General features: G+C 31.8%; 51 protein-coding genes and 2 riboswitches (2 of these 53 running past the window's edge). Of the genes, 15 read left to right on the top strand and 36 right to left on the bottom strand.

The window, feature by feature from the left end:
• From H526_RS30830 to H526_RS0111070, 22 genes are all read right to left on the bottom strand, one after another.
• A protein-coding gene (locus H526_RS30830; protein WP_051336113.1) for a PAS domain-containing sensor histidine kinase crosses the window boundary here: on the bottom strand, window positions 1-508 show its start. The gene continues 2186 nt to the left of window position 1, outside the view; 508 of the gene's 2694 nt are visible here — the first part of the coding sequence; it begins with the start codon at window positions 506-508; its stop codon lies beyond the left edge, outside the window.
• Between the two features lie 165 nt (window positions 509-673).
• Window positions 674-3349: a PAS domain-containing protein gene (locus tag H526_RS30825; protein ID WP_051336112.1), complete on the bottom strand. Its 2676-nt coding sequence runs from the start codon at window positions 3347-3349 to the stop codon at window positions 674-676.
• Between the two features lie 307 nt (window positions 3350-3656).
• Window positions 3657-4406, bottom strand: coding sequence for a head GIN domain-containing protein (locus H526_RS0111165; protein WP_027393083.1), 750 nt, complete (start codon window positions 4404-4406; stop codon window positions 3657-3659).
• Complete coding sequence (locus H526_RS0111160) at window positions 4403-5497, bottom strand: acyloxyacyl hydrolase (protein WP_027393082.1); 1095 nt, start codon at window positions 5495-5497, stop codon at window positions 4403-4405. Before H526_RS0111160 ends, H526_RS0111165 begins: the two co-directional genes overlap by 4 nt.
• A 50-nt stretch (window positions 5498-5547) precedes the next feature.
• Window positions 5548-6501, bottom strand: coding sequence for a methylenetetrahydrofolate reductase [NAD(P)H] (gene metF / locus H526_RS0111155; RefSeq protein WP_027393081.1), 954 nt, complete (start codon window positions 6499-6501; stop codon window positions 5548-5550).
• A gap of 34 nt (window positions 6502-6535) precedes the next feature.
• Window positions 6536-9229, bottom strand: a complete 2694-nt coding sequence (metH, locus tag H526_RS0111150) for a methionine synthase (protein WP_027393080.1) — start codon at window positions 9227-9229, stop codon at window positions 6536-6538.
• Between the two features lie 3 nt (window positions 9230-9232).
• Complete coding sequence (locus H526_RS0111145) at window positions 9233-10234, bottom strand: homocysteine S-methyltransferase family protein (protein WP_027393079.1); 1002 nt, start codon at window positions 10232-10234, stop codon at window positions 9233-9235.
• Window positions 10235-10400: 166 nt separating this feature from the next.
• Window positions 10401-10509, bottom strand: a riboswitch (SAM riboswitch).
• Window positions 10510-10599: 90 nt separating this feature from the next.
• A complete protein-coding gene (locus H526_RS0111140; protein ID WP_027393078.1) occupies window positions 10600-10920 on the bottom strand; it encodes a 2Fe-2S iron-sulfur cluster-binding protein in 321 nt (106 codons plus the stop codon).
• Window positions 10921-11005: 85 nt separating this feature from the next.
• Window positions 11006-12061, bottom strand: a complete 1056-nt coding sequence (locus tag H526_RS0111135; RefSeq protein ID WP_027393077.1) for an NAD(P)/FAD-dependent oxidoreductase — start codon at window positions 12059-12061, stop codon at window positions 11006-11008.
• Entirely contained in the window at window positions 12048-12650 is a 603-nt protein-coding gene (locus H526_RS0111130) for a precorrin-2 dehydrogenase/sirohydrochlorin ferrochelatase family protein (protein WP_035085254.1), read from the bottom strand. Before H526_RS0111130 ends, H526_RS0111135 begins: the two co-directional genes overlap by 14 nt.
• Window positions 12651-12671: 21 nt before the next feature.
• Window positions 12672-13439: a uroporphyrinogen-III C-methyltransferase gene (gene cobA, locus H526_RS0111125; protein ID WP_027393075.1), complete on the bottom strand. Its 768-nt coding sequence runs from the start codon at window positions 13437-13439 to the stop codon at window positions 12672-12674.
• Between the two features lie 52 nt (window positions 13440-13491).
• On the bottom strand, window positions 13492-15582 hold the full coding sequence (locus H526_RS0111120; RefSeq protein ID WP_027393074.1) for a HEPN domain-containing protein: 2091 nt from the start codon (window positions 15580-15582) through the stop codon (window positions 13492-13494).
• 107 nt (window positions 15583-15689) lie between these two features.
• Window positions 15690-16937, bottom strand: coding sequence for a sulfate adenylyltransferase subunit 1 (locus H526_RS0111115; RefSeq protein WP_027393073.1), 1248 nt, complete (start codon window positions 16935-16937; stop codon window positions 15690-15692).
• A 154-nt stretch (window positions 16938-17091) separates the two neighbouring features.
• Window positions 17092-18030, bottom strand: a complete 939-nt coding sequence (gene cysD, locus H526_RS0111110) for a sulfate adenylyltransferase subunit CysD (protein WP_051336111.1) — start codon at window positions 18028-18030, stop codon at window positions 17092-17094.
• Window positions 18031-18061: 31 nt separating this feature from the next.
• Window positions 18062-18688 (bottom strand): phosphoadenosine phosphosulfate reductase domain-containing protein, encoded by a 627-nt coding sequence (locus H526_RS0111105; RefSeq protein WP_027393071.1) that lies wholly within the window; start codon window positions 18686-18688, stop codon window positions 18062-18064.
• A 53-nt stretch (window positions 18689-18741) separates the two neighbouring features.
• A complete protein-coding gene (locus H526_RS0111100) occupies window positions 18742-19008 on the bottom strand; it encodes a DUF2061 domain-containing protein (protein ID WP_027393070.1) in 267 nt (88 codons plus the stop codon).
• 174 nt (window positions 19009-19182) lie between these two features.
• A complete protein-coding gene (gene porU / locus H526_RS0111095) occupies window positions 19183-22254 on the bottom strand; it encodes a type IX secretion system sortase PorU (protein WP_162144490.1) in 3072 nt (1023 codons plus the stop codon).
• 267 nt (window positions 22255-22521) lie between these two features.
• Window positions 22522-23700 carry a trans-sulfuration enzyme family protein gene (locus H526_RS0111090; protein WP_027393068.1) on the bottom strand — a complete coding sequence of 393 codons (1179 nt, stop codon included), beginning with the start codon at window positions 23698-23700 and terminating at the stop codon, window positions 22522-22524.
• Window positions 23697-24122 carry an OsmC family protein gene (locus H526_RS0111085; protein ID WP_027393067.1) on the bottom strand — a complete coding sequence of 142 codons (426 nt, stop codon included), beginning with the start codon at window positions 24120-24122 and terminating at the stop codon, window positions 23697-23699. Before H526_RS0111085 ends, H526_RS0111090 begins: the two co-directional genes overlap by 4 nt.
• A 132-nt stretch (window positions 24123-24254) precedes the next feature.
• On the bottom strand, window positions 24255-26666 hold the full coding sequence (gene thrA / locus H526_RS0111080) for a bifunctional aspartate kinase/homoserine dehydrogenase I (protein ID WP_027393066.1): 2412 nt from the start codon (window positions 26664-26666) through the stop codon (window positions 24255-24257).
• An 11-nt stretch (window positions 26667-26677) separates the two neighbouring features.
• Window positions 26678-27640 (bottom strand): alpha/beta fold hydrolase, encoded by a 963-nt coding sequence (locus H526_RS0111075; RefSeq protein ID WP_027393065.1) that lies wholly within the window; start codon window positions 27638-27640, stop codon window positions 26678-26680.
• Window positions 27641-27730: 90 nt separating this feature from the next.
• Complete coding sequence (locus tag H526_RS0111070) at window positions 27731-29020, bottom strand: O-acetylhomoserine aminocarboxypropyltransferase/cysteine synthase family protein (protein ID WP_027393064.1); 1290 nt, start codon at window positions 29018-29020, stop codon at window positions 27731-27733.
• A 122-nt stretch (window positions 29021-29142) separates the two neighbouring features.
• Window positions 29143-29248: riboswitch (SAM riboswitch) on the bottom strand.
• Between the two features lie 370 nt (window positions 29249-29618).
• On the opposite strand from H526_RS0111070, the gene metK reads away from it, so the two are divergent.
• From metK to H526_RS0111030, 8 genes are all read left to right on the top strand, one after another.
• The gene (gene metK, locus H526_RS0111065; RefSeq protein WP_027393063.1) at window positions 29619-30875 is read left to right on the top strand and encodes a methionine adenosyltransferase; all 1257 of its coding nucleotides are present in this window, start codon (window positions 29619-29621) and stop codon (window positions 30873-30875) included.
• 180 nt (window positions 30876-31055) lie between these two features.
• On the top strand, window positions 31056-31433 hold the full coding sequence (locus H526_RS0111060; RefSeq protein ID WP_035085251.1) for a hypothetical protein: 378 nt from the start codon (window positions 31056-31058) through the stop codon (window positions 31431-31433).
• 204 nt (window positions 31434-31637) lie between these two features.
• Window positions 31638-31940, top strand: a complete 303-nt coding sequence (locus H526_RS0111055; protein WP_027393061.1) for a hypothetical protein — start codon at window positions 31638-31640, stop codon at window positions 31938-31940.
• 266 nt (window positions 31941-32206) lie between these two features.
• On the top strand, window positions 32207-32650 hold the full coding sequence (locus tag H526_RS0111050; RefSeq protein WP_027393060.1) for a hypothetical protein: 444 nt from the start codon (window positions 32207-32209) through the stop codon (window positions 32648-32650).
• Entirely contained in the window at window positions 32632-33669 is a 1038-nt protein-coding gene (locus H526_RS0111045) for a hypothetical protein (RefSeq protein ID WP_035085248.1), read from the top strand. Before H526_RS0111050 ends, H526_RS0111045 begins: the two co-directional genes overlap by 19 nt.
• Before the next feature lie 12 nt (window positions 33670-33681).
• The gene (locus H526_RS0111040) at window positions 33682-34572 is read left to right on the top strand and encodes a hypothetical protein (protein ID WP_027393058.1); all 891 of its coding nucleotides are present in this window, start codon (window positions 33682-33684) and stop codon (window positions 34570-34572) included.
• A gap of 93 nt (window positions 34573-34665) precedes the next feature.
• Entirely contained in the window at window positions 34666-37557 is a 2892-nt protein-coding gene (locus H526_RS0111035) for a patatin-like phospholipase family protein (protein WP_027393057.1), read from the top strand.
• A 57-nt stretch (window positions 37558-37614) separates the two neighbouring features.
• On the top strand, window positions 37615-37959 hold the full coding sequence (locus tag H526_RS0111030; protein WP_027393056.1) for a hypothetical protein: 345 nt from the start codon (window positions 37615-37617) through the stop codon (window positions 37957-37959).
• Window positions 37960-38013: 54 nt separating this feature from the next.
• Here the strand turns inward: H526_RS0111030 and H526_RS28925 are convergent, their stop codons facing one another.
• From H526_RS28925 to H526_RS32485, 4 genes are all read right to left on the bottom strand, one after another.
• The gene (locus H526_RS28925; RefSeq protein ID WP_081415603.1) at window positions 38014-38529 is read right to left on the bottom strand and encodes a DUF302 domain-containing protein; all 516 of its coding nucleotides are present in this window, start codon (window positions 38527-38529) and stop codon (window positions 38014-38016) included.
• Window positions 38530-38541: 12 nt separating this feature from the next.
• Window positions 38542-39081: a hypothetical protein gene (locus H526_RS0111020; RefSeq protein ID WP_027393055.1), complete on the bottom strand. Its 540-nt coding sequence runs from the start codon at window positions 39079-39081 to the stop codon at window positions 38542-38544.
• A gap of 529 nt (window positions 39082-39610) precedes the next feature.
• On the bottom strand, window positions 39611-40369 hold the full coding sequence (locus H526_RS0111015; RefSeq protein WP_027393054.1) for a hypothetical protein: 759 nt from the start codon (window positions 40367-40369) through the stop codon (window positions 39611-39613).
• Window positions 40370-40617: 248 nt separating this feature from the next.
• The gene (locus H526_RS32485; RefSeq protein ID WP_281171948.1) at window positions 40618-40746 is read right to left on the bottom strand and encodes a hypothetical protein; all 129 of its coding nucleotides are present in this window, start codon (window positions 40744-40746) and stop codon (window positions 40618-40620) included.
• Window positions 40747-41035: 289 nt separating this feature from the next.
• Between H526_RS32485 and H526_RS0111005 the strand changes: the two genes are divergently transcribed.
• The gene (locus H526_RS0111005; RefSeq protein ID WP_027393053.1) at window positions 41036-41308 is read left to right on the top strand and encodes a hypothetical protein; all 273 of its coding nucleotides are present in this window, start codon (window positions 41036-41038) and stop codon (window positions 41306-41308) included.
• A 13-nt stretch (window positions 41309-41321) separates the two neighbouring features.
• Here the strand turns inward: H526_RS0111005 and H526_RS0111000 are convergent, their stop codons facing one another.
• The 8 genes from H526_RS0111000 to H526_RS0110965 form a co-directional block, all read right to left on the bottom strand.
• Window positions 41322-42533, bottom strand: a complete 1212-nt coding sequence (locus H526_RS0111000; RefSeq protein WP_027393052.1) for a carboxypeptidase-like regulatory domain-containing protein — start codon at window positions 42531-42533, stop codon at window positions 41322-41324.
• 29 nt (window positions 42534-42562) lie between these two features.
• Entirely contained in the window at window positions 42563-43147 is a 585-nt protein-coding gene (locus H526_RS0110995; protein WP_155839668.1) for a hypothetical protein, read from the bottom strand.
• A 101-nt stretch (window positions 43148-43248) separates the two neighbouring features.
• Window positions 43249-43659 (bottom strand): EthD family reductase, encoded by a 411-nt coding sequence (locus H526_RS28920; protein WP_027393050.1) that lies wholly within the window; start codon window positions 43657-43659, stop codon window positions 43249-43251.
• Between the two features lie 180 nt (window positions 43660-43839).
• Window positions 43840-46578 (bottom strand): carboxypeptidase regulatory-like domain-containing protein, encoded by a 2739-nt coding sequence (locus H526_RS0110985; RefSeq protein ID WP_027393049.1) that lies wholly within the window; start codon window positions 46576-46578, stop codon window positions 43840-43842.
• A 29-nt stretch (window positions 46579-46607) separates the two neighbouring features.
• Entirely contained in the window at window positions 46608-47498 is an 891-nt protein-coding gene (locus H526_RS0110980) for a GLPGLI family protein (protein WP_027393048.1), read from the bottom strand.
• A 92-nt stretch (window positions 47499-47590) separates the two neighbouring features.
• Entirely contained in the window at window positions 47591-48754 is a 1164-nt protein-coding gene (locus tag H526_RS0110975) for an aspartyl protease family protein (protein WP_027393047.1), read from the bottom strand.
• Window positions 48755-48774: 20 nt separating this feature from the next.
• On the bottom strand, window positions 48775-49593 hold the full coding sequence (locus tag H526_RS0110970) for a GLPGLI family protein (RefSeq protein ID WP_027393046.1): 819 nt from the start codon (window positions 49591-49593) through the stop codon (window positions 48775-48777).
• Between the two features lie 6 nt (window positions 49594-49599).
• Entirely contained in the window at window positions 49600-50325 is a 726-nt protein-coding gene (locus H526_RS0110965; RefSeq protein ID WP_027393045.1) for a TlpA family protein disulfide reductase, read from the bottom strand.
• Between the two features lie 128 nt (window positions 50326-50453).
• Here H526_RS0110965 and H526_RS0110960 point away from each other — a divergent pair, with 128 nt between their 5' ends.
• Genes H526_RS0110960 through H526_RS0110945 form a run of 4 tightly spaced genes read left to right on the top strand, consistent with a single transcriptional unit; the run spans window position 50454 to window position 54076 of the window.
• On the top strand, window positions 50454-51965 hold the full coding sequence (locus H526_RS0110960) for a sensor histidine kinase (protein WP_027393044.1): 1512 nt from the start codon (window positions 50454-50456) through the stop codon (window positions 51963-51965).
• Window positions 51958-52638 (top strand): response regulator transcription factor, encoded by a 681-nt coding sequence (locus H526_RS0110955; RefSeq protein ID WP_027393043.1) that lies wholly within the window; start codon window positions 51958-51960, stop codon window positions 52636-52638. Before H526_RS0110960 ends, H526_RS0110955 begins: the two co-directional genes overlap by 8 nt.
• Window positions 52639-52669: 31 nt before the next feature.
• Window positions 52670-53455 carry a hypothetical protein gene (locus H526_RS28915; protein WP_051336110.1) on the top strand — a complete coding sequence of 262 codons (786 nt, stop codon included), beginning with the start codon at window positions 52670-52672 and terminating at the stop codon, window positions 53453-53455.
• Between the two features lie 6 nt (window positions 53456-53461).
• Window positions 53462-54076 carry a deoxynucleoside kinase gene (locus H526_RS0110945; protein ID WP_027393042.1) on the top strand — a complete coding sequence of 205 codons (615 nt, stop codon included), beginning with the start codon at window positions 53462-53464 and terminating at the stop codon, window positions 54074-54076.
• 76 nt (window positions 54077-54152) lie between these two features.
• Here H526_RS0110945 and H526_RS28910 read toward each other — a convergent pair whose 3' ends face one another.
• The gene (locus H526_RS28910; RefSeq protein WP_051336109.1) at window positions 54153-54440 is read right to left on the bottom strand and encodes a hypothetical protein; all 288 of its coding nucleotides are present in this window, start codon (window positions 54438-54440) and stop codon (window positions 54153-54155) included.
• A gap of 107 nt (window positions 54441-54547) precedes the next feature.
• On the opposite strand from H526_RS28910, the gene H526_RS0110935 reads away from it, so the two are divergent.
• Complete coding sequence (locus tag H526_RS0110935) at window positions 54548-55204, top strand: DUF2461 domain-containing protein (protein ID WP_027393041.1); 657 nt, start codon at window positions 54548-54550, stop codon at window positions 55202-55204.
• On the opposite strand, the gene H526_RS0110930 is transcribed toward H526_RS0110935, so the two are convergent.
• Window positions 55201-56406, bottom strand: coding sequence for a 3-deoxy-D-manno-octulosonic acid transferase (locus H526_RS0110930; protein WP_155839667.1), 1206 nt, complete (start codon window positions 56404-56406; stop codon window positions 55201-55203). The two genes, H526_RS0110935 and H526_RS0110930, sit on opposite strands and share 4 nt — an antisense overlap.
• A gap of 249 nt (window positions 56407-56655) precedes the next feature.
• Between H526_RS0110930 and H526_RS0110925 the strand changes: the two genes are divergently transcribed.
• A protein-coding gene (locus H526_RS0110925; protein ID WP_027393039.1) for a T9SS type A sorting domain-containing protein crosses the window boundary here: on the top strand, window positions 56656-57671 show its 5' portion. It continues 790 nt past the right edge of the window; 1016 of the gene's 1806 nt are visible here — the first part of the coding sequence; the start codon lies at window positions 56656-56658; its stop codon lies off the right edge, out of view.

Genomic DNA, 57671 nt, shown 5'->3' with positions numbered 1-57671 from the left:
CGATTATATGTTCGAAAAAAGCTGATTGAAGTTTAAGTTCTTCTTCTTTTATTTTAATATCTGTAATATCAGTATGCGCTCCTAACATCTTAACAGGCTTCCCTTTCTTATCCCGTAACATCATACCTCTACACCGAACCCACACAGTATGCCCTAATTTGTGTCTGAATCTAACTATCTGATCATAAGGGTAGGTAGGATCTTCTGCATGGCTTGCAAAATTGGCATATATATTTTTTAAATCTTCTTTAAATACAATATCCTGCCAAGAATCTACTTTATGAGGCATTTTCTTGGGATCATATCCAAATGTAGTCCAATAACTGGAGTTCATCCATACGTTTTCTGGGTCTAATAGATCCCAAAACCATAACCCATCCAGCGCTCCGACTTGTAAAAAATCGAATATTGTACTTTCTTTTTTGACTAGATCGTATAATTCTTTTTGCAAATAGTGTTCCCCGTTATCCAAAATTGGATCTATATCTATCTTTTTTTCAAGTTTCATTGTCTTATTCATTTTATTATAACAGAAAGGGTATGTAAGTAGGAATTTACTTAAAATTAAGGAAAATTCCCTTAAAAAATATGTTAATAAACCTCAATAATATTATGGCCTCAACTTTATAAATACATCTTTAGATTATCCCGTATAAACTAAAACTTTTAAAAGTTAATCTAAATTGGTATTAATGGAATTATTGATTTTGACTACATCATTTAAATCCTTGATAGTATCTGAAAGCTTAGATGATGTAATTTTAAACATCTTAATGACTTCAGATTCTTTTGCTTCAGGATTTTCTTGAAAAAATTTCTCTAAGAGTCTTTCTAAATTACTTGAATGTAATTGTAATTTATGAGATACAATATGAGCAAAGTCTTTTAAACGTGTGTTTTGATTTTCGGTTACTTTTAAAATTGACTTAAGCTCTCTCTTTGCTTTTTTTATATCACTAATATCGGTTGCAACACCTAAATAACCTATTATATTTCCTTTTTCTTTTATTGCTGTAATCGTAAGTTGCACTGGGAATTGAGTTCCATCTTTTCTTACAAGTGTCCATTCTCTCGTATAGTATTTTTCTTTATTTGCTAATTCAATAAAAACCTTAAACCCTTCTTTATACTCCCCTAACTCTGTTGACAACTCAATTTCAGCCATCTTTATCTCATCTTTTAGATGAATAATAATTGGACTTTCTTTCAATAAAAGTTCATCTCTAGAATATCCCAATAAGTTTTCTGCTCCTTTATTAAATATGTTAATGATACCTGATGTATTTGTACCAATAATAGCAACTCTAGTACTCGACTCTAAAACTCCTTCTAATTTTGCAAGGGCCTTATGTAATTTCCTCCTAGTATTTATATTCTGAGTAGTATCCGTTATTTGAGAAATGAAATAAAGTGGTTTTTGATTTTTATCCTTCACCAAAGAGACTGATAACAACGTATAGACTTCCTGACCGTTCTTATGAATATATCTTTTTTCTAAATGATAATACGGTATTTCATCTTTTAAAAGTTTATTCAATAATCCTAGATCTTTTTTTAGATCATCAGGATGGGTAATATCCTGAAAAGTCATCTTAGTAAGTTTTTCTTTAGAATACCCAATCATATTGCAAACTGCATTATTCACTTCGATCCATCTTCCGTCTAAGCCAATGATAGCCATTCCTATAGCTGCATTTTCAAAATTTCCTCTAAATGCTTCTTCACTCACTTTAAGTTTATCTTCAGCCATTTTTCTTTCAGTAACGTCATGCATAGCCACAACCGCACCTTTTATTTCTCCATCTGCTCCTATTAACTGAGAACCATTAGTTACTACTTTTCTTATAGGACCAATTTTAGGGATTATAGTTAACTCTTGATCTTTTACCTCTTCTCCTTTTAAAGCTTTTAATAGTGGTATTTCTTCTTCTTTTAATGGTGTTACGCCATCTCTCTTATAAAGACCATAGTGTTGAGATAATTCTGTAATTGGAATAGATCGTACTGGTAAACCATGCCATTTTTTCGTCGCATTATTGAATAAAGTCAATTTACCGTTTTGATCACAGGATACTATTCCTACGTTAACACTGTCTAAAATTGCTTCTAAAAAAACTTTACGTTCTTCATTAATGGCTTCTGCTTTTTTTAGTTTAGAAATGTCAGAAGTATGCATTAAAACTCCAGCAATTTTTCCTTCTCTATTATACCAAGGCCTGAGTTCCCAGGAAATCCATTGTAAACATCCCTCTTTACCTTTAAGACAATCCTCTTCTTTTCTAAGAACATTTCCAGTGAGACATTCTTTGTAATATTCGTTCCATTTTTCTTCCATTTCTGGAAAAACTTCATACTGAGTTTTTCCAATTATATTTTGACCTACAATATTATAATCTTCAAACCATCTTCTAGATGCCGCCAAGTACCTCATATTTGTATCAAACATTGCCATTGCACTTGGGGCTTGACTTACAAACAATCTATTTTTTTCTAATGCTTTTTTATTATCAGTAATATCGACCTGAGACCCTACCAACCATTCTGGATTATCCTCTTTATCCCAGCTAATTATTTTACCTTTAACCAAAGCCCATATCCATTCTCCATTTTTATGTTTTAGTCGAATCTCACATTCATAATACGGTATTCTTTTTTCATAATGTTCCTGCAATATTTTAGTTGTCTTAATATGATCCGAAGGATGCATAAAACTAACCCAAGTATCTAGAGAAATAGGCTGTAATTCTGCAAGTGAATATCCAATAATATTAGCCCATTGTTCATCAAACAACACCTCTCCTGTCCTTAAATTCCATTCCCAAGAACCTTGATTTGGACCTTCAAGAACATCCTCATATTTTTCGACTAATTCTTGTAATTTTTCTTCAGTTCTTTTTAATTTACTTAGGTCTGTATGGATTCCCAACATTTGAGTTGGTTTTCCGTCATCATCTTTTATTATTAAACCATTAAATTGTAGCCAAACGATATGCCCTAATTTATGCGTATAACGAAGAACCTGTTCGTAGGAATCAGAAAGGTGATAAGAATAGTTTTCAAGGTTATCTGAAATTTTTTTTAGATCTTCATCTTTTATAACATCCCGCCAAGAGGATATTTTATCAGGCATCTGCTTTGGATTATATCCCAATGTATCCCAAAAATTTTTATTAACCCATTCATTTTTAGGCTTTTTTAAATCCCAAAACCAGAGACCATCCCATACTGAATCTTGAATAAAGTCAAAAATCTTATCTTCCTTCTTAATAAGTTGATAGAGTTTTTCTTTTAAAAAATTTTCATTTAGGGGAATAAAATCTCTAGACGTAGTTTCCTCGCTATAGGCCATACAATTTTGTTAAGATTAAAATGTTTGATCAGCGGGGTACTTAAATTTACGCAATATCATTAACTTTTTATTACAGAAAAACCTTTTATTTTAAAAGTTTAAACCACAATAAAATTACACGCAAAAATGAGTGTTTTACTTTTAATACAAAAACACAAACTACTCATTAACAATCATTTGTATTAAAAAACATTATCAATTGATTATAATAAAAAAACAAATAGAGTATGAAAAAACTAACAAAACCATATTTAAAAAAAAGGGAAAAATCCCTAATACTAGTTATTATTTAAATAAAATCAGGAAATTAATTAAAAATAAGTCGGCCAGTAAAAAATTCATCAACCTCTATTATTGGAGGTGTATTTACAGAAATCACATCACCTGTGCTTCTTATTTCTCCCTGAATAGATTGCTGGGGATTTACGATGATCTTATTTGTACCTCTATGCTTTATGTTCACATCTTGAGAAATAAGCTCCGCTCCCTCAAACCGACCAGTTCCGGAAGCAAAAGTAACGCTCAAAGTCTCCACATTACCTTTAATAAAAAAAGAAGCAATATTATTGCCAACAACTCTTAAAACTTCGTTATCGACCTCCATAGTAAAAGTTCCTGTTATATTCCCTCCCTCATTTTCAAAAAAATCTTCAGCGAACAAAACCAATGAAGGATATCTCAACACCCCATCTGAAGAAATATCAAATTGTGTTTCACTCCTAATTTCAGTAATATTTGGAGAAGTAACAAAAACTTTAGTTTGATTAAAATCTCTTACAAAATTACAATCATTACTATTACTTAACACTAAACGATCTCCTTCAACCACTACAGATACTTCATCCAACAAATTATCACCTGTCTCTATTACAACAGAAACTACCTCTCCTTCTTTTAAGATCAACTCTACATTGGGGTTTACTAAGATTCTTGTAAAATCAGAAACCTCAACCTCTTGTCTTATTATATCTCCCGTTCTTTGAAAACAGTCCAACGCGTTTTCAGAATCACATGAAACCAAACACAAACCTAATATTATTATGACTGCTCTTTTCATAATCTATATCCTATTGAAAATTCTACTGCTTCTGCTTTAGCTGCATGAGATCTCACAGTAATTGATCCAAATATATTTTTATTAAAATAATATCTCGCACCAAAACGATTATATACTTGTCCTTCGAAATCGTATGGATAATACACATAATATCCTAACTGTGTCAAAATCGATATCTTATTAATTCGTAATTCATGTCCTAAAAAAATACCAACTCTTTTGGAATCTTCGTCACCTGTAGTTCCGTCTTCAAAATCTCCAGTTGACCTAAAATCTATGAACTTTTTTAAAGCTTCTGAAAAGAATAATTCCGCTCCCAATTGAACACTACTCTTTTTATTCAATCTCTTATCTGCAAACGCTGCAATTGTATAAAATGGATGCTGACCAGATCCAACAACATCACTTTCATTAATTCCACTGCGGAACATAAAACCGTAAGAAATAGGTTCCGAACCTTTAACGTCCCTTTTTTCTTTTTTAATATATTCTGGATACGTACTATCCAAGACATAATTAAACCCTGCGTTAAAAACTAGTGTATTTGTACTTTTATTAGGAGCTTTAAAATTAGCATTAGAATAATGAATTACCCCAAACCCTAATTGCACTCCAAGTCCACCTATTAAATTTTCTTTTTTTAGATTCAACATTGCAAAGGTAGAACTCATAAAATGAGATCCGTAAGCTACATTTCTAAAATTATTATCTTCATCATATGGATTTGTATTATAAGCTAATCCCTGTCCAAGTCTAAGCATTAAAACCCGCTTAAAAAAATAAAAATTATAATGAGCATAGAATCCGAAGTTTTCTCCTAAAAACTCATTATCCATATCTTGATAAATAAATGATACTCCATAATCGGGAGAATTATACAACCGCTGCCAGTCTTTGTTTCCAAAAGTCTTTCGGTTTATTGAAAAAAGAACTCCAGAGGGATGCCCAGTAATTAAATGAGAAATATCCGGATTGTGTTTCAGGATTGTTCCATAAAAATTATTGACATCAAAACTATAATATGGTTTATCTTCTTGAGATTGCACCAAATATCCTAGAAGAAAAAGTACTAAACAAAGATGTTTTATCATTCCGACAAATGTAAGATAGCATCATTAGGTTTCCAAAACCTTACTACTTTTTAAAATACATTTGCTGCAATTTTTTTTATGTTATCAGATTTACCCATTGAATAATAATGCAAAACAGGTACTCCGTATTCCATTAACTCCTTAGATTGCTGTATTGCAAATTCAATACCGACTTCTCTTACTTCTTTATTAGTTTTACAACTCTCAACTGCCTTAACAAGTTCATCTGGCATATCTAACTTAAATACCTGTGGAAGTAATTGCAAATGTCTTTTTACAGCGACTGGTTTAATTCCTGGAATGATTGGCACATTAATCCCGGCTTCTCTTGCTTTTTCGACAAATTCAAAATATCTTTTATTATCAAAAAACATTTGAGTTACAACATAGTCTGCACCTGCATTAACTTTATCCTTCAACCTTCTTATATCCGAATCCATAGAAGGAGCTTCTAAATGTTTTTCGGGATACCCTGCTACTCCAACACAAAAATCAGATTGGTTATCACTCTCTATAACTTCATGTAGAAACCTACCACTATTCATATTCACAATTTGTTCTACCAATTCATTGGCATAACAATGACCTCCTTTTGTAGGATTAAAATACTTTTCCTCCTTCATTGCGTCTCCGCGTAACGCCATAACATTATCTATCCCTAAATAATGACAATCAACTAATAGATATTCTGTTTCTTCTTTTGTAAAACCACCGCATAATACATGCGGAATAGTATCGACATTATATTTATGAGTTATCGAAGCACAAATCCCAACTGTCCCGGGACGCATACGAGTAAGCTTTTTATCTAGTAACCCATCTCTATCTATATAAATAAATTCTTCTCTAGAAGTAGTTACGTCGATAAATGGAGGTTTAAACTCCATTAAAGGATCAATGTTGTTATATAATTCTTGAATACTTTTTCCTTTTTGTGGTGGTATTAGTTCAAAAGAAAATAATGTTTTTCCTTTTGCATTTTTTATATGATCTGTAACCTTCATCTAATTTATAGTTCTTAGTTGGTAATCTTTTATTTTAGTCAATAATATTAGGACTTAACCATTTTTGCGCATATTCGAAATCAATATTTTTTCTATCGGCAAAATCCTTCACCTGATCTTCTTTTATTTTCCCTAATCCAAAATATCTAGCTTCTGGGTTTGCAAAATAATATCCCGAAACCGATGCTGCAGGCCACATAGCAAGTCCTTCAGTAAGTTCAACTCCAATTCTATCTTTGACTTGTAACACTTCCCAAATTGTTAATTTTTCTAAATGATCTGGACAAGCTGGATATCCTGGTGCTGGTCTAATACCCTTATACGATTCTTTAATTAATTCTTCATTTGACAATTTTTCTTCTTTAGCGTATCCCCAATCTTCTTTTCGAATTTTCTGATGTAAACATTCTGCAAAAGCTTCGGCAAGACGATCTGCTAAAGCTTTAATCATTATTGAATTATAATCATCCAGATCTGCTTCAAAAGCTTCTGCAAGTTCTTTGGTTCCAAAACCAGTAGTCACACAAAAACATCCCATGTAATCTTGTATCTCACTTTCTTTCGGGGCAACAAAATCAGCCAATGCAAAATTAGGTTTCCCAGCATGTTTCTTTAATTGCTGTCTCAATGTCCTGAATTTAAAATCTTTTGAGTTTGATTTAATTAAAACATCATCATGATCCACAGTATTGGCCTCAAACAAACCATACACCGCTTTTGCTCCAAGTAGTTTTTCATCAAATACTTTTTGTAATAATTCTTGTGCATCTTTATACAATGAAGCGGCTTGTTCACCGACGACTTCATCTGTCAAAATTGCTGGATATTTACCATGTAAATCCCATGATCTAAAGAAAGGTGTCCAATCAATAAAAGATTCTAACTTTCTTAAATCAAAATCTTCAATAACCTGAATTCCTAACGTATTTGGTTTTATAATTTCTGAAGAAGACCAATCAATCTTATACTTATTTTTTCGTGCATCTTCAATAGATAAATATTCTTTCTGTTTTGTTCTTTTAAGAAACCCTTCTCTAAATTTTTCATAATCATCTTTGAGATCCCCTACATATTTTTGATTACTTCTTTTATTCAACAAATCTCCAACAACAGTAACTGCTCTGGACGCATCATTTACGTGAACTACCGCATTTTTATATTGAGGATCAATTTTAACAGCGGTATGCGCTTTTGATGTAGTAGCTCCACCTATCAATAAAGGAACCTTAAAATTTCTACGCTCCATTTCTTTTGCTAAAAACACCATTTCATCCAGCGAAGGCGTAATCAAACCACTTAATCCAATAATATCTACTTGCTCATCAATAGCAGTTTGAATAATCTTTTCTGGGGGGACCATTACTCCCATATCCACAATTTCATAGTTATTACACCCTAGTACTACAGATACTATGTTTTTCCCAATATCATGAACATCTCCTTTTACCGTAGCCATAAGAACTTTACCCGCAGAACCGCTACCTTCAGCCTGTTTGGGATTCTTTTTCTTTTCTTCTTCGATATAGGGTAACAAATAAGCAACTGCTTTTTTCATAACCCTAGCGGATTTAACTACTTGCGGCAAAAACATTTTACCAGATCCAAAAAGATCTCCTACTACATTCATACCAACCATCAAGTTACCTTCGATCACTTCAATTGGTTTCTCTGCGGCTAATCTTGCTTCTTCTACATCTTCAACTATATATTGATCAATCCCTTTAACGAGTGCTCTAGTAATTCTATTTTGTAAAGATTCTTCTCTCCAAGAAAGGTCGACCGTTTTTTCTTTACTAGTCCCTACAACAGTTTCTGCAAAATCCAATAATCTTTCTGTGGCATCATCTCTTCGGTCTAAGATCACATCTTCTACATGTTCAAGGAGATCCTTAGGAATATCATCATACACCTCTAACATTGCAGGATTTACAATCCCCATATTCATGCCAGCTTTTATGGCATGATATAAAAACACTGAATGCATTGCTTCTCGAACAGGATTGTTTCCTCTAAAAGAAAAAGAGACATTACTAACACCTCCGCTTACACTGCAATGTGGTAGGTTTTCTCGAACCCATCTTGTAGCTTCAATAAAATCAATAGCGTTTTTTCTATGCTCCTCCATTCCTGTGGCAACAGGAAATATATTTAGATCAAATATGATATCCTCAGGAGGAAAATTCACCTGATTTACTAAAATATCATAAGATCTTTTTGAAATCTCAATTCGACGTTCATAATTATCAGCTTGGCCAACCTCATCAAAAGCCATAATTATTACAGCAGCTCCATATCGTTTAATTTTTTTGGCGTGAGCAATAAACTCTTCTTCACCTTCCTTAAGACTAATAGAATTTACTACACATTTTCCTTGTACCACCTGTAAACCAGCTTCAATAATATCCCATTTAGAACTATCAATCATAATAGGAACTCTTGCAATATCTGGTTCCGCCATAATTAAGTTTAAAAACCTAACCATCGCTTCTTTTCCATCAATTAGGCCATCATCCATATTGATATCTATCACCTGTGCACCACCTTCTACCTGATGCCTAGCTATGTCTAAAGCTTCGTCAAACTTTTCCTCTTTTACTAAACGTAAAAATTTACGCGATCCAGCAACATTTGTTCGTTCTCCTACATTAATAAAATTAGTTTCTGCTGAAACAATCATGGGTTCCAATCCGGATAATTTCAGATATTTTCTTTTTTGCTCCGTACTCATAATCTATGCTACAACTTCTACTGATCTTGGTTCATACTTTTTAGCTAAATCCGCAATCGCTTTTATATGCTCGGGTGTTGTTCCACAACATCCTCCGATAATATTCACTAAACTTTTATCCATATATTCCTTAATCTGAGATGCCATTTGTTCTGGAGTTTCATCATATTCTCCAAAAGCATTTGGTAATCCCGCATTAGGATGTGCAGAAACTCCAAAATTAGCTTTCTGGGCTAACACTTCTAAATGGGGAGTTAATTGACTTGCTCCCAAGGCACAATTAAAACCAACTGATAGCATTGGTATATGAGATACCGAAATTAAAAATGCTTCTGCAGTTTGTCCGGATAGTGTACGGCCACTTGCGTCGGTTATCGTACCACTTATCATAATTGGCACTTCTATATTTCTTTCATCTTTCACCTCTTCAATTGCAAAAAGTGCAGCTTTTGCGTTTAAAGTATCAAAAATAGTTTCAACTAAAAGAATATCAGAACCTCCATCAAGTAAAGCTTCTACTTGTTGTTTATACGCCACTCTTAGTTCATCAAAAGTAACTGCTCTAAACCCAGGATCATTTACATCTGGAGACATACTTGCAGTTCTATTTGTAGGACCAATGGACCCTGCCACAAATCGAGGTTTATGAGGTTCTTTCTCTGTAAATTCATCAGCTACTTCTTTTGCTATTTTAGCAGATTGATAATTTAGTTCGTAGACCAACTCTTCCATCTCATAATCTGCCATCGCAATTGTAGTCCCCGAAAAGGTATTGGTTTCCACAATATCGGCTCCTGACTCGAAATACAACCGATGCACTTCTTTTATAGCTTCGGGTTGTGTAATGCTTAATAAATCATTATTCCCTTGCACCGGAATCGGCCAATCTTTAAATCGTTCTCCTCTAAAATCCTCTTCTGTATACTTATGACGTTGGAGCATAGTACCCATAGCACCATCAAGCACAAGAATTCTCTCTTCTAATATTTTTTTTATGTCTTTCATTTATCCATCTTCAAGCTAATACTTCTTAAATCTATTTTTAAACGATAATGAAATACTAAGGCGGGCTTTATATAACATTATCGAATAACATTAAATCTCCTTTATAAAAGGAATATTTTAAAATATATCAAGAAAAATAAATGGAAATAGCAAAAGCTATGGTCATTTGTTATCTATTTCGTTTAGTATACGAATAGAACGTAGCACCTTCTTTAAAAGATAAAGGGTTGCTAAGGTATCATAGGGTCTATTCCCTCCACCTTTCTTGATAACATTTAATAATTATATGAACTAAACAGTTTTATAACCGTTATGATTACAAATTAAAGGCATAGCCTTTTGTTTTGCAAGTTTATTCTACATTTTTAAGATTCAGGAGCTAATTCTACTTCTAAACCATCCAATTCTGGAGTAATTGGAATCTGACATCCAAGTCTACTATTATCCTCTACATAAAAAGCTTCTGCTAACATTAAATCTTCATCTTGGCTCATTTCTGGAAGCTCATGATCTGATAAGACATAACATTGACAAGATGCACACATCGCCATACCACCACAAGTTCCTTCTACAGGAAGTTCATAGGCTTTGCACACTTCCATAAGGTTCATTGCCATATCAGTAGGAGCCTGTACTTCATGAATTTCTCCTTCTCTATCTTTTATCTTTATGGTAACGTCTGACATATTATCGTCTTAATCGTATAAAAATCCTCGCAAATATACCGAAAAATGATCAGTATTAATTGCGAGGATTATGATATAATAAATTCTATACTATTGCTTTTACTACTTCTTTTTTAGCTTCTTTTTTAGATCCATCAAATCCTTCAACTCCTCCAACGGTAGTATACTTCATTACATATTTCTTGTCTGGGAAGATCCTTTGATAAGCACTTTGACACATAATGGCTGCTTCATGAAATCCTGAAAGAATTAGTTTTAGCTTTCCTTTATATGTATTAACATCTCCTATTGCATAAATACCAGGAATATTTGTTTGGTAATCGTAAGAGTTATCTACTTTTATTGCATTTTTTTCTATTTCTAATCCCCAATCACCTATTGGTCCTAATTTTGGTGAAAGTCCAAATAATGGAATAAAATAATCTGTATCAACATTGATATCTCCCTCTGTTTTATGTTTGATCCCAACAGCGGTAATATGATCATCTCCTTTTAGTTCTTTTACTTCTGCTTGAGTGATTAAATTTACTTTTCCTAACTTAGTTAATTCAGCAACTCTTTCTACAGAATCTAAAGCTCCTCGAAACTCATTTCTTCTATGTACTAGTGTTACCTCACTAGCTACATCTGCTAAGAAAATAGTCCAATCCAATGCAGAATCTCCTCCTCCAGCTATCACAACTCTTTTATCTCTATATACTTCTGGATCTCTAATAATGTAAGCAACTCCTTTATCTTCAAAATCCGTAATATTTGGAATAGGTGGTTTACGAGGTTCAAAAGAACCCAATCCACCAGCAATTGCTACTACAGGCGCATTGTGTTTTGTTCCTTTATTGGTGGTTACCAAAAAGGTATCATCTTCTAACTTCTCAATAGTTTCTGCTCTTTCTCCTAAAGTAAAACCTGGTTCAAAAGGCTTTATTTGTTCCATCAAATTATTCACTAAATCACCAGCTAAAATCTCAGGAAAACCTGGAATATCATATATTGGCTTTTTAGGGTATATTTCAGAACATTGTCCTCCTGGTTGAGGCAATGCATCTATAAGATGTGTTTTTAACTTCAGTAATCCAGCTTCAAAAACAGTAAATAAACCTGTTGGTCCAGCTCCAATGATTAGAATATCAGTCTTGATCATGTTCAACTTCTTTTTTTCCTATTAATCCTTTGGTAAATTCATTAAGTGTTTCCACTTTTTCTTCGAAATCACCTTTTATTGTTTTTCTATATTCGTTTAAATTCTTAACTAAATCATCTATGTTTTCTGGAATTACTTCTTCGAAAAACTGACGTAGTCGTTTTGCTGTTGTCGGTGACTTTCCATTTGTCGAAATAGCCACTTTTACGTTTCCTTTGGTTACAATACCTCCCATATAAAAATCACAATACGGAGGATTGTCCGCTACATTTACCAATTTACTTCTTTTCCTACAGTCTTTATACACTTGTACATTGACTTTTGGAACATCTGTAGTAGCAATCACAATATGTTTCCGTTTAAGAAAACGTCTGTGATATTTCTTTTTAATCATCTCCACCCCAAACTTATTAGCTAAAGTAATTGTATCGTCTCTATACATTGGGGACACCATTGTTACTTTAGCATCTGGACTAGATTTTAGTAAGAACGTAAGTTTTTCTTCGGCTACATTTCCTCCTCCTACAATTAGGATCTCAAGGTTTTTAACTTTCAGAAAAACGGGATATAAATTATTTCTTTCTTTCATCTCTACATCTATCCTGAACTATCAAGATACGATTTCTTCTTTTACTTCTCTATAAATCGAAGCTAATTTTGCTCTTTGCTCTACTACTTCTCCAATTACAATAATCGCTGGTGATGATAGTTTTTTATCTAATACAACCTGCTCTATTGTTTTTATTGAACCAAATCCAAATTGCTCATTTTCAGTAGTTCCATTCTGAATAACAGCAACTGGAATATCCTCCTTATTTTCGGCTGCAAAGATACTAACTATTTCGCTTAGCTTGCTCATCCCCATTAAAATTACCACAGTTGCATTTGATTTAGCTGCCAGGCAAACATCCTGCGATAATTTATGGGATTTCGTTGTTCCTGTAATTACCCAAAAACTCTCAGAAAACCCTCTTTTTGTTAACGGAATTCCTTGATATGCTGGAACTGCTAAAGAAGATGATATCCCTGGTACCATATTAGTTTCTATACCAAATTTTTGAACATAATCAATTTCTTCCGCTCCTCGTCCAAAAATAAATGGATCACCTCCTTTTAATCGTATTACATGTCCATGACTTTTAGCTCTACTAACGATTAACTCATTAATCTGTTCTTGTTGATATGAATAACATCCTTTTCTTTTTCCTACAAATATCTTTTCTGCTTTAGGCGAATATTCTAATAAGGATTCATTGATAAGTGCATCATATAACACCACATCTGCAGACTCCAATGCTTTAATAGCTTTTAACGTAATCAAATCTGGATCTCCTGGTCCTGCTCCAACTACCGTTAATTTCGGTGTTTTAGTACTCATTTCTATTTACTTATTATCTTTATTTTAAATATTTTACAACCTTGTAAAGATATTATACATTTTCTACTTCCAATGCTCTAAATGCTTGCACTTTTTGCAAAAATTGCCCTGCTTTTTTAATATAATCCACTGCAAAATCCTTGCTCGGTGCGTTTTTTTGAATCTGATATATCAAATCCGCGAACGTTCCATCAAGATTGATCTTCCCACTTACTACAAATTCTGTATCAAATTGACTTATAATACTCGCATGTGTATTTGTTTTCTTGTTCTCTGCAAGTAATAATGCTTTAGCGGAATTAACTAAAGAACTATATGCATGATATATAGCATCAGAATATACTTCATTCTCAAAAGATACTTTTGCATTTTCTATCTTTTCTTCACTTTCTAAAAATAATGTTGCTATTAAATCAATTACTACACCAGCACATTCTCCAATCCCTATTGCTTTTACATATTCTTGTTCAGTCCCCCAGTCTATAAAATCTTCTTGAGTTAAATTTTCTACATTGGACAAATCCGTAAGTAAGTTATAAAAATACTTTTCTCCTTTGTCTTCATAATATGTTACAAAAGTCTTACCATTTGCATTTTCTTCATAATCATCTAAAATTCTACGTAATGCTTCTGGGCCTCTTCTACTAGGAATTTTTACTACTTTATCTGCAAAACGTCCTTTTCCATCACCTAGGTTTCCTCCTCCTAATAACACTTGTAATGCCGGTGCCACCAACTTATCTTTGGTTCTTACTGACATTCCCTGAAAACCGATATTAGCCATATTGTGTTGACCACAAGCATTCATACATCCACTAATCTTAATTACCAGATCCTCTTTTTGTAAATATTGAGGGTATTCAGTTTTTATAACTCTTTCTAATTCTTCGGCAATACCAGTACTACTAGCAATACCTAGGTTACAGGTATCAGTTCCTGGACAAGCAGTAATATCAACCGCTTTATTATATCCTGCTTCTACAAATCCTAATTTTTCTAATTCTTGATAGAAAAATGGAAGCAATCCTTCTTTTACAAAAGGAATTAAAATATTCTGACGAAGAGATAATCTTATTTCTCCTGCAGCATATTTCTCTACTAAATCAGCTAGTAACCTGGCTTTATCTGTGTAAAAATCACCTAATAGAACTTTAACACCAATTGCTACATATCCTTCTTGTTTTTGAGAAATCACATTAGTAGATTTCCATAAATCAAAAGCTTTTTGGTTCTTAACCTCTACCTCAGGAATTTCCACCGATGCTGGAATTGATGCCACATAAGCTTCTGCATCAATGGACACTGTTTTCTGCGCAATTGCTTGTTGTTCTGCTTCTACTAATTCTTTAAAAGCTTCTACACCAATATCCTTTACCAAGAACTTCATTCTTGCTTTTGCTCTACTCTTACGTTCTCCATGACGATCAAAAATCCTCAAAACTCCTTCCATTAAAGGAATAATCTTATCGGTCGGCAAGAAGCTATATAATTCATCTGCATGTCTCGGTTGTGAACCTAATCCTCCTGCAAGCATCACTTTAAACCCTCTTACCCCATTTTCTATTTTGGCAATAAAACCAAGATCATGCATATAAGATAATCCAGTATCTTCTTCTGTTCCTGAAAAAGACACCTTGAATTTACGTCCCATTTCCTGACATATTGGATTTCTTAAAAAGAAACGAAACAACGCATCTGCATACGGTGATACATCAAACGGTTCTTTTGGATCAATCCCAGCAGTTTCTGAAGCAGTGACATTACGAACGGTATTACCACAAGCTTCTCGAAGTGTTACATCATCTCTTTCTAACTCCGCCCAAAGCTCTGGAGTTCTATTTAAATCCACATAATGGATCTGAATATCTTGTCTTGTTGTTATATGCAATCTACCCCTAGAATATTCATCCGAAACGTCACAAATTCTTCGTAATTGATTGCTCAACACCTTACCATAAGGTAATTTAATACGAATCATTTGCACACCTTCTTGCCTCTGCCCGTATACTCCACGAGCTAGACGTAGGCTACGAAATTTCTCTTCATCAATCTTCCCTTTATGGAATTGCTCTATTTTATTCGCTAATTCAATAATGTCTTTTTCGACAATTGGGTTTTCTATTTCTGTTCTAAAACTTTGCATTTTCTTTCGTATTACAACCTTTAAAAAAGGACATACTTATGACTTTTGTATAAAGGTTTTTTAATTCTAAAAATTCTTGTTTTTTCTTATCAGTAAAAGATTTTTATCTATTGAATAAAACCTACTCCTGAAGTATTATTGGTTTGAGAATCTATTAATATAAATGACCCTGAAGCCTTATTCTTACTATAAGAATCAATAGCTAAAGGTTTACTTAATTGTATTTGAACTTTTCCTATTTCATTTAGACTTAGTGAATTCTTAGCGGTATCTTCTCCAGAAAAATCAGTAGCAACTGTTCCACTAATATTCTTCACTTTTGCTAAAACTCTACTACTTCCACTTTGAATGAAATAATTTGTTCCAGGATTTAAGTCTTTATTATCCATCCAACAAATTGTGGCGGTTAATTGCTTTTCTACCTTAGGCTTCTCCGACGATTTTACAATCATATCACCACGACTTACATTTACATCATCTTCTAATGTAATCGTACAAGAACTACCTCTACCTGCTGTATCAAATTTTTGATCAAAAAAGAAAATCTCTTTCACTTTGGATGTTGTTAAAGAAGGTAAAATTGTTACCTCATCACCTACAGAAATATCTCCTCCATATAATTTACCAGCATATCCTCTAAAATCATGAAATTCATCTTTTTTAGGTCGAATTACTGTTTGTATTGGGAAACGCACTTCTGCTTTTTCATACACATCTTGCGCATCTAATTCTTCTAAATGTTCTAGTAATGTTTGACCACTGTACCAAGGAGTATTCTCTGATTTGTCTACAACATTATCACCCTGCAAAGCACTAACTGGAATAAAAGTGATGTTTTGTTCTTTGTAATCACTTTTAGCTATCAACTTTTCAAAATCTTCTTTGATCGCCTCATATTTATCCTTAGAAAAATCAACCAAATCCATTTTGTTTACCGCCACAATCACATCTTTTACTCTCAATAAATTATTAATAAAAAAGTGACGATATGTTTGTTCAATTACTCCTTTTCTAGCATCAACCAAAATAATAGATGCCTGAGAAGTCGAAGCTCCAGTAACCATATTTCTGGTATATTCTATATGACCAGGAGTATCAGCTATAATATAACTTTTCGTTTTTGTAGAAAAGTAAATATGTGCTACATCAATAGTAATACCTTGCTCTCTTTCCGCAACTAATCCATCAGTAGCTAATGAAAAATCTAGGTAATCAAAGCCATTGGCTTTACTTCTAGTTTCGATTGCCTCTAGCTTATCTGTTGTTAATGACTTTGTATCGTATAAAATACGTCCAATCAAGGTACTCTTACCGTCATCTACACTTCCTGCTGTTGCTATTTTTAATACGTCCATTTTATTACTCATTGATCGTTTACAGTTAGTTATCAGTTGATTGTTTAAATCTTACAAAATCAACCTACTAATACGATATATTCTCAATTAATTCAATTCTTATTTTCTTTTATCTGTTAACCATCAAAGATTAACTAACAACTATCAATTATTTCTAAAAATATCCTTGTTGTTTTCGTTTTTCCATGGCTGCTTCAGATCTTTTATCATCAATACGAGCTCCTCTTTCTGAGATCGTAGACTCTCTAATTTCTGAAACTACCTTATCAATAGTAATTGCATCAGAAAGCACTGCTGCTGTACAAGACATATCTCCTACGGTACGAAATCTCACTAATCGTTCCTCTACTAATTCATCATCTTCTCTATGCACGACATCATCTTCTGCAGACCAAATCATACCATCTCTAATAAATGTTTTTCGTTTATGCGCAAAATATATAGAGGGGATTTCAATATCTTCTTTTTGGATATAACTCCAAACATCAAGTTCTGTCCAATTACTAATCGGAAATACACGTACATTCTGACCTAAATCAATTTTACCATTAAGATGATCAAAAAGCTCTGGTCGCTGATTTTTTTCATCCCACTGACCAAAATCATCTCTTACAGAAAATATACGTTCTTTTGCTCTCGCTTTTTCTTCATCTCTTCTTGCTCCGCCAATTGCAGCATCAAATTTAAATTCTTCCAACGCATCAAGAAGTGTAGTCGTTTGCAAACTATTACGACTAGCATACTTACCTTTCTCCTCTATCACTTTACCTTGATCAATAGAATCCTGAACATTACGAACTATTAATTCTACTCCAAGTTCTTTTACCAAACGATCTCTAAACTCAATGGTTTCAGGAAAATTATGCCCTGTATCAATATGTAAAAGCGGAAAGGGAATCTTACCTGGATAAAATGCTTTTTGCGCTAATCTTACTAGAGTAATAGAATCTTTACCCCCCGAAAAAAGTAATACAGGCTTTTCAAATTGGGCCACGACTTCTCTAAAAATATAAATCGCCTCACTTTCTAAAGGATTCACTTTTAGCACTTTTGCATCCACAATTTGTTCTTTTATATGTTCAATTACTTCCATGTAATTTAATCTTTTTTTTATATATCTTGACCTAATTAGTATGAATCCCGCATTCTCTATTATCTAGAACTTTTGTTGGATCGAAATACTTAAATTCATTTGGTAAATTATGTTGTTCCAAATACACATCTAACTCCGCATCACTATAGTAATAAAAAGGGCTTACTTTTAAAACTCCATCATTACCCAAACTCAAAATATCTAATGAATCTCTTAATGCCGTTTGTCCTTTTCGAAGATTGGTAAACCATACATCCGGTTTAAAATCATTCATAGCTCGTTTAAAAGGTTCTAGCTTTACTTGTTGTGTAAAAATTTTATGTTTTGGATCATCAATATCAGGAATACCCATCACTACATCCCTATGCGCAGCTGTTTGTTTTGGAACGTACAATTGTACATTAAGTTTAAGTAAATTAATCACTTCTTCTGCATGCTTATATGTATTAGGAGTATTGTATCCAGAGTCACACCAGATAACAGGAATATCAGATAATGCTATAGAACTCACATTAAGAATAGCAGCTTCATACGGTCTAAAATTAGTAGTTACTACTGGAGTTTTCGCATTTAAAACAGCCCACTGAGTAATCTCTAAAGGAGTTTTGTCCTTTAAAGCATTATTTAAATTCTGTATTTCCTTTTCTGTAAATTTCATTTTTTTTATTCTTTTTCTGTTACTTCTAATTTAATCAAGAAGTAAACCAGCAATTATCTTCCCCATTTAATACGATTCCAAATTCTTTCATGAAAAAAGTAAAGGATCATTTTTGTTACAAAATCAATTGATGCGATAGATGTAGCTAATGCTATTTCGCCAGTTAACACATAAGAAACAATTAATGTGTCTAACGTGCCAACTACTCTCCAACTTATAGCCTTGGCGATACTTCGTAATGGTTTCTCCGAAGTCCTATCAGTCTCATACGATGTTTTCTTCGTAGCTACTTTATCTAATATCATTTGATCTACAATCATTTTTTACTTTAAAACCTATTACCCTATCGGAATAGTAGATTATTAAACAAATGTATATATAAAAATCTATTTCTTAGTCTTAAAAACTTTAAAAAATTACTAGAAATGAAAGAATTATGATATTATTAATAAAAAGCCTAGTGATTTAGTAGATTATTATTCAAACAAGTCATGTTATAAGGAATCCAGCACAATAATTTCGATTTTTTGACTACTACTATTATTGAAAACATCCCAAACTTTAATTTCTAAAGTATGGTGCCCTTTTGATAATGTATCTAATGGATAAGAGATAAACCCTTTCTTATAACTATTGTCATAATTGGAAAAATAATTGTTTAATATTTTCTTTTCTCTTGTATTTCCATCAATAGTCATTGTCATTTGATGCCCAATTCCCATTCTAGAAACATTGATTCCGTCCTCATCAGCGATCTCTATTTTTAGTTCTGTATTAGCCTTAACAACATTAATTACCTTTGTTTTTTCACCTTCAATAAAAACTCTGATCTCTGGTCCATTGATATTCGATGATTTTACTTTTGATAATCCACCCAACAATATATCTTCTTGCACCCCAACAGCATCTTCTAAAGCATTTTCAACTTTAGCATATAAGATTATTTTACACTTCCCTACAGATAGGTTTATATCTTTTGGGACCACAAATTCGAAATCAAACAATCCTTTTTTAATTTCAAAACTTCCATCATATATTACAACGTCTTGATCTTTGTATTTTAACTGTATAAGATCTCCTTTTCCATTTTTAATTCTATTATTACCTAGTGTCTTTTTACTAAATTCTTTGTCAAATATCTTAACATAAATCTCCCCATCATATTTTTTAATAACATCTTGAGACACATCTAATAGTTCTCCAGATATTCTAATCTTGTCTAGAGCTCTAATTGTATCATTAAACTTTTTAATTGGTATTTCATTAATTTTAGTAATATGAATAGTAGGTAAAGGCATTTGAAGAGACATTACTGGGTCTCCAATAAAAAACACACTTCTTTTATCTTGATACCCTAGTTCATTTTTTAGTTTTAACACTACTTCTGATGGTTTCAAATGAGAATCTTTCTCAGAAAAAAGAGAATTGATTATTTTATTATTTATTCTAACTCCAGCACTCATAAAAATTTCTCTAGTAGTTGCAATCATAGCTATTGCACCTCCGTTTGGGTTTTTAAAAATATGCTCTCCAACAGAAACTTCGAAAGGATTATCAAACCGAGTAGCCAGACAGGTAACAGTAACAAACAACGGTAGCTTATCTTTATTTTTAAGTTTGATTGCTTCTTTTTTAGTAAAGAAAAACTCCGTACCAAACCCTTCCTCTTCAGCGTGTCCAAAATAATCTAAAACAGCAACACCTTCCTCGATTTTCTTTATTAGTGTCTTCGTAACGTTTGGATATCGCTCACCGCTGGATGTTGATTCTTGAATAAATGCATCGCTATATACTTTAGAGATATTTAAAAAAGGATATTTTTTAATCAAAGAATTTCCTACATTATCTAAGCTTCCTTGGATACGTTGCTCCCAGACTTTATCCACATCATCCGACAGTAAGAGTATGTTGTTTTTCCAATCCCCAAAAGAATTTTTCTGATGATATCCTATAATTTTATTAACTACATCATTAGCAGCTATATCAGTATCAACCAATATTCGTCCAAGAGCAATATCTAGATTATCTTTCAATTTCATTTCTCCTTCTTCTGGATCCATCATTGCAAAAAAATCATCTGACACATACGATCTAATGTTTGAAAAACTATTATAACTCATAAAACTTGGAACATCATTCTTTTTATATATCTGATTCCCTTCTGTATCCATCATTTTATGTTTATAATCGAATGTAGCATTTCCTAAGAAACATACATATGCCAGTTTTTTAGCATCAGATGAAGCATTTTCATAGACATATCTTATAAAATTTCTAATCGCTCCTATGTCTTGTTTACCGCTACTAAATTCATTATAAATTTCATGCACGGGTGCTACTTTGACATTCATATTATTATGCTCCCTATGAAAATTTGCCAATCGATTTGCCGCTAAAAGTTTATCTTTTGATGTAATTATTATATAATCTAAGTCTCTAAAATTATTCTCTTTATCTAAGAAAACAGTTCCTTTCAAATCTTGATTTTCTACTTTGCAATTATTTGGCTTTAATGGATAATAAAAATCATTCTTAGGAATAGCAATAAACCTTCTTGTTTGATTAAGGCTTGTCTTAAAAGAAAACTTTTCTGAAAAAGAAATATTCCTAAAAACGGCTATTGAATCTGTATTAGTCACATCCCATATTTCGGTAATTTCTTTAGTATTCTTTAACTGTATTTCCCCTCTTTTTTTAACCGAATTTAAAGCACGAACTTCAAACTTCAATTGCTTATCAGATAAAACCAATGATCTTTCTGCCGAAATCTTTATGTAATCTAAATAACTCTTTCCTAATACCTGATTTTCTGTTTCATATTTAATGTTAATATGGATAGAATCTGAATTATTCGTCATCATTTTTTCTACCCAACCTTCTTTAGCAATACTTCCTTTTGATAACTTTTGAAACTTAACACCTTCTACTTCTTTTTGGTTTATTTTGACACTAAATCTAGAAGACTTATCGGATTGAGCAGCTGCAACAATAGTATAGTAAACCGGCATAAAATCCACCTTGTTAGGAAAATAAAACGAAAACTGCTTTTCTTCATTATTTTTAATTTCATCTCCTAACCACCTGCGCCCCATCAATCCAAGATTATATTGATCTATTTCATAAAACTGATCTTCTCTAAATGTAGTAATAACTGTATCGGCTTTTTTGTTTACAGATTCTGAATTGAATATTCTATTTCCTTTTTTTCCAGATGTAGTAATAAAATAATAAGATTTATCATCATATGTATTAATATGAGTTTTACTATCGGTATTATACCCTTTGGTACTTTGACCATAAAAGAGGATGTAGTCATTTTTAGAAAGAACACCATTTTCTCCCCCAACCACTTTAATAGCATTTTCCTTTAAATCAAACTCTTTATTTTCGCTGTTTTTAAGAGGAAGCATTTGCCCTCCATTTCCGTAAATTTTTATTGTCGTAGGATCTATTGTAGCAACATCGACCCCTAAATCAGATAAAAAATCAGGAGTAATTTTATATACCCCTGTTTTCTCAATATAAAACTTGTACCAATCCCCTTTTGCCAACACAGAATTAGACATAGGGATTTTTTTTACAACTTGCCGGGCTGTGCTCGTTTTTTTTTTAGGAATTTGTTGTATTTGATTTCCATAAAGCGAAGCACTCAATAAAACGATAAAACATAATAAAACACTTCTTTTCATAAAAATAAAATGATAAAATAAATATACATTTTATATCTCACGAATTGTTCCATTGTTATCTATAAAGAAATCATATTAGTGATGATTTGAAAGTTCTTTGTATCTAATCATTAATTATAAATGAGATTACACTTGCTAGGAAAATTATATTTCTTCTAGTGCTTGTGCAATATCAGCTATTACATCATCAATATGTTCCAACCCCACAGAACATCTTACCATTCCATCTGTAATACCAACAGCTAATTTATCTTCAACTGCTAATTTACTATGCGTTGTAGAAGCTGGATGTGTAACAATAGTTCTGGTATCACCCAGATTTGCAGAAAGTGAACACATTTTGATACTATCAAAAAATGTCTTTCCTCCCGCTACACCATTTTGAACTTCGAAAGCAACAATATTACCTCCTAATCGCATCTGTTTCTTAGCCACTTCATATTGCGGGTGTGATTTTAAGAAAGGATATTTCACCCAATCCACCTTAGGGTGAGATTCTAAAAACTCAGCTAATTTTAAGGCATTTTCGCAATGTCGATCTACCCTAACAGCTAAAGTTTCTAGGCTTTTGGATAATACCCACGCATTAAATGGTGATAACGCTGGTCCAGTATTACGAGAAAACAAATAAATCTCTTTTATCAATTCTTTCTTACCGACAGTTACTCCTCCTAATACACGTCCTTGCCCATCAATTAATTTTGTAGCTGAATGAATCACAAGATCAGCTCCAAACTTTATCGGATTTTGTAAATATGGTGTTGCAAAACAATTATCAATAACCAATAACAGTTTATGCTTTTTTGCAATCTTACCTAACAACTCCAGATCCAATACATCTACTCCTGGATTTGTTGGAGATTCTGCATAAATGATTTTTGTATTAGGCTGGATTAAACTTTCTATTGTATCAACCTCATTAACTGGAAAATAACTTGTTTCTATATTCCATTTAGGAAAATACTTCGTAAACAAAGAATGTGTTGATCCAAATACTGACCTAGCAGAAACGATGTGATCTCCTGCGTTTAATAATGCGGCAAAGGTAGAAAACACCGCAGCCATTCCCGTTGCAAATGCATAACCATCCTCTGCTCCTTCTAATTTACAGATTTTATCAACAAACTCTGTTGTATTGGGATTACTAAAACGACTATATAAATTACGATCTTTCTCTTCTGCAAAGGCAGCTCTCATTTCTTCAGAATCTTCAAAAACAAATCCAGATGTTAAATACATCGGTGTAGAATGTTCTAAAAACTGAGTTTTCTCAGTTTGAGTCCTTACCGCTTGCGTTTCAAAATTTTGGCTTTTTAAGCTCATACTTCTTCATTATTAACTACAACCTTATATGTTACAGTAGCTGTAGGCTCCAATGTTTTAGACACGGAACAATATTTTTCGAATGATAATTGTGCTGCTCTTTTAGCTTTTTCGGGTGCTATCTCTCCTTCTAAATAAACCGTAACAGAAATCTCTTTGAATGGTTTTGCCCCATCGACTTCCACTCGTGACCCATCAACTTCTGCTCTGTAATCAGTAATTTCCTGACGTTGTTTCTTTAATATAGAAATAACATCAATAGCGCTACAACCAGCTACCCCCATCAACACATATTCCATAGGACTTGGTGCCAAATCATGACCTCCAACTTCTGCTTTGCTATCAATATGGGTTATATGACCTCTTTCATTTTTTAATTCAAAATGATAATCATTATCTATTCTTTTTAATTCTATTTTCATATGTTCAAATTTTTTTAATCACTTATTAATGCATTAAAAATTGAGATCGAGCTCAGTAACTACGTTCTCTTTTTTTAAAATTCAAATATCTTTCATAAACTAAAAATAACTTTAATTCGTAGTTATTATAATTTACCTTTTTTCAGTTAACCTCAATATATCTCCAAAAACTCCTCTGGCAGTAACCGCAGCTCCTGCTCCTGCTCCTTGTATCACTATAGGTTGATCTCCATATGACTCTGTATAAATCTCGAATATAGAGTCGGAACCTTTTACTTGTCCTAACGCACTGCTTTCCGGAACAGATACTAATTTAACATCTAAAATTCCTTTTTCTTCAAATAAATCACCGTGAAGATCCCCAATATATCGCAAAACATGATCGGGTTTCTGTTCTTCTTTTATTTTTTGATATACTGGGTCTAACTCTTTTAACCTTCCTAAAAACAAATCAGCCTCTCCTTCTCTTAAACTTTCAGGAATTAAATTATGAATATTGACATCTACAAATTCATTACTCAAATCAAGTTCTCTAGCCAAAATCAATAATTTTCTTCCTACATCATTACCACATAAATCCTCTCGAGGATCTGGTTCTGTAAACCCTTTATCAATAGCCTCTTGCAGCACTTCACTAAACAGTCTTTGTTCTTTAGAAAAAGTATTAAATAAATAACTTAATGAACCAGAGAAAACTCCTTTGATTCTAGTAATATTTTCTCCAGATAAATGTAACAACTTAATAGTATCTATTAAGGGCAATCCAGCACCAACATTAGTTTCATACAGATATTGTTTTTGAAATTCTTCTAACTTTCTTCTAAGTTCTTTATAAAAATCAAAACTTAGCGTATTTGCCACTTTATTAGAGGACACCAAATCAAATCCATTTTCAATCAAAATGGTGTAATTATCAGTAAATTCTTTACTAGCAGTATTATCTATAGCGATCAGATTTTCTAAATGATGCTCATCAGCAAATTTTATAACATCTTCAATACCATAAGAGTTCCCTTGTTTTAGATCAGTTTTCCAATTAGTATCAACTCCATTTTTATTAAAAAGTACTTTTTTAGAATTTGCAACCGCAAAAATATTAAGATCAATCTTTTTTCTCTTTTCAATATCATCTGCAGATTTTAAAATTTGATCTATCAAAGTTCCACCAACAAGTCCATGTCCAAACACAGCAATATTTATTTTCTTTGCTACTCCAAAAATCTCCCCATGAATAACATTTAATGCTTTATGAAGTTGACTTTTATATACAACTAAACTCACATTCTTACCTGTAACTGTATTGTTAAAAAGTAATGGGATTACCTGATTTTTAATTAAGGAATTATAAGGTTTATGAAATGTACTTAAATCTTGTCCTATAATAGAAATTACAGAAACTTCATTTATTATTGTAATTCTATTTACATCTTGCTTATGAAAATCCACTTCGAACTCTTGTTCCAAAACTTTTTTAGCTTCTATTGCTTTTTCTGAAGTTACAACAAGACCTATTCCTCTCTCGGACGAACCTTGTGAAATAATGCTTACACTGATATCTTTATAAGCTAACGCTTTAAATATTCTAGCATCCACTCCTACTTTTCCTAAAAGTCCTCTCCCTTCTAAATTGATTAAAGAAACATTCTCCAAAACAGAAAGAGATTTTATTCCTTTATTACTATTCTCTGCAGTAATTAATGTTCCATCATTATGACCGTCAAATGTATTTAGAATACGAAGAGGTATATTTTTTTCAATTAATGGTATTATAGTTTTAGCATGGAGAATATTAGCTCCAAAATACGCCAACTCATTTGCCTCAGTAAAAGATAATTTTTCAATCTTTTTTGCATCACTTACTAAATCCGGATTCGCTGTGTAAATTCCACTTACATGGGTGAAATTCTGTAACTCTTCTGCATCTAAGTAATTGGCTAAAAGCGCAGCAGTATAATTACTTCCATTTCTTCCTAAAGTTGTTGTTTCATTATTAGTATTAGAAGCAATAAAACCAGTTACAATATTAACCGTTGAACCATTATATTTTTTAAAATGTTTAATAACATTTTCTTTAGATAGCTTATCTAACGGTTGTGCTTCTCCAAACTTACCATCGGTTTTTATTAACTCTCTGCTATCTGTGAAATTGGCTTTTATTCCTTTTTCTTTAAGTATGTGAGTAAGTAACTTAGCAGAGATTACTTCTCCTTGAGATAATACTTGATCTTTAATTCTTTTGCTGTAGTCACCTAACAAAGAAACTCCTTCAAAAAGCTTATCCAATGTTTCAAACTCCTCATCAACTTTAAAACTACCGTAATCATTTATTTGATATTGTTTAAAAGCCTGTAGTTGTTCTTGATAACTTTCATTTTTAACAGCCCTATTCAATATTTCTTCTAATTGATCGGTAGATTTCCCTCTAGCAGAAAGCACAACAGTAATTAACTCACCATTATTAACCTTATCTTCTATTATATCAACCACTTTATGGATACCTTCACCATTAGCAAGTGATTTTCCTCCAAACTTTAAAATCTTCATTTTGTCCTATTTTAAAATACATCTGACAACAACCTACTCAGTTGGTCAAATTCTATAAGAAACGCATCATGTCCGTGAACCGAATCAATTGTATGATGCCAAACATTTTGCTTTACTTCCTTTAACTCCTGAAAAGTAATCTCATCTTCTTTTGCCGTAAAAAAGCCATCAGAATTGACACTTACGATATGAATATTCGATTTGATATTAGCCGCCAAATCCTTAAAACATCCTCTCCCTTCTGTTATATCAATATTGGCAAGTATATAGTTCAGCTCTTTATATGCGGAAAGAGTAAATCTTTTATTTAACTTTTTCCCATGATGAAACAACCAACTTTCCACATTATACATTCCCTTTTCACCATTAAAAGTCCTATGAAACTTTTCCTTAAATGACTCAGGCGATCTATAGATAAGCATCGCATGCAATCTTGCATCATGCACAGGATTCTTAGAGTTTAGTAAAATCTGCTCTTGTATTAAACAATTAGCTTTTAACCAATCTGTAGATTTCCAGTCTGTAGCTACTGGAATTAAATGATTAATCAATCCTGGCGCTAATGCTGCAAGTTCCCAAGCAATACCTCCTCCAACCGATCCTCCTATAGCAGCATATAGTTTTTGAACATTCAGTTGTTTTATACCTTTTTCAAAAATCGCTGCGATATCCCTTGCCGTAAAAAGTGTATAATCCGTAATTAAATTTTTCTCATCTCCATCATATCCATTACCTGGAATATTAAATGAGAGCACCGTATATTTATCTGTATCAATACATTTACCTTCTCCAATCAGTCCATTCCACCAACCATTGGGGCCACAAACATCAGAATTACCCGTTAACGCATGATTAACCAAAACTACGGGGCCTTCTAACAAAGGTTTACCAAAGACTTCATAAAACAGTGGAATTCGTTCTATTTCTAGCCCTTTGGTAGTTATAAAATCTAATATTTCAATTTTTTGGAGCATATATATTAAGCCTACTATTTATAAAGAGTCTACTTCCCCTTCTTCTAATCTCAAGGAAAGGGTTAGCATCTCAATGCTTGTCAATCTTAATTACTTTACTTTTTCACCTACTTTAGAAAATGCGCTTTTTAGATCCGTTTTTAAATCTTCTATATTTTCTAAACCAACAGAAAGTCGTATTAAGTCCTGTGTTACTCCTGTTGATTCTTGCTGTTCTTCGTTTAACTGTTGATGAGTAGTACTTGCAGGATGAATAATTAAAGATTTCGAATCTCCTATATTTGCTAATAAAGAAAATATCTCGGTTTCATTTGCAACTGTTTTTGCTGAATCGAAACCACCCTTTATTCCAAAAGTAACAATACCACTCTGCCCCTTTGGAAGGTATTCTTTTGCAAGTTGATGATACGTATCACTTTCTAATCCTGGATATTTTACCCAAGTAACCTCATCTTGCTCTTTTAACCATTTTGCTAATGACAAGGCATTTTCACTATGTTTTTTAATTCTAATCTCTAAAGTTTCTAAACCTTGTAAAATCTGAAATGCATTAAAAGGACTTAGTGCAGCTCCATAATCTCTCAATCCTTCTATTCTTACCTTAGCAATAAAAGCAGCAGCACCTAAAGCATCGTGATATACTAATCCATGATATCCTGGAGAAGGTTCTGTAAACTCTGGAAACTTGCCACTTGACCAATCAAAGGTTCCTGCGTCTATAACAACCCCTCCTAAAGAAGTTCCATTTCCGCTTATGTATTTTGTTAATGAATGAATAACAATATTAGCACCATGTTCTATTGGGTTTAATAAAGCTGGAGTAGCCACCGTGTTATCTACAATAAGTGGAACTTTATATGCTTTTGCTTCTTTAGAAATCGCCTTAAGATCTAATACATCTAGTTTTGGATTACCTAATGATTCTACAAAGAAAACTCTTGTATTTTCCTGTACAGCATTCTTGAAATTCTCAGAATCCGAAGGGTCGACAAACGTAGTTGTTATTCCAAACCTAGGTAACGTAACGTTTAAAAGATTATAAGTTCCTCCGTATAAACTACTAGAAGCTACAATATGATCTCCTGATTTTAGTAATGTTAACAATGTAGTATTAATAGCTGCTGTTCCAGATGCCGTAACTACAGCAGCAATACCGCCTTCTATTGTAGCCAATCGCTGTTCTAAAATATCATTTGTTGGATTATTTAATCGAGTATAAATAAAACCTGGTTCAGATAAATTAAAAAGATTAGCCGCATGATCTGCATCATTAAAAACATAAGATGTAGTCTGATAAATAGGAACTGCTCTTGTCCCTCCATTGTTTTTCACGTCATGTCCTGCGTGTAAAGCTTCTGTTGCAAATTTTTGTGCACTCATAATTTTCTATTTTAAATTTTAAATAATTGATAAAATTCAAATACATCAAACACTCTTAAAACGTATGGTATAGAAAATTAAAAAGAAAGGAAACGACAATTACAAGTACTGCAATTTGTATCGAGTTATCTTTTTCGTCTACAACGAATAGAATTTAGCACCTTCTTTATAACTAAAGGGTTGCTAAGGTTTCATAGGGTCTATTCCCTCCACCTTTCTTAATAACTTACTAATATGTATAAGAAACTTCGGGACAAAGCTAGTAATTATTTTTAAACTAAAAACAATTTCCATAAAAATTGTTTTGATCGAAAAAATCACCCTTAAAAGGTTTTTTTTATTGGAAGAAAATTAATGATACGTTAAATCCTTTCCAATATTATCATTTTTTTTACCTTTGCCGCATTATTAAAAAGGGATAGATTTGACTGATTGCAACCCTAAAGAGCTGAAATTATAGTATTCATATCAAAACTGATAGAATCAATTCAGTAAATAAATGCTAAAGCAGTTCGGTACAATACTATAATTATCGAAAGCTTCTTTATTGCAATCCTGTCATAATTTATTATAGTTTATTCTATAAAAACAACGAAGAATGGCGTATTTATTTACTTCAGAAAGTGTATCTGAAGGACATCCGGATAAAGTGGCAGATCAAATTAGTGATGCTTTATTAGATAACTTTTTAGCCTTTGATAAAGATTCGAAGGTAGCTTGTGAAACTTTGGTAACTACTGGACAAGTGGTTCTTGCTGGAGAGGTTAAATCAAAAACATATTTAGATGTACAGCAAATTGCAAGGGAAGTAATTAACGAAATTGGGTATACCAAAGGAGCCTACCAATTCAGTGGAGATTCTTGTGGTGTAATTTCTCTTATCCACGAGCAATCACAGGATATCAACCAAGGTGTTGATAGAGAAACTAAAGAAGAGCAAGGAGCAGGTGACCAAGGAATGATGTTTGGGTATGCAACCAAGGAAACTGAAAACTACATGCCCTTAGCATTAGACATTTCTCATAAAATCCTTATTGAACTTGCTAAATTAAGAAGAGAAGGTACAGAAATTCCATATTTACGTCCTGATTCTAAAAGTCAAGTTACTATTGAATATAGTGATGATAATGTACCACAACGTATTGTAGCAATTGTTGTCTCTACTCAGCATGATGATTTTGATATAGATGATGATGTTATGCTGGCTAAAATAAAAAATGACATCGTTTCGATTTTAATTCCTAGAGTAGTTTCTCAATTACCAAAATATATTCAGAATTTATTTAATGATCAAATAACGTATCACATAAACCCTACTGGTAAGTTTGTAATCGGAGGACCACATGGAGATACTGGTCTTACTGGACGTAAGATTATTGTTGACACTTACGGAGGTAAAGGTGCTCATGGTGGAGGTGCTTTTTCTGGAAAAGATCCTAGTAAAGTTGACCGTTCTGCAGCTTATGCATCTAGGCATATAGCCAAAAATTTAGTTGCTGCTGGTGTTGCAAATGAAGCATTAGTTCAAGTTTCTTATGCCATTGGAGTAGTAGAACCTACTTCTATTTTTGTTGACACTTATGGCACTAGCACGTTAGGTATTACCGATGGAGAAATTGCAGAAAAAGTAGCTGAAATATTTGATATGAGACCAGCTGCAATAGAAGAACGTTTAAAATTACGTAACCCTATATATAAAGAAACTGCAGCATATGGACATATGGGAAAAGAACCAAAACTAGTTACCAAAGTTTTTGAAAGCCCATATTCTGGAAAAGTAGAAAAAGAAGTAGAATTATTTACTTGGGAAAAACTAGATTATGTTGGTCAAGTGAAAAAAGCTTTTAAAATATAATTTATTTAACGTAACTTTATAATCTCCAATACTTTATATATCTAACTTTTAAGAATTAGTCATTTTTCTAATGTAGTCGGATACTATAACATGACCTACGAATACTAAATAATTGAATTGCCTGTTATTAATAAAAGATATATTTAAGGCGCAATGATCAAATTATCAAAAAGTACTAAAATGAGATTAAAAATTGGAATTACTTTCATTATGTTTTGTGTTTGTAGCTTATCCTTTGGACAAGACTATAAAACCAATACAAAATCTATAAAAGAGGTTGATGTAAAAATTGAAGAAGGATCTTATAATCAAGATAATTCAGTTTCTGCGGATAGACTTATTATTAAAACTTCTGAACAAGGAGCATCAGAACAACAAGGTTTTACTTCTTCCGCAAGTTACAGTGATGAAGAATGGGCTGACATAAAAAAACAAATATTAGATACTAAAAAAAGAATCAATGATGGGCGAGAGATTTTTGCTTCTAAGGTAGTTGATACTATTTTTGTTACTATACCGGCTTTAAGTAGTAAAGAATCTCAATTATCTGGCTGGTAAATTAAATACCACATTATTATAAATTAACAAAAGATCGCTTTTCCAAGCGATCTTTTTTTTTATAATTCGTTATAAATCAGAACCTTTTTTAGGGTAAGGGAATATGCACTATTAAAAAAAGGGGTGTTTTCCCTCTAGAAACAACTTTATATATAACGTAAATTAGCATCTGAAAATCAACCCATTATAAAAAAAAGAAAAGTTATGAAATTTAAAATGGTAATCATAGTAGTTTTGATCTGGTTTGGTCAAAACGCATTTGGACAAGCTAACACAGAAAAAAATAACACAGTAGAAGACACTCCTCATAATACTATAGTAGTAACTAATGAAAATAGTGAAGTAGTATACAATGATAAGGAATGGAAGAAAATAAAAAGACAAATTCGAAGAAATAAGAAAAGAATTACAAATAGTAAAAACGGAATTCATAGCTACAAAAAAGTAGACACCATATTTTTAGAAATAAAAATCTCTAAAACCAATTCTCAAATTACTAATTGGTAACATCAACTTATTGCATACAAGGGTCATTTGTTAAAAGGGTATTTACCTATTTTTTTGAATGAAAATAGGGGTATTTACCTGATACAAACATTACGGTTTTAATGTAATTTAGATTCGGATTTAATTTGTAGTTTCATACCATATATAATTATACAATGAATCTTGGTATTCATAGTGTACTGAAGTTATAAATATAAAATAAGTCCCCATCTATATTTGAATTTAATCAACCAAAAAAGTATCAATAACTTAAAACCATACCCGTCATGCCAAAATCAAATTATTGTTTAATTGACCCTGATGGAGGTCCCTTAAAGGTTAAGGTAACCGCTAATAATGGAATTAGATCTGGTTCCATATTTATTCTTTGGGAATTGCAGAATGGAAAGTGGGAAAAGAAAGAAAAATTTAATGTAATTACTGGAGACGATGGCGTAGATGAATTTATTCTTCTAGAAAAACCAAGTGATATTGAAAATGATTCTCTTGCTTGGTCTATCAATGCTTGTTCCATGATCAATAATGTGGAGCGAGGAGAATTCAGCATTACAGTAATTCAAGACGAGGAAAAACGATGGACAAAAGATTCTTCACGCCTTGTACCTAAATGTTCTGATGGAAAACAATTAAAATTTGGAAATCACGTAATCTTCAAGCATCTTATTAATGATAATTTCTCAACATCTGACTTATGGAAAGATACAGAATAAGTTGCTCAATTTTGATACTCTTGATAATGCTCACAGGGTATTCGCAAGATGTTGAACAGCCAGGCGATAATCAGGAAGCATATTCTTTTAAACTAGACTATAATGTTCCTGAAAGCCCCGCTTTTGCTGTACTAGATGCTAACCCTACTACTGTTATGCGTGCTAGTACTCCTCAAGAAATTATTACACAATTGGCTAGTAATTTTCTTAGCGGAAATGAAGTTAGTCCAGGATTAGCTTTTGATTTCAACCCATATTTCACATTTGGAGGGAGATTAAAAAACGTAAAAGAATATCGAAATAATTATGGAAAGAGATTTCTAGCAAATCTTCAACTCTCATTTGCGACCATAAATTCAATGGACTTTCCGGATGACCTATTATTTTCTGGAGGGATAAGAGCTACTCTTTTCGACAGTAAAGACATCATATTTGACCAACAACTAGGACAAGATATTGACAATGCTCTTCTTCCAAACGACTCTGACGAACCAGGACCTATGAATTCTGACGACCAAGGAACTATAGTAGACAATCCAGCATTAAAACAAGCATACATCAATGCTAAAACACGCTATATGGAAAAAGCTGGAGGTTCGCTTGCTCTTGGTTATGCGATTGCCGGAAGAGCTAGAGATAATTCTTTTAAAACAGATAGTATTGTTACCTATAGACATCAAGCTTGGTTGGTGGGACAATATGATTTAGGTAAAAGTGGGATGAGTATTAACGGAATGATCATATATCGATATGATCAAACACCACAGACCACGGATAATGATGGTTTGATTAGCGGGATTGCATTAAGAAAATATGGACAGAAATTAATTCTATCTGCCGAGATTTACCATGACAGCATGAAAGAAAGTATTGATTTCGGCGGGTATGCAGAAGCATATCTTATACCAAGTATTACACTATTTGTATCACTCAAAAAAGAAACAAACGCTATCACCGGTGATGAGGATGTTATATTAAAACCAGGAATAAAATGGAACTTTAGTCAAGCTAAAAAATAAGAGTTTTTAATCATGAAACCAACTGTTACAATCATTTACAATGTTGTTCTAGCAATAACTTCGGTATTATTGCTATATAGTTATTTTTATGTTCTCGTATATGATAAGGATTTTTTCACTGAAGAACATACACATAATAGATTAAGTGAAAATGCCAAAACAGTTGAAGATTCTTCTTCGGTTAACATACAACCAATGCCCGCTAGTCCCATAAAAATAGATACGATCATAAGAGATACCTCTAAAACTACCTTATCTAAAACAAAAGTAAACTTATCAGTTTCAACAGATCTTGAGAAAAAAGATTCATCATTAAAGGAAAAAGAAAAAGAAGTTGAACCCGTAAATTTCTTAGATATGTTGGTCGTTATGTTTTTAGCAGGTATGTTAGGAGGAGTACTAGCAAATCTACGTGGAATTTTTGAGTTTTATCGTGAAGAAAAAATGTTCCCGGATCACTTATTTATTCCCTATTTAATAAGACCATTAACCGCAGCAATATCTGGATTATTAATATTTTTCATATCACACTTAATTATTTCTTCGACTGCAAATCCTACCTATGACAATGAGTATATATCTTTTAGAGGAATGGTTTCCTTTATGAGTCTTGCTATTATTTCGGGTTTTGCATCACAAGAATTTACAGAGCGATTAAAAGCTGCAGCAGGAACATTATTTGGGATTTCTCCTGCTCAGACTTTGGAAAAACCAAAGAGTATTACCGAAGAACCCGATCCAAGTAATCCAAATCCCGCCGCTGATTCGGATAGTGACAATCCTGATCCAAATGCAGAAAAACCTGCTCAAAACACAACATCTCCATCTAATCCCCAAGCGTCCCCATCGATCCCTCAAGCTCAGCAAAAAATGGGAAAATCGAGATATATAAATCGAGATTAAGAACACCCATTTTACATGTTGAAGATTGCAACTCCACTTTATGATAAATAAAACGGAGATAGATTTTATAAAAACAACATAAAATAATAAATCATGGGAAAAACACTTCGTGTCTGTCTGGCAATGGGAGGAGGAGTCTCTTTAGGTTCTTTTTCTGGTTCGGCATTAACCGAGGCATTAAAATTATTAGTGCTTTATGGTAAAGACAAAAACAAAAATGATTATGATAAAATAATCGTTGATGGAATGAGTGGAGCTAGCGCCGGCGCAATTGCTTTGACTATAATGCTTAAATGCCTTATTGATTACCAAGCAATGATGCCACTATTTAGTGAGCAACTTACCCAGAAAGAATTACTTGATGAAATTATAAGAGACTACTTTAACGGAGATATTTCGAAAGCAGAAGAATACAAAGATAAGTTTGAAACATTAAAAGCATTACAACTTGCTCAAAAGATCCAATATAAATTATGGGTAGAAGAAGTGAACTCCTTAAAACTATACGGTTCCAAAGCTCAGGATGACTATGATCCAAAACCTAATGAATCTTTTTCTTTACTAGACAGAAAACTTCTAGAAGATCTTACCAAAAAATATTTAATGGCTTCTGATGGAGTAGATATTTCTAGAAGACAGCTTTTAGATCCTAAACGAGTCATTTTTGCTTGTTCCTTAACCAATTTATTACCAATTGAGATAGATTTTTTTAAAAACGGTAATTCCAACAAGGATCGATTACAGCAAAACTTTTTGAAATCTGTAGGGTCAGAAAATCATTCGGAATTACGTGTTATAGATTTTGTGTTTGATGAAAACGAAGTGCAAAAAGCGCAAAAAGAAACAGATTCTAGATGGTTAAAATTTTGTAATACTCCCGATCCAAATACCCCAACACATTTTAAGATGACTGATCAATCCGCCTGGGCGACAATTTCGGCTTCTGCACTTGGCTGTGGAGCGTTTCCTATTGCTTTTGAACCCGTAGTCTTAAAAAGGTTTAAACAAGAGTTTGGTGATAATGATAATAACACAAACTGGCCATCTTCTTTCATCAAAATACAAAACGAAATCGACACTCATACATCTAAGAATAATACCACCTTTAAACAAAATAGTTTTTTTGCAGAAGAAGGAGAAAATACACTAGACTATAACAGCTTCAATTTCCCATATATTGATGGAGGAACTTTCAATAATGAACCGATTCGGGAAGCATTTAAAATAGGAACTTTTCAAGATTTTGGACGAATTACCCAAAACGAAGAAAGACTCATTCTATTTGTAGATCCAATTGTTAGAAAAGAACAATATCATTCATTTAAAGTATCGGCCTTCTCCCCCATTAAAATGTCCAACCACGAAGTAACTTTCAAAAAAGAATTAGGTAAACTTCTGGGGAACACTTCTAGTATTTTAGGTGTTTTAACAAACCAAGGTAGTATCAAAGAAGAACATAAAATCATTGACATAAAAGAAAATTTCGAACTGCGAAACACTATCTTCAATTATCTAGACGCTAATAGTGATATGAGTAGTAATCTAAATATTGAAATTATTGCTACCGCTTTCAATAAAATTGCTAAAAATCTCAAAAACGGAATCATATCTTTAGGTACCAGAGATCCTATGATATATTTCTTATCAGAAATTAAAAAGAACTGCGATAACAAAAATGGTGATCAAAATACTTGTATTAAAATACTTCAAGAAGATTTACTAGCTCTTAAAGATCTTATTGACGAAAAAATTAGAAAATCAGAACCTCTTAAGATTGATAAAGTATATGAAAAACTTCAACTAACTAAGAAAGAGGATAAAAACATTTTTGCTCAGACAGTATTTAAAGTAATCGCTGATTTTGCATTAAATACAGATGGAAAAAATGAAAATGCATATCGCGCAGCAATACTACCAATTAATAAAAATCTAAACACCATAGAGTTACCAGGAAGTGAAATTGAGGCTTTTGGTGGGTTTGCATCTATAAAAGCTAGGAAATATGCTTTTGAATTTGCTCGTTTAAGCACTCTATTATCTCTAAAAGAAACTACTGGTGGGTTTAGACCAGAACGTCCTTTCATTGCTAATGAAGGTTTTTCTAGCCTAGAAAATCAGCTTACCAATAAAATTAAAAGCATCGATTTTTTTAATAATAAAAATCAATATACTCATGAACTAGAAAACAACCTTTTTGATCCATCTATTGCGCGTATAAAAGGAGTTTTATTAAGTAATAAATACTTAAAATTTATATTATTAAAAGTCCCTTTTGTAGCAACATCATTATTGGGAACTATTGCTATGCCATTCGTATCTATTGGACTATTAGCATCCTCTATTTTTAAGAAATCACCTTGGCGTGGTTCTAATATTTTGAAAGATATCATCAGTAAAAATGTAGATGTTATCAATTATATGCCATTAGAAGCCGTAACGATTTCAATTTTAAGTGATACACAGCTCAATAAAAAACTTTTAATAAGGTGCTCCGATAATTCTATAAAAAAACGAAAGTCCATAGAACATACAATAGAAACATCGGACAATAAAATTAGATATCAGTATTATTTTCAGGTGTCACTTTTAGAATATATAAAACAAGAGAATTCAATTCATGCAGATACCATATCGCAAAATGCAGATTCTTTAAAAATAAATTCTCAATTTATACAACGACTTGGGTTATCACTTTCTAACAAAGTGAAAATGCCTAATGATATTGATGGAAACCTGAATCCAGAAAATAAACGGATCGCTCTCGAAAACAATTATACAGATATTATTACAGAAATGAGAATTGACAGATTTAATCTACCACTTTTAAACAATTCAATAAATAATGCTTCAACTGCTTTGCATTATTCATTAAAGAATATCAATTACCACGTAAATCCATTATTAGAGATTGATTTACAAAAACTAACAGAAGGGTGGTATTTTAAAGAACAAACAGAGTCGTTAGATAAAAAATTACTTCGTTAATTTATCATATAATATATCGGTGTAGTTTTTGGTATACTATAAAAAAAACATCATATTATGAAAACTGATACCTATACAAAATCTATTCTAACAATTATTGCAATTGCTTTAAGCATTATCGCAATAAAAGACATTGATATTATACCAAAAGTATACGCTAATGACAACTCTATATTACCAAATTATGGATTGATTCCTATTAATGAAGACGGAACGATCACAGTTAAATTAGCAACAAACGAGGAACTAGATGTAAATATCAAGAGTATTAGTACCTACGATAAACTCAAAATTGACATTAATAAAGTCAGCACAAGCGAGGAATTAAATGTCAACATTGATGAAATCGGCGGAAGCTATGTTTCCAGTGGTGGTCCTATCAAAGTAAAAGTCCAGAATTAGTCGTGGATACAAGTAAATTTCATTCTCAAAATATTATAAAAAAACTAAGTATGATTATAATCCTGCTGCAGCCGAAGTAATTTTATCCAACGCTCCACTTATCTTATTTAGTACCTCTTCGATATCATCTATATCATGACGTTGCTGTAAGTATTTAGGATCGTTATAAGAAATTTTCACAATACCGGAATCATCCTGAAAAATCAAAATTTTCTGTGGTAGATCTAATCCTGTAGTTTGAGCACTTTGCATTAAGGGAGTTCCCAATTTAGGATTTCCAAACATTATAATTCTAGTTGGATTTAACTCTAATCCAACAGATGCCGCATTTGCCTGATGATCTAATTGCGCTATGATTTTTAGATTCGGATTATCTTCAATAATTGTTACCAATTTATTATAGGTATCATCAAAAGTGTTAGTACTTTGTTTTGTTATAATTCCTTGTTTCGGTGTAATTTCCATTTGTTTTTCTAATTCAGGTTGCGCACTATTAGACGTATCCTTTTTAACTTGATTACAAGAAAATAGGAGTATATAAAAAACAAAGCAAAAAACTATTCTTTTCATAGTGAGTTTGGTTTAATATAGTGGTTGGTCATCATTTTTACTGTAATCACAATCATTGACATTAACATACCAGATCATTTTTACGTTATCCGAAAACTCATCACTTTGATTTACATCTTTGTTATCAAGGTATACTTGTGTCATTTCTCCGGTTGTTCCTAAAATAGAATACCAAGAATGTGTTTTTATTAAGTTTAAATGAGGTAGTTCTCTAGAGGGTGCTTGGCCCATAATTTCTGATAATTGAGCAAAAACATGACCTTTACTAATGGTCATAAATTGAGCTTGTGCAGTATGCTCTACAGTAATAACTTGCTTTAGTCCGTCTTTTTTGTACTCATTATAGATCCCCCAACCTACTCTAATGTTACAACCTTGACGAACTGCTTTTTTTAAATCACTTATATCCCCGGACAAAGGATTTCCTTCGCTATCATTTCTGTAGATTTCTTGCCATCCTTTAATCTCATTAGTAGCGTTTTCATGTTGTTTTCCAATATTACAAGAACTCCATAAAACTACTATGAAGAGCATCGTTATACTTCTAACCATCCAATTACTTTTTACTCTAAAGATAGTCGAAAAGCAAAACAAATTCTAATTTCGCATGCTTATATTTGTGCTCTCAAGGGATTTTTCAACCTTTATTATGTTCGTAATTATGACTGTATTATTCAAAATTTTGATATAGTTAAAATAGTAATAAAAACGAGTACTATTTCTTATTATTAAAATGATTTTGTAATAACTTTCGTCTCTCTATTTGTTCTTATATATTATTTATGAGTAAATAAAACCAATAAATACGTACTATCTAAAAATATACTATAATAAATTTTAAAAACTTATTACCAAATTAAAGCAACTCTTGTCTTCCATTCACATATCACTTGCGCATAATACATCGTTAATGGCATCAATTCATTACGCTTTTCGACATCATAAATACTAATCGTTAAGTGACAAAACAAATCCAAAAGAATATAATTGACTTGTTCTAATCGACATATTGTTTATATTTTTTTAAGCATTCCACTTTGAAAATATTTTTGATATAAAGTGTTCAAAATAGTATTCCGTTTTATGGAAAATTCAAATTAGTATTAATAATAAATGTTTGTTTTTCTCCATTCTTACTATTTGAAATCACACTCATTTGTTCAAGTACTATAGGATTTTTCTTATAACGTAATTTTCGAGATAACTTAATGCTATTATTAGTACACAACCACGCTACATAATCATTATAATTTAAGTTCTCATGAAAATTAACATTCAAAAAATCCGTTTTATCCCATAATCTTTTATAAACACGACTTTTAATCTTAATTTTTTTATTCCCTAAAAAAACAAATTCATTATTTAAAAGTATTAAATTCTTAAATCGATAATTCTTAGTGTCCTCACTATTAACTTTGTGAATAACATCTTTATATTGTTTCTTATCTTCAATTTTTATAGGTAATGTACCTAAAACCCCACTTCCCATTTCAGTAACTGAAGCCGGAGAAGTGACATACACGATATTCTTAATCCCTTCTTTTGCAACAAACGTTTTTACTAAATTTACAATATCATAATTTGCTACAGCATCAGAATGTAAATATACTTTATCAATCACCCCTATATTTTCTTTTATTATTTCCCTTATCTGATTAGGGTTTTTAATCTGGTTTCCCTCCTTATCAAATATCTTATTCTTACTATTTACATAAAAAACTACATTAGTCTGTTCATCAAATGAAAATAAATAATTACCAATATCTGTTGGATAAGTAATATTTTTATATTCCTGAGCATTGATTTCTTTACATAGGAGAAAAAGGACAATGATAAACATGATTTTGTGTGTGTACTTATTTTCAAACCTGATACTTTACTTTTATTTTTTACTTCTTTTTATTATAAACTTATTAACTCCTACAAAATGAAATTTGCTTTTACAACAATACCTTTTAACCTTATACGTTAATTAAGGAACTTAGTTAGTACATTTTTCTATTTAAAATTCGGACTCTTATAATTATAGTATCATTAAAACACAAAATGTTACCTTACATTTTCATAAATTATAATAGTTTTTCAACCTTAAGCAATATTATCTAAAGTTTCTAACCCATAATAATTTATAGTTTCCTTTTTTAATAGATTTTTATCCCAATCTTCCCAAGTGTTTTTATATGGGTCATACCCATGTATATATGTAAGATCAAGCATAACTTCAAGTAATTTTTTAAACAGAAGTCGTAATTGATAAAAACCGAGAAGCTTATCGGTCTATAGTTAACAATATTTTGCTTTCTACTCAAAGATTTAAATACTTTTGATCTCATCTAAAGAATGAACAATGAAATACTTGAAGCTTTTAATATTTAATCTTTTTGTTTTAATCTCAATATTTAGTTTTGGACAATCAACTCATAAAGAACTAAAGTTTATAAATTGTACTGAGGATTATATCAATTGAGTTTTTTGGAATTATTTTCTAAATTTAAAGCAAAACACTATGCAAACCATTCAAAAAAACAGCAAGTTACTATTTTTCGTATTCTTCTTTATTTGCATTTCGCTTATAAATAACACTTCTTATTTTGATCAACAGACTAAATTATATTTAGCCATAGGTTGCGCTGTAGCTGCTATCTCGTTCTTGATTTTTTATTGGTCTAAAAAGGAGAATAGAAAATCTTATAAAAACAATACATTTAAAAACAAAATAGGCATTCTTATTGGAGCTGTCGCTGTGACTTTAGCGATATATGTTTACCAGATGATATAACATAAAACTACTACTAGTTACTAGTCTCTTTTAAATATTGCTCAATTTTGCTTATTTCTTTAGTTTGTTGTGGAGCATTATAGTTCAACCAAAACTCTGCATTGTATTCGCTTGAGTGATTTTCTATACTACTATCAGAATTCATATTTCGAGTAAATGGGTATTTCTCTACATTATTTACAATGATTTTGTTTACGAACAATTCTTTTTTTGGTTCTTTTACGAATAGTAATTTACTAGGAGTTTTAGTATCATAAATATTCCAGGTATCTTCTTCCCTTTGATATTTTAAGTACATTTTGTTCCTATATTCCTGATATTCAAAAATCACATTATAATACACTTGTTCTCCTCCATGTGTTAATCTTCTTTTCCACGATTTTCCTTTATGTGCAGTTCGCGTAAGCTCCATTCTTACAAAGGCAAAAGATTCTGTATCTATATATAGTGTTGCTTTCTGAAAAGGTGCATCTGTTCCTTTTATTTTATATACATACTTCTGATTATAAGGTAAGATATCCTCCAACTCATATTTCCATCCATTTTTTCCTTTAATGGGTCCATAATCAAATCTTATAAAATCATCTTCTATTAAGTCGATAATTGAGTTTTTTCTTTCCCACTGTTTGTTCCAAGGGTTTTTTTCTGCAATGTAGCTATTCCTTATGGCTACAAGCTCTACTTTAGCTTCGACTTCTTTATTTGTAGGTTGATTGTAAAACTTAGCTGCACATTCTAAATACTCTACATATGTACTATCTTCTTTTTGCAAATCACGAACAAAACCTTCTAGAATATAAGACTGATCAGGGTAGTTATTAGGAATCTCCTGATATGCCTTTTTTACTATCTGTTTTGCCGATAATTTCTTCTTTTTTGTCGTTGTAATCACCACTTCACTCAGCGCATTTACTTCTGCACTTAGAAATATTTGCTGATCAAGATTAAAATCATCAACATTTTTCTCTATAGAACTATATCCTAAACTAGATATTATAACTGTACCATTTCCTCTATTAGAAATATGAAAAACAAACTTCCCTTCTTCATTCGATATTGTACCAATTGCCTGCCCTTTTAGGTATATAGAAGCAAATGGAATCGGTTGATTGTTTTCTTTATCTAAAACTTTCCCTGTGATGGTTTTGTTGCCATTTTGTGCAATGGAAATAACCGTACATAAAAAGACACTTACGGAAATAACAAATCTAATAATTGTATGCATAGTAAGATGACGAGCCAAGACTAATTTCGTTACTTTTTATTAATCCAATTTTGAACTTCAATTTTTATTCTTTCTAGTTCTTTCTCTATTTCGTAATCTTTATTATCTTTCTTTTTTGATCTCGCATTCTCTAGATTCGAATAAACTTCATAAAACTCCATTAAAGCTTTTAAATAAAACCTTTCTTTTAAATATATCAGCAATTTATAAACGGCTCGCTGAATCTTATTTTCTCCTAGTAAAGCTTGTATTGCATCTATAGTTCCCGTTGCTATTCTAAATTCATTCCAATATTTGGTGTTATCCAAAAAAGATTGTATAGTTATAATTAGTCTGCAATTTTCCTGTTTTTTCAATAAAAATGAAAGACATGTTATCTTTTCTTCCAGCGATATTTGGCTGCTTGTATCATTTTCCAACAACATTCTCAATTTTTGACCTTCCTCATAACCTGTGCCAAAACCAATATAATATTCAGTCCCAGGCGATGTATAATACTCGGGAATTTCAATACTTTTTATTCCAAAAGTTATAATATACTCTGTTATACTAATTGTACTATTCAGACCTACTAATCGACCTATAAGTATTCCTTTAGACGTAGGGTGTAACATTCCTCCCATTTCATTTATAAATATTAAGTTTGGTTAATTACTAATTGACATTAAGAAGTATTCTTATATAGTATTATGAGTTCTATCAATTAGAAAACTTGTTATTTCACAACCTCACTAATCTGAACAATAGGCTTAATATTAGTATAGTTTGGGATATCACCTCTAATTTTTTCTGCGTTTGGTCCGAACGAATTTTGATAATCAGAAAGATTTTCAAAATATAAATATCCAATGGCTAGATAAGGAATTGGATCATTTGATGTTCGCCCTGATAATCCTTTATCAATCCCTAACCTCTTTAACGAATCTCCGAATAGATCTATTAACATTGGCATATGCTTATTGGCATAATAATCCATATCAAATATTTTGTCAGCATCATTTGGATATAGTATTGTCACTTTAATCATCCCTTTTTTAGGTTGAGACTTATCCGAAGTATTAGCATCTTCGCAACTTACAAGAAACAATGTAATCCCAAAAACCAGATAGAGTATCTTATTTTTCATATTGATATTTTTATAGCTATTCCTACTCATAATACACACCTATAACATAGTAGGTTTGCATTTTGAAAGTACTACAAATTTACCCGTATAACAAATCTCCCGGAATACTAAACTGGATTTGGGATTCGCATTAATGGATATAGCAACTATATTAAGATAACCCCCATCATATTTACATTATTACAGATTATACTTTACGCTAAAAATCCAATATCTTGGCTGAACCACATAACTAGAAGTACTATTAAATAATTCATTGAAACTATCTCTATTGATACTTTCCGTATCTAATAAGTTGGTAACGGAAAATTTATATTCCCATTTACTATCTGGTTTCTGATAAAACACCTCCGCATCCCAAAAGCTATATTCGTTTAAGGTAGTTTCGGTATCTCGGTAATTATAATAACTATAGGAAGATTTTAGTAAAAATCCTTTAGCAAAGGACCAATCTAACCTAGCAAAAGGACGGCTCGTATAAAAAGTGCTTTCCGCGCCATTATTATCATAATCATTAACGGTGATACTATATCCTAGATCAAAGTTTGGTCCTTTCTTAAAATTTGTGGACCATTCAGTTTGATACGTTTGTGTAAGACTTATACTCTCACTAGGAAGTGTGTTTACTATATTATTAAAACTAGACCAACTTACATTAGCACTTAAATTTCCTTTAATCTTACCAAAAGTTCTGGTAAAATTACCACTACCTGATAGCACTTGATCTGCAAGATTAGAATTAATCGGTGTGTTTACTCGATTAATACCAGATACAATACTTGTGTTCTTAATAGGGTTACGTCTATTGGTATAACTTAATCTAGCAAAAATATTAGTGTAATTAAACATATTAAAACTAAAATAGTTCAAAGAGTAATTATCATATAAAGCATTCTCCAAACTTCTGTTCCCTTGGGATAATGAATTATAATTATTAAAAACATATCCTTCTGCTAGATTATTTATATCTGTATAATTTGCTGTGATCGAATAATTAAAACGTAAACTCTCACTCTTTTTAAACTGCACTAAAGCGAAGAAGTCCGGTAATACCTGCCACTCATTCTGGCTATTGGTAGTCCCCAATTGTTCATCCTTTAGATCATAGTTATGAATACTAACTCCAGGATTAAAAGTAAAGATTCCGGTAATAAACTTATAATGTACTCCAGCATATAGATCATTAAAATTATACTTGACATCATTAGTAAATTCTTCCGACTCAAAACTGTTTTGATCACCATCATCTAAAATTTGAAAAATATCAGAGTCAAAATTCTGCGTACTTAAGGTAGATCCTATTGTAAAATTAAGATTACTCTTTTTATTCAATACATAGTAATAATCCAATTTTGCGTCTAATTTACTGGTAGTTACATTTTTTTGTTGATTGACATTATATCGTTCTGAAGCTTCTAAAGGATCAAATGTATCTGAGTTTAGATCATCAGGATCGTTGATTTGAGTAAAAACTCCTCTAAAAGGTATTTCGGACCTAATTGCATTGTAAAATGGATCTTCTTCCTGAAATAAATGTTGTGCTTCAAAAGAGAAAATATTTTTTGAATTTAGTGTATAATATGCATTTAAATTCTGTTGTACGGAAAAAGGATCATTCTCTAACCGTTCGTTTATATCTTCAGAAATATCATCTCTTACAGAAAGAAAAGTATCATCCTCTTCTTGTTGAGAAAGTTTACCAAAAACATCATAATCCAATCGAAAATTATTATTAGGTCTATAACTAGCACTTAATTTTAGTAACCCTAAGGTGCTTCTTTGTTCTGTATTATCAAAAGTTTCCTCTATAGTATTATCCGTAGGATCAGCAGTATCATCGATATACGTTCTTCTTGTATTAGTAATTAAATCTGTTTTAGTATTACTAACAATTCCGTATCCACTAATATCTAATGTTTTACTGGCAGACATACTAAAATTAGCAGCTCCAAACTTGGTATTTATTTCATTTGCGCGATCATTCTGTAATACCGCAAATGCCAGATCATCACTCGTTATATTAAACGAAGTGCCACCTCTGCCCAAATTCCTAAAACCTCCTGTAAAATTAAAATAATCCCTTCTAGTAAATGGGACTTCTCCTATGTCATTAAAATCGGTTAAGATATTAATACTGTATTTTGGATTATAATAAAACAATTTTGGTTTTACCAAATACCGTTCTGTTTCTCCAACTCCTGCTCCAACAGTTACATCTCCAAACCAAAAATTCTTTTTACCTTCTTTTAATTTAATATTAATCGCTACCTGATCTTGATTATTTCGAAGACCTCTCATTTGACCTACATCCTCATAATTTCTCAATACTTCTACCTTATCTAGGGCATCTGCTGGAATATTTTTTGTAGCCAGTTTAGAATCTCCATCAAAAAAATCTTTCCCTTCTATCATCACTTTAGAAACTGTCTTTCCCTCTACTTCTATTTCCCCATCATCATTTACTTCTATCCCAGGTAGTTTATCTAAAACATCTCCTAATTTTTTCTCATTACCGTTAGTAAATGAATCTGTATTATAGACCAATGTATCCCCTTTTACTACGACGGGTATCTCATAAACAATTTCTACCTCATCAAGGCTATTTTCTTCGGATGTCATCTCGAAATCTACTTTTACATCTTCCACATTCACAGTAATAGTTCTATCTTTTGCAGAAAGCCCTATAAAGCTCACTTTAAGCAAGTAAGTTTCATTAGCCGGAACCGATAGACCATATTTTCCATTGCTATTAGTAATACCATAAGCTGTCATGGTATTGTCCGTTTTTTTATAGGCTATTACATTTGCCATTTCTAATGGATTACCTACGGAGTCTTTTACAAATCCAGTAATTTTAACTTTCTGTGCAGACATAGTCATCCCTACCAACAGTATGGCATATAGTATCTTTTGTTTCATTTTTTTTGATTGATTTTTTTAAAAGAATTTTAATTTCTACGTCCTCCGCCTAAGCCTCCTCTTCCTCTTCCTCTTCGTTGGGTACTGAATTGTTCTATCATCTCTTCTACTTTCTTCTTCGTGATTTCGTCAAACTCGGCTTGTGATACATCTTTTCCTTTTTTTGGCGCTTTAATTTCTTCTTTTTCATCAGCATTTAACACTATTTTATTGCACAATAATGTTGTTCTTCCTTCTTGTACTTCCAAAATTAAACCTGGTAATCCCCAATAAGATCCTGGACCTTGGTTAACTGGAATTTCTGGTGTATACCAAGCTGTAACTTCAATTTCTTTTGGCATTTCCGGTGTATCTGGAGCATTATCAGCATTTGCCTGATCATCTGCTCCATTTTCTCTTTGTTCTCTTTGTTCTCTACCCCTTCTTCTCATGGCTCTCCAGTCCATAACTTCACTCACTTTTTTGGTCGTAGTTGCCTTAAAACAAGTGTAATTTCCAATTTTCTTGGTCTCATTTACTAAGGTCCAATTGTATGTCTCTAAAGAATCTTTAATCAAGAAGTTTTTTCCATAAAATTCACGTTGATCGTAATACTGACCATCCCTTATATTTTTATAGTAGTTATTAGATGTAAAACCCGAAAGCATAGCTCCCCATCTTCCACCTCCTCCTCCTGACGCATCTAATTGTGCTTCTTCTTTATAAGTGGCAGCGCTCTTATTAAAAGTAAGTACAAACGTTTTTTCCATAGCAGATTTCATTCTGTCGGCAATAGCTTTTTTCTGGTCTTCAGACATTTGGCGTCCTCCAAAATCCATATCCATTCCTGTTTTGCTGAAATAATAGGCTTTTCCCTGAAAATCCTGTGCGATTGTTAAAGAGGTTATAAGAATAGTAACCCATGTACATATAGTCTTCATATTAGGCAGTTTTAAACTATTTAGACTCTATGATTTGCACTAGGTTTAATCAATAAAAGTTAATTATATCCCAAAAAAACAACGGTTTCCAATCAGATTAATCGTCTTAATAAAATAACTACTTTATATACCTTACCAGAAGTATCTTTTCCTTCTATTTTTACTTTTTTCTCGCTATGTTTCAAATGTTTTTTCCAAGTACTGAGTTCCTTACCATTATACTCATCTATTTTTAGCAACTCATCCCCTTCTCTAACTCCTTTCTGATAAGCTTCACTATCCTTTACTACATAGCTTACTAGTATTTTTTCTTGTACTTTTTCAACCCCAATTCCACTCATAGGAAACTCAAATGGAGTCTTGAATTTTTCATTTGGTTTGATATAAAACAATTTCTCTTTATAGTCTAAGACCATATCGAATCTATTAATAATTTGTGCTCCCAAAATCCCTGCGTAACTAGGAGAACCTGATACTCCTTCATGACCTTCAGAAATATCGATAGGTAAATCCGTAAATTCAAAATCACTAAGTCGTAGTTTTTCTATAGTTCCTTTAGTATAGGTTGTAGATTTATTAAGACCTCTTGCCTTCCCTTTTATTGTTTTTCCAGATCTATTTTTGAGGTCATTTTTTACAGCATAGGGTGTATTAAATAATACACTCATATTTGCACCACTATCAAATAAAAAATTTCCGGTAAGCGTATTTCCATCATTTAATGTAAAAGTCAGGTCTATTTGAGGAATTGGTGTCCCATCAAATTTCATAGGAATTTTAGTATATGTTTCCAGCCCCGAGATTGGATCACCCTCATTATACAATGTCATTATTTTTTCCTTGAAATCAAATCTGGTTCGATATTGTCTTAAAACATCATATCCTATAATGCCTTGAATCTTTCTACCAGATCTCTGAGAAAGCTTTTGTAAATCTACTAGAACAAGATTGCTATTATCTAATACTATCGTTCCTATGTCCACAGTTTGATTTGTCGCGATATTATAGGTTTGCGATCCATTGGCACCTTGCGCATTTTGTGAATAATTAGATTTTATATTTAATTTTTTAGCTACGGTGCTATCCAAAACTCCAATAGAAGCTCCAGTATCAAACACAAAATCTAAATATTCTTGTTGATTATTTACTTTTACTTTGATAAAAACTAATCCATCTTCTTCAAAAGGTATCTTTGTGACCTGAGCTTTTACATTAAAAACTACAAGCAAGGCTAATGCAAATAATATATTGTTCATTTTTTGATTGATTTTGATGATTATCCTCCTATTCTAATTTCCATACTATTGCCGCCATTACGATGTGATCTCCTATCGTGCATTTCATCCATTTTTTTACGCATAATTTTTTCGAATTTAGTTTCCGTCACAACTTTACCTTTTTCCGGAGCTTTAATTTCTATTTTCTTCTTAGGGTTTAGTACAATTTTATTACACAAAATACGTAAATCACCATCATTAACCTCCATAATGAGTCCCGGTAATCCCCAGTAGTTATCAGGCCCATTATTTATTGGAATTTCTGGTGTATACCAAACTACCACCTTTATCTCTTCAGTTTTTGAATTAGATTCTTCCTTATCACCGTTAACATTTATATTTCTTACTATCTCCATAGTTCTAGTAGTAGTAGCCTTATAACAAGTATAGTTTCCTATTTTTTTCGTTTCATTTTCTAGCTTCCATTTATAGTGCGTTAACGTGTCCTTTACCAAAAATGCTTTTCCAAACATATCTCTTTTGGCTACAAATCTCTCTTCTTTACTATTTTTATATAACACATCAGATGCTCCTGATCCAGCCACTATTACTTGTACACCAGAAGCCGGTTGTGGAGCTCCAAGATTTTCTTCTTCCTTATAAACAGATTCTGTTTTATTAAATCGTAATGTATATTCTTTTTGGAACTGCTTACGCATCATTTCATGAATTTGCTTTTGCATTTCAGAATTCATCTGCGTACTATCTAATTGTATCTCTAATTTCCTATCTGTGCTATATGTTGCTACTCCTTGAAAATCTTGTGCAGAGATATTTCCTATAACAAATAGTGTTATTAGTATTATCAATCTTATCATATCTATTTATTTTAAAAGGGTTTCTAGTTTATTTCTTAATTCAGTTGCTTCTCCCATTTTCATTCCTCCGTTTTCATCTCTTATGTATGGTATTCCTCCTTCTATATTTTTTACTATACCATTTTTATCGAGTATAATATTATTAGGAAAAGATTTCATTTCTAATGCATCTGTATATTCTCTAGCATCTACAATGTGTCTAAAATCAAATGTATGTTTCTTTAAAAAATTTTCGACTTTTTCCTTAGATTCATAGGTTACAGCAACAAAATTTACACGATCACCAAAGTGTTGTTTCAACGAATTTAGTTCAGGCATTTCATCAATACATGGTGGACAATTAGTGAACCAAAAATTAAGCAGTGTTGGTTTTCCTTCTAAATCACTGATATTTATTTGATCACCTTGTAATGTTACCAAAGAAGATTCTAACATTTTCCTTCCTTTAAATAACTTGAGTTTTGTTTTTGAATTCACAGAACCATTCAAATTCACATGAAAACCAAAATCATGAATTATCGAATCCTTTCTAAAATCTGTATCTTTTATTTCAATTTCGACTATAGCCTTCTTATTGATTTTTTTGATTTTATCCTTTATCTTATTTTCTGCCTCTTTTAACTCTACTTCATTTAACAAAGCCCCTTCATGATTTCTATAAAACGTGGACTGTGCATTGCCTATAAACGAAGTAAGAAGAAGAATAAATAATAGTATTGATTGTATTTTCATGTTGATGTGAGTTTTATATGGTTTGTACATTGCAAAGATGTAAACCAAATGCTAACCAAACCGTTAACCAGTGTTAACGAGTGTTAACTGATTCTTTTTATATCAGTTAAGAATCCTATTTTTGAACCATGCAAAAGAACAGTTATAGAAGTATATTGTATTTCATTGCCTTTGTAATTCTAGTTACATTGAGCATACAAGTCTACTGGAATTTCAAAAATTATGAAGCTAGCAAACAACAACTAATTAATGAGGTACAAATAAGTTTGGATAATGCAGTGGATCAGTATTACACCGAATTAGCAGAAAAAAATACGATTGGTTTTTCTTCAGACTCCTCTAATATTGGTAGCTTTTTAAAGAAAAGTAGTTTTTCAAACCTTTTAAAAAAAATAGATTCGGGAACGGTTGATTTTAAAAGTTATACATTTTCTGAAGGCTTAGATCATAGTGATATAAAAATATATAGAGGCCTTTCTGTAGATAGCATAGATCGAATGGATCAGCATCCAAACTTTTGCATAGATTCATCTAAAATCATCGAATTTCCAGACGGATTAGAAGAAATAGAGAATGGTGATTCTAGAAAAAAAGCTTTTGAGCAACTTACATCAAAAATCATAATTTCGATTAATGAAGATTCGCTACAACTAGAGGTTTTAGATACTATCATAAACAATCAATTAAAGAGGAAACAGTTAACCATTAGTTATGGAATTACGTTTCAAGATCAAACCGGAACATCGTTCTTATTTAATGAAAATGTTATCAATCAATCTGATTTAAAAACTAAAACAAAATCTTACTATTTACCTAGAGGAAGTTCTTTAGAGCTATCTTTTATGAACACTACACGTGCAATTCTAAAGAAAAACTTATTCGGTATTGCCTTGTCTTTTTTATTAGTCAGTGCAGTAATTGGTAGTCTTTTATACCTTTTAAAAATCATCAATCACCAAAAACAACTAGCAGAACTAAAGAATGATTTGATTAGTAATATCACACATGAATTCAAAACTCCAATTGCTACAATTAGCGCAGCTTTGGAAGGTATTCAAAACTTTAATCGTGAAAACGATCCTAAAAAAACCAAAAAATATATTGATATGTCCTCTAATCAATTGGGGAAATTGAATACTATGGTAGAAAAAATCCTAGAAACCGCAACACTAGACAGTGATGAGTTAGAGCTAAATCTAGAAGAATTAAACCTTGTTGATCTCATACAAACTATAACTGCTAAATATCAAACAAATACTACCGAAAAAAACATTAGTTTTCATCATACTCATGAAAATATTTGGAAAAAAGTGGATGCATTTCATTTCGAAAATGCTATTAATAATATCATTGATAATGCCATTAAATATGGAGGTAATAACATTGATATATATTTAAAAAATACACATCCTAATATTACACTAGAAATTAAGGATAGCGGGACATCTTTAACTAGATCACAAAAAGATAAAATATTCGAAAAATTTTATAGAGTTCCGAAAGGAAATACGCACGATGTAAAAGGATTTGGTATAGGATTATTTTACACCAAAACTATTATTGAAAAACATGAAGGAACCATAGAATTACTTCTAGATCAAGATCAAACTAATTTTAAAATCACACTGCCCAATGGATGAAATTGTTGAGATAGTATTAGCAGAAGACGAACCTTCTTTGGGTCAGATTATCAAAGAGAGCTTAGAAACAAGAAACTTTAAAGTTCATCTTGCCCAAAATGGTGAGACAGCCTATTCATTATACAAATCTATTACTCCCAAATTACTAGTATTAGATGTTATGATGCCTAAAAAAGATGGATTTACATTGGCCAAAGAAATCCGATTAGAAGATGACACTATTCCCATAATATTTCTTACTGCAAAATCACAAACACAGGATGTAGTAGAAGGGTTTACTATTGGTGGGAATGATTATCTAAAAAAACCTTTTAGTATGGAAGAGCTTATTGTTAGAATCAACAATTTGCTTCATAGAACCAAAACACAACAAAGTTCTGAATCATTGATTGTAGGAAAATATACTTTTGATTTCCCCAAACAACTTCTTACCTCAGACAATGAAGCCTATCAACTTACACATAGAGAAGCTCATTTATTATTCCACCTAATTAAAAATAAAAATCAAGTATTAGATCGTTCTATGATTTTAAAAAAACTTTGGGGTGATGACGATTTTTTTAATGGTAGAAGTATGGATGTGTTTATTACCAAGCTAAGAAAAAAATTAAAACAAGATGATTCTATACAGATTATCAATGTTAGAGGTTTTGGGTACAAATTAGTTTGCTAAAAATGGCCTTATTTTTGTACTTTGCTATTTCATGAAACATATTGTTCTGTTTTTAATCTTACTAGGGTTTATTCACAAAAGTTCTTCCCAAAGAAATGCAATAGCTCAAGATACTATATCATTAAAGGCTGATCAGTTTTTAGGTATAGATTCCTTTGGTGCTATTTACTATGCTAAAGACAATATTTTTTACAAAAAATGGAATGATCGAGAATGGCAATTTGGTGATTTTATTCTTGGTCAACTTACTCAAGCATCGGTATTAAATCCTTTAAAAATCTTATTATTCTATGAATCTTCCAACACTACAGTATTAGTTGACAAATACTTATCCGAAATAAATCGAGTAAACTTTAATACAATTTCAGAATTCAAAAGTGTTTCTCTTGTTTCTCCAGCAAATGATAATAGTAGTTGGCTTTTTGACAACAACACTCAACAATTAGAGGTATTTAACACCAATTCTGAAAAAACATTAGTCGCTACACAACCCATTAATGAACTCCCTACATTATTACGCAGTAACTTCAATTATTGCTGGATACTTACTTCTGAGAACCTTTCTCAATTCAACATTTATGGAAGTTTGTTAAACCGAAATGAGAACGAGGGATATAATGATATCAGAATTATAAATAATGACTTAATAATTCTAAAAGATGATGGTTTATATTATCGTTACACCAAGACTGGAGAAATTGAAAAAATAAATCTTCCTGAAATTCATATAAAACAGTTTTATGTTACTAACGAAATCCTTTATATTTACGACCAAAGTAAGATTTACAGTTTTGACCTAACACTCCAAAAAAAATAATCACTTATGCATGTAGCTATTGCAGGAAATATTGGTGCCGGAAAAACAACACTAACCAAATTATTAGCCAAACATTATCGATGGGAACCTCAATTCGAAGATGTATTAGAAAACCCTTATCTAGAGGATTTCTATAATAAAATGGAGCGCTGGTCTTTTAATTTACAGATTTATTTTCTTAATAGTCGTTTTAGACAGATTCTAGAAATACGCGAAAGTGGTAAAGATATTATTCAGGACAGAACCATTTATGAGGATGCATATATTTTTGCTCCTAACCTACACGCGATGGGGCTTATGACGAATCGTGATTTTGAAAATTACAAATCACTTTTTGATCTTATGGAAAGCGTTGTCGAAGGTCCTGATTTACTGATCTATTTGCGCAGTAGTATTCCAAATCTGGTTGCACAAATTCATAAACGCGGACGTGAATATGAGAACACCATTAGCATCGACTATCTTAGTCGATTAAATGAACGATATGAAGCCTGGGCACACGGATACGACAAAGGTAATTTACTTATTGTAGATGTTGACCATCTTAATTTTGTCGATAACCCCGAAGATCTTGGTAGTATAATTAATCGTATTGATGCAGAATTAAACGGATTATTTTAAAAATAATAAAGGCCTTTCATAATGAAAGGCCTTCTTTTTAAACTTACATTGGTAAGTTTTCTACTCTAACGTCTTCTTAAGATGTTTGTTCACCACCTTCAGTTTCTGTCTCCTTGTTATCTTCTTTTACCGCTTTATCAAGAGTACTTTCTACTTCTTCTCCAGCTTCTTTTACTGCTTTTTCTGCTTCTTTTTCGATCTCTTCAGCTTCTTTTAAAGCTTCTTCTGCAGTATTTTCAACTTCTTTTTGTACTTCGCTGGTTTCTTCGGTAGTACTTTCTGTTTCCTTATTAGTTTCTCTACAAGAAACAAACATTACATTTAAAGTAAATAAAAACGCTAAGGCTAAAATTACTTTTTTCATAATTAAAAAATTTTAGTTGTTATTATATCGGTATAACGGTATTCTAATCCCACTATTTCTATTACCTTGGTAATGTTTTCACAAAAAATCTTAATTTTTTTAACAGAATGAATTTCAGCGATTTATTTCAATTTCTTTCAGAATTACAACAAAATAATAACAAAGAATGGATGGATACTAACAGAAAATGGTATCAACAAATTCGAAATTCTTTTATAGATTGGTTAGATCATCTGGAGGTAGAACTTACCAAAATTGATCCAGAATATTATCCGACTTCAGGAAGAAAAGGAATCAATAGAATTAATAACAACTTACTTTTCCATCCTAACAAACCTGTATACAAAGATCATTTTGGAGCAGGGTTAGATCAATTATCCAAACAAGGAGACTTCTATATCGAAATAGGGCTTTCTCAATGTGTCTTAGCTGGAGGATATTGGCGACCAGAAAGTAAAACTCTGCAAAGTATTAGAGAAGCTATTGATTATAATGGAGAAGAATTAAAAAAAATTCTTGCTAAAAAAAGTTTCCGAAATACCTTTGGTAATTTATATGATGACGGCAATTCTCTTAAAAAAGCACCTAAAGGGTATTCTATGGATCACGAACATATAGATTTATTGCAAAAAAGAACTTTTGCAGTAGCTTATGAATTGCAAAAAGAAGACGTATTGCACTCTGATTTCACGCAAATAGTGATTCAAGTATATCAAGAAATGCTTCCATTTAGAAGGTATCTAAGAGAAGCAATATCTGTTTAGAGTTTTGCAATCTTCTCGGTTAAATAAGCGACAATCATATCTGTTGCTCCAGTATTGCTATTGATAAAGTGTCCAGCGATCATTCCTGTTTTTTCTCTAAATTTCTGATCATCAACTAATTTATTCATAATAGCACTAAATTCTTCAGAAGTAGATATAGAATATAAACCTGCTAACTTTTGCAATTGTTTAGCTTCTCTAAATTTTTCAAAATGCTGACCGATAATAATTGGAATCCCAAAAGTTGCTGGCTCTAATATATTATGTAATCCAGAGGTACCCATTGCTCCTCCTACATATGCAATATCGCCATAACTATATACTCGCGATAAATAACCAATTGTATTCATAATAAAAACCTGATGGTTTTGTAAACTCTTTCCTTCTTTTTCTGAAAAAATAATAGTCTTTTTGATTATTTTTTTCTGCAAAGACTGCACTCCACTATTTTTTATTTCATGCGGAGCAATAATAAAACATAAATTTTCACTAGCCTGATTTACAAAATCTGTAAATACTTCTTCATCTTCTGACCAAGAGCTACCTATAACTATACAAAGTCTATCTCCTATAAATTCTGAGATAAAATCTACTTGATTATCCATTTCTATTTGATGAGATACCCGATCAAATCTAGTATCACCACTCACAGTAACGTTGTTGAAATCGACTTGACTTAATAATTGCTTAGAAATTGTATCCTGTACAAAGAAATGATCTACCGTTTTTAAAGCATTACGCATAAAACCTCCATACCACTTAAAGAATGCTTGATCTTGTCTAAATGCTGCAGAAATTATGGTAATTGGAGTATTGTTCTTTTTTAACTCTCGTAAGTAATTAGGCCAAAACTCATACTTTACAAAAATTGCAAGCTTAGGATTCACCAATTCTACAAATCTTTTAGCATTTTTCTTTGTATCTATTGGAAGATAAACAATACTATCAGCGAGGGTGCTATTTTTTTTTATCTCATATCCTGAAGGGGAGAAAAAAGTCACCAATAACATATAGCTAGGATATTTCTTTTTTATCATCTCCATCACAGGAACACCTTGCTCGTATTCTCCAAGCGAAGCACAATGAAACCAAACTATTTGATCTTCTTTTTTTAGTTGTTCGTTTAAAATTTCGAAAACTGTTTTCCTTCCTTTTACGAACAAAGTAAGTTTAGGACTTAAGAGTCCTATTATAGGAAGCATACTATTGAAAACTGAAATAAGGAAATTATAGAAAAAATTCAAAAGTCTTGATTTAATACATCGCTAAAATACGGCTCTTTCCTGTAAAAATTGATAAACATACGGTGCAAAACCTGAAATTTTCAAATTATCAAAAACACATAATAATTATCATTTTACTAAAAATATATTTAAAATTTTACGTTTTTAACAAATTTTGTTTATTAAAATTCTTAAATTAACACCAACTATCACGCAAACTCAAATCTTATGAAATTAAAACTTACTCTAATTGCTTTACTATCCTGTGCAATACTTTTTTCTCAGAATTTTTTAGAGGTACAACTGCCTACACCTGATAAACTCAATCCATTTTTTGTTGGTCCGCTTTTTAAATCAACCATTCATTATGGAGCGACCCCTGCAAATTATAACGGAAAAGTGATTGTTTTTAATCACGGATATATTGATCTAAATCAAAGTCAATTTTTATTTGATAATTCTTTTTATCAAAAAACATATAATGAAGGATATCAGGCTGTTTTCGTTGCTACAACAAGAGGTGGTGGCATATGGGTCAATGGAGAACTACTTGCAGAGTCCATTGACATTGTTACAAACAAATACAATGTCGCAGATGTATATATCATAGCCCATAGTAATGGAGGGAAAGCCGCAGAAGCTGCTATGATTCAATATGGAAAAAAAGATAAGGTACAACAAGTTTTTGCTTTGGGAACTCCATATTGGGGAACTTATCTAGCCGACATTTCTCAAATGCCTTGGTTAAACTGGGCTTGGCGATTGACTGGTTTAAATGAAGGTGCTAGAACCTCTACCACTTATTATTGTCGAGATGTAGTTCGCCCATATTTAGATAACAATGAAAATAACGAGCCAGAAAAATTTGTTGTTTTAGGAGCTTCCGGATATTTCAATGGATCAAATCTTCTTGCCAGAGCCGCTTTTACGGTTACCGGTGGAATTTTACTTCCTATCCAAGGTGCAAATGATGGTGTTGCACCTTATAGAAGTACGCTAAGGCCTGGAGCAACATATGTCTTTAAAAAAAATGATTATCGTGCCTTCTTTGATCATATAGATGTAAGTTTTGGGCAATTTAGTTGGCCTTATGTAAAATCATACATACAAAATCGTTCTCAAAAAAGTAATCCATCTTTTGAAAACATAAATCCAGCGAATTACATCACCACTAGTAACTATTACATCATACATTCTGAAAATGAATACGACGAAATAATTTTTGACAAAAACTCTAGATTTGC

It is taken from the genome of Aquimarina latercula DSM 2041, assembly GCF_000430645.1.
Taxonomy (GTDB): domain Bacteria; phylum Bacteroidota; class Bacteroidia; order Flavobacteriales; family Flavobacteriaceae; genus Aquimarina; species Aquimarina latercula.
The sequence above is the reverse complement of the archived record's forward strand: the minus strand, read 5'-3'. Positions and strand labels throughout refer to the sequence as shown.

What these genes read in the sequence shown, in the direction of transcription:
- H526_RS0110985 (WP_027393049.1), bottom strand. Translation starts at nt 46,578, where the DNA reads ATGAAACAAAAGATACTATATGCCATACTGTTGGTAGGGATGACTATG.
- H526_RS28920 (WP_027393050.1), bottom strand. Translation starts at nt 43,659, where the DNA reads ATGAAAAATAAGATACTCTATCTGGTTTTTGGGATTACATTGTTTCTT.
- metK (WP_027393063.1), top strand. Translation starts at nt 29,619, where the DNA reads ATGGCGTATTTATTTACTTCAGAAAGTGTATCTGAAGGACATCCGGAT.
- H526_RS0111090 (WP_027393068.1), bottom strand. Translation starts at nt 23,700, where the DNA reads ATGAGCTTAAAAAGCCAAAATTTTGAAACGCAAGCGGTAAGGACTCAA.
- H526_RS28915 (WP_051336110.1), top strand. Translation starts at nt 52,670, where the DNA reads ATGAAACATATTGTTCTGTTTTTAATCTTACTAGGGTTTATTCACAAA.
- H526_RS0111005 (WP_027393053.1), top strand. Translation starts at nt 41,036, where the DNA reads ATGCAAACCATTCAAAAAAACAGCAAGTTACTATTTTTCGTATTCTTC.
- H526_RS0111115 (WP_027393073.1), bottom strand. Translation starts at nt 16,937, where the DNA reads ATGGACGTATTAAAAATAGCAACAGCAGGAAGTGTAGATGACGGTAAG.
- metH (WP_027393080.1), bottom strand. Translation starts at nt 9,229, where the DNA reads ATGAGTACGGAGCAAAAAAGAAAATATCTGAAATTATCCGGATTGGAA.
- H526_RS0111030 (WP_027393056.1), top strand. Translation starts at nt 37,615, where the DNA reads ATGAAAACTGATACCTATACAAAATCTATTCTAACAATTATTGCAATT.
- H526_RS0111100 (WP_027393070.1), bottom strand. Translation starts at nt 19,008, where the DNA reads ATGATTGTAGATCAAATGATATTAGATAAAGTAGCTACGAAGAAAACA.
- H526_RS0111140 (WP_027393078.1), bottom strand. Translation starts at nt 10,920, where the DNA reads ATGTCAGACGTTACCATAAAGATAAAAGATAGAGAAGGAGAAATTCAT.
- H526_RS0110995 (WP_155839668.1), bottom strand. Translation starts at nt 43,147, where the DNA reads ATGTTACACCCTACGTCTAAAGGAATACTTATAGGTCGATTAGTAGGT.
- H526_RS32485 (WP_281171948.1), bottom strand. Translation starts at nt 40,746, where the DNA reads ATGCTTGATCTTACATATATACATGGGTATGACCCATATAAAAACACT.
- H526_RS0111070 (WP_027393064.1), bottom strand. Translation starts at nt 29,020, where the DNA reads ATGAGTGCACAAAAATTTGCAACAGAAGCTTTACACGCAGGACATGAC.
- H526_RS0111045 (WP_035085248.1), top strand. Translation starts at nt 32,632, where the DNA reads ATGGAAAGATACAGAATAAGTTGCTCAATTTTGATACTCTTGATAATG.
- H526_RS0111035 (WP_027393057.1), top strand. Translation starts at nt 34,666, where the DNA reads ATGGGAAAAACACTTCGTGTCTGTCTGGCAATGGGAGGAGGAGTCTCT.
- H526_RS0111055 (WP_027393061.1), top strand. Translation starts at nt 31,638, where the DNA reads ATGAAATTTAAAATGGTAATCATAGTAGTTTTGATCTGGTTTGGTCAA.
- H526_RS28910 (WP_051336109.1), bottom strand. Translation starts at nt 54,440, where the DNA reads ATGAAAAAAGTAATTTTAGCCTTAGCGTTTTTATTTACTTTAAATGTA.
- H526_RS0111075 (WP_027393065.1), bottom strand. Translation starts at nt 27,640, where the DNA reads ATGCTCCAAAAAATTGAAATATTAGATTTTATAACTACCAAAGGGCTA.
- H526_RS0110970 (WP_027393046.1), bottom strand. Translation starts at nt 49,593, where the DNA reads ATGATAAGATTGATAATACTAATAACACTATTTGTTATAGGAAATATC.
- H526_RS0110960 (WP_027393044.1), top strand. Translation starts at nt 50,454, where the DNA reads ATGCAAAAGAACAGTTATAGAAGTATATTGTATTTCATTGCCTTTGTA.
- H526_RS0111120 (WP_027393074.1), bottom strand. Translation starts at nt 15,582, where the DNA reads ATGCAAAGTTTTAGAACAGAAATAGAAAACCCAATTGTCGAAAAAGAC.
- H526_RS0110965 (WP_027393045.1), bottom strand. Translation starts at nt 50,325, where the DNA reads ATGAAAATACAATCAATACTATTATTTATTCTTCTTCTTACTTCGTTT.
- cysD (WP_051336111.1), bottom strand. Translation starts at nt 18,030, where the DNA reads ATGGAAGTAATTGAACATATAAAAGAACAAATTGTGGATGCAAAAGTG.
- H526_RS0110935 (WP_027393041.1), top strand. Translation starts at nt 54,548, where the DNA reads ATGAATTTCAGCGATTTATTTCAATTTCTTTCAGAATTACAACAAAAT.
- H526_RS0111165 (WP_027393083.1), bottom strand. Translation starts at nt 4,406, where the DNA reads ATGAAAAGAGCAGTCATAATAATATTAGGTTTGTGTTTGGTTTCATGT.
- H526_RS28925 (WP_081415603.1), bottom strand. Translation starts at nt 38,529, where the DNA reads ATGAAAAGAATAGTTTTTTGCTTTGTTTTTTATATACTCCTATTTTCT.
- H526_RS0111060 (WP_035085251.1), top strand. Translation starts at nt 31,056, where the DNA reads ATGAGATTAAAAATTGGAATTACTTTCATTATGTTTTGTGTTTGTAGC.
- H526_RS0110930 (WP_155839667.1), bottom strand. Translation starts at nt 56,406, where the DNA reads ATGCTTCCTATAATAGGACTCTTAAGTCCTAAACTTACTTTGTTCGTA.
- H526_RS0110955 (WP_027393043.1), top strand. Translation starts at nt 51,958, where the DNA reads ATGGATGAAATTGTTGAGATAGTATTAGCAGAAGACGAACCTTCTTTG.
- H526_RS0111160 (WP_027393082.1), bottom strand. Translation starts at nt 5,497, where the DNA reads ATGATAAAACATCTTTGTTTAGTACTTTTTCTTCTAGGATATTTGGTG.
- thrA (WP_027393066.1), bottom strand. Translation starts at nt 26,666, where the DNA reads ATGAAGATTTTAAAGTTTGGAGGAAAATCACTTGCTAATGGTGAAGGT.
- H526_RS0111040 (WP_027393058.1), top strand. Translation starts at nt 33,682, where the DNA reads ATGAAACCAACTGTTACAATCATTTACAATGTTGTTCTAGCAATAACT.
- H526_RS0110945 (WP_027393042.1), top strand. Translation starts at nt 53,462, where the DNA reads ATGCATGTAGCTATTGCAGGAAATATTGGTGCCGGAAAAACAACACTA.
- H526_RS0111050 (WP_027393060.1), top strand. Translation starts at nt 32,207, where the DNA reads ATGCCAAAATCAAATTATTGTTTAATTGACCCTGATGGAGGTCCCTTA.
- H526_RS0111130 (WP_035085254.1), bottom strand. Translation starts at nt 12,650, where the DNA reads ATGAAAGAAAGAAATAATTTATATCCCGTTTTTCTGAAAGTTAAAAAC.
- H526_RS0111020 (WP_027393055.1), bottom strand. Translation starts at nt 39,081, where the DNA reads ATGGTTAGAAGTATAACGATGCTCTTCATAGTAGTTTTATGGAGTTCT.
- H526_RS0111145 (WP_027393079.1), bottom strand. Translation starts at nt 10,234, where the DNA reads ATGAAAGACATAAAAAAAATATTAGAAGAGAGAATTCTTGTGCTTGAT.
- H526_RS0111105 (WP_027393071.1), bottom strand. Translation starts at nt 18,688, where the DNA reads ATGAAATTTACAGAAAAGGAAATACAGAATTTAAATAATGCTTTAAAG.
- H526_RS0110975 (WP_027393047.1), bottom strand. Translation starts at nt 48,754, where the DNA reads ATGAACAATATATTATTTGCATTAGCCTTGCTTGTAGTTTTTAATGTA.
- H526_RS0111135 (WP_027393077.1), bottom strand. Translation starts at nt 12,061, where the DNA reads ATGATCAAGACTGATATTCTAATCATTGGAGCTGGACCAACAGGTTTA.
- metF (WP_027393081.1), bottom strand. Translation starts at nt 6,501, where the DNA reads ATGAAGGTTACAGATCATATAAAAAATGCAAAAGGAAAAACATTATTT.
- H526_RS30825 (WP_051336112.1), bottom strand. Translation starts at nt 3,349, where the DNA reads ATGGCCTATAGCGAGGAAACTACGTCTAGAGATTTTATTCCCCTAAAT.
- H526_RS0111000 (WP_027393052.1), bottom strand. Translation starts at nt 42,533, where the DNA reads ATGCATACAATTATTAGATTTGTTATTTCCGTAAGTGTCTTTTTATGT.
- porU (WP_162144490.1), bottom strand. Translation starts at nt 22,254, where the DNA reads ATGTCTAATTCTGTGTTGGCAAAAGGGGATTGGTACAAGTTTTATATT.
- H526_RS0111015 (WP_027393054.1), bottom strand. Translation starts at nt 40,369, where the DNA reads ATGTTTATCATTGTCCTTTTTCTCCTATGTAAAGAAATCAATGCTCAG.
- cobA (WP_027393075.1), bottom strand. Translation starts at nt 13,439, where the DNA reads ATGAGTACTAAAACACCGAAATTAACGGTAGTTGGAGCAGGACCAGGA.
- H526_RS0111085 (WP_027393067.1), bottom strand. Translation starts at nt 24,122, where the DNA reads ATGAAAATAGAATTAAAAAGAATAGATAATGATTATCATTTTGAATTA.
- H526_RS0110980 (WP_027393048.1), bottom strand. Translation starts at nt 47,498, where the DNA reads ATGAAGACTATATGTACATGGGTTACTATTCTTATAACCTCTTTAACA.